Source organism: Brevibacillus fortis, assembly GCF_046196545.1.
In the GTDB taxonomy this organism is placed as follows: Bacteria; Bacillota; Bacilli; order Brevibacillales; family Brevibacillaceae; genus Brevibacillus; species Brevibacillus fortis_A.
Genome location: NZ_CP176370.1, coordinates 3,870,771 through 3,927,274, shown reverse-complemented (window position 1 = coordinate 3,927,274; position 56,504 = coordinate 3,870,771). Strand labels below are relative to the sequence as shown.

55 protein-coding genes and 1 riboswitch (2 of these 56 cut by a window edge) are annotated in these 56,504 nt (G+C 47.9%); of the genes, 35 read left to right on the top strand and 20 right to left on the bottom strand.

Annotation, left to right across the window (positions count from 1 at the left end; translation table 11 throughout):
• Together ACKKE8_RS19500 and ACKKE8_RS19495 are read left to right on the top strand one after the other, a co-directional pair.
• Positions 1-1,415 carry the 3' portion of an ABC transporter ATP-binding protein gene (locus ACKKE8_RS19500; RefSeq protein ID WP_409179163.1) on the top strand. Its footprint begins 424 nt before the window's first position, so the window shows 1,415 of its 1,839 coding nt (coding positions 425-1,839); its start codon lies beyond the left edge, outside the window; its stop codon occupies positions 1,413-1,415.
• The gene (locus ACKKE8_RS19495; RefSeq protein ID WP_409174507.1) at positions 1,384-3,120 is read left to right on the top strand and encodes an ABC transporter ATP-binding protein; all 1,737 of its coding nucleotides are present in this window, start codon (positions 1,384-1,386) and stop codon (positions 3,118-3,120) included. Before ACKKE8_RS19500 ends, ACKKE8_RS19495 begins: the two co-directional genes overlap by 32 nt.
• 65 nt (positions 3,121-3,185) lie before the next feature.
• On the opposite strand, the gene ACKKE8_RS19490 is transcribed toward ACKKE8_RS19495, so the two are convergent.
• Positions 3,186-4,496: an MFS transporter gene (locus ACKKE8_RS19490; protein WP_409174506.1), complete on the bottom strand. Its 1,311-nt coding sequence runs from the start codon at positions 4,494-4,496 to the stop codon at positions 3,186-3,188.
• Positions 4,497-4,717: 221 nt separating this feature from the next.
• Between ACKKE8_RS19490 and ACKKE8_RS19485 the strand changes: the two genes are divergently transcribed.
• Positions 4,718-6,316: an amidohydrolase gene (locus tag ACKKE8_RS19485; protein ID WP_409174505.1), complete on the top strand. Its 1,599-nt coding sequence runs from the start codon at positions 4,718-4,720 to the stop codon at positions 6,314-6,316.
• A 124-nt stretch (positions 6,317-6,440) separates the two neighbouring features.
• On the opposite strand, the gene ACKKE8_RS19480 is transcribed toward ACKKE8_RS19485, so the two are convergent.
• Positions 6,441-7,337 carry a DMT family transporter gene (locus tag ACKKE8_RS19480; protein WP_409174504.1) on the bottom strand — a complete coding sequence of 299 codons (897 nt, stop codon included), beginning with the start codon at positions 7,335-7,337 and terminating at the stop codon, positions 6,441-6,443.
• Positions 7,338-7,481: 144 nt separating this feature from the next.
• Between ACKKE8_RS19480 and ACKKE8_RS19475 the strand changes: the two genes are divergently transcribed.
• Entirely contained in the window at positions 7,482-8,360 is an 879-nt protein-coding gene (locus ACKKE8_RS19475) for a LysR family transcriptional regulator (RefSeq protein WP_409174503.1), read from the top strand.
• Between the two features lies 1 nt (position 8,361).
• On the opposite strand, the gene ACKKE8_RS19470 is transcribed toward ACKKE8_RS19475, so the two are convergent.
• Both ACKKE8_RS19470 and ACKKE8_RS19465 read right to left on the bottom strand, forming a co-directional pair.
• Positions 8,362-9,108 carry a TIGR02206 family membrane protein gene (locus tag ACKKE8_RS19470; protein ID WP_409174502.1) on the bottom strand — a complete coding sequence of 249 codons (747 nt, stop codon included), beginning with the start codon at positions 9,106-9,108 and terminating at the stop codon, positions 8,362-8,364.
• Positions 9,109-9,465: 357 nt separating this feature from the next.
• Positions 9,466-9,975 (bottom strand): Gmad2 immunoglobulin-like domain-containing protein, encoded by a 510-nt coding sequence (locus ACKKE8_RS19465; RefSeq protein ID WP_409174501.1) that lies wholly within the window; start codon positions 9,973-9,975, stop codon positions 9,466-9,468.
• A 159-nt stretch (positions 9,976-10,134) separates the two neighbouring features.
• Between ACKKE8_RS19465 and aspA the strand changes: the two genes are divergently transcribed.
• Complete coding sequence (gene aspA, locus ACKKE8_RS19460) at positions 10,135-11,559, top strand: aspartate ammonia-lyase (RefSeq protein ID WP_017249427.1); 1,425 nt, start codon at positions 10,135-10,137, stop codon at positions 11,557-11,559.
• 70 nt (positions 11,560-11,629) lie between these two features.
• Here the strand turns inward: aspA and pdaA are convergent, their stop codons facing one another.
• Positions 11,630-12,415 carry a delta-lactam-biosynthetic de-N-acetylase gene (gene pdaA / locus ACKKE8_RS19455; RefSeq protein ID WP_409174500.1) on the bottom strand — a complete coding sequence of 262 codons (786 nt, stop codon included), beginning with the start codon at positions 12,413-12,415 and terminating at the stop codon, positions 11,630-11,632.
• Between the two features lie 279 nt (positions 12,416-12,694).
• Between pdaA and ACKKE8_RS19450 the strand changes: the two genes are divergently transcribed.
• The 4 genes from ACKKE8_RS19450 to ACKKE8_RS19435 all read left to right on the top strand — a co-directional run bounded on the left by ACKKE8_RS19450 (position 12,695) and on the right by ACKKE8_RS19435 (position 19,499).
• Complete coding sequence (locus tag ACKKE8_RS19450) at positions 12,695-12,949, top strand: DNA primase (protein WP_409174499.1); 255 nt, start codon at positions 12,695-12,697, stop codon at positions 12,947-12,949.
• 100 nt (positions 12,950-13,049) lie between these two features.
• Positions 13,050-16,322, top strand: coding sequence for an SNF2 helicase associated domain-containing protein (locus ACKKE8_RS19445; protein ID WP_409174498.1), 3,273 nt, complete (start codon positions 13,050-13,052; stop codon positions 16,320-16,322).
• Between the two features lie 183 nt (positions 16,323-16,505).
• On the top strand, positions 16,506-18,317 hold the full coding sequence (locus ACKKE8_RS19440; RefSeq protein WP_409174497.1) for a CotS family spore coat protein: 1,812 nt from the start codon (positions 16,506-16,508) through the stop codon (positions 18,315-18,317).
• A 33-nt stretch (positions 18,318-18,350) separates the two neighbouring features.
• Positions 18,351-19,499: a glycosyltransferase family 4 protein gene (locus ACKKE8_RS19435; RefSeq protein WP_409174496.1), complete on the top strand. Its 1,149-nt coding sequence runs from the start codon at positions 18,351-18,353 to the stop codon at positions 19,497-19,499.
• A gap of 240 nt (positions 19,500-19,739) precedes the next feature.
• Here ACKKE8_RS19435 and ACKKE8_RS19430 read toward each other — a convergent pair whose 3' ends face one another.
• Positions 19,740-20,318 carry a hypothetical protein gene (locus ACKKE8_RS19430; RefSeq protein ID WP_409174495.1) on the bottom strand — a complete coding sequence of 193 codons (579 nt, stop codon included), beginning with the start codon at positions 20,316-20,318 and terminating at the stop codon, positions 19,740-19,742.
• Between the two features lie 176 nt (positions 20,319-20,494).
• Here ACKKE8_RS19430 and ACKKE8_RS19425 point away from each other — a divergent pair, with 176 nt between their 5' ends.
• Genes ACKKE8_RS19425 through ACKKE8_RS19405 form a run of 5 tightly spaced genes read left to right on the top strand, consistent with a single transcriptional unit; the run spans position 20,495 to position 25,518 of the window.
• Complete coding sequence (locus ACKKE8_RS19425) at positions 20,495-21,532, top strand: ABC transporter ATP-binding protein (RefSeq protein WP_409174494.1); 1,038 nt, start codon at positions 20,495-20,497, stop codon at positions 21,530-21,532.
• Positions 21,525-22,151, top strand: a complete 627-nt coding sequence (locus tag ACKKE8_RS19420) for a DUF4129 domain-containing protein (protein WP_409174493.1) — start codon at positions 21,525-21,527, stop codon at positions 22,149-22,151. The genes ACKKE8_RS19425 and ACKKE8_RS19420 overlap by 8 nt, the downstream gene beginning before the upstream one ends.
• Positions 22,144-23,268 (top strand): DUF4350 domain-containing protein, encoded by a 1,125-nt coding sequence (locus tag ACKKE8_RS19415; RefSeq protein WP_409174492.1) that lies wholly within the window; start codon positions 22,144-22,146, stop codon positions 23,266-23,268. Before ACKKE8_RS19420 ends, ACKKE8_RS19415 begins: the two co-directional genes overlap by 8 nt.
• A gap of 8 nt (positions 23,269-23,276) precedes the next feature.
• The gene (locus ACKKE8_RS19410) at positions 23,277-24,197 is read left to right on the top strand and encodes an AAA family ATPase (protein ID WP_409174491.1); all 921 of its coding nucleotides are present in this window, start codon (positions 23,277-23,279) and stop codon (positions 24,195-24,197) included.
• Positions 24,148-25,518 carry a DUF58 domain-containing protein gene (locus tag ACKKE8_RS19405; protein WP_409174490.1) on the top strand — a complete coding sequence of 457 codons (1,371 nt, stop codon included), beginning with the start codon at positions 24,148-24,150 and terminating at the stop codon, positions 25,516-25,518. The genes ACKKE8_RS19410 and ACKKE8_RS19405 overlap by 50 nt, the downstream gene beginning before the upstream one ends.
• On the opposite strand, the gene ACKKE8_RS19400 is transcribed toward ACKKE8_RS19405, so the two are convergent.
• Positions 25,485-26,465: a stage II sporulation protein M gene (locus tag ACKKE8_RS19400; protein WP_409174489.1), complete on the bottom strand. Its 981-nt coding sequence runs from the start codon at positions 26,463-26,465 to the stop codon at positions 25,485-25,487. The two genes, ACKKE8_RS19405 and ACKKE8_RS19400, sit on opposite strands and share 34 nt — an antisense overlap.
• Positions 26,466-26,542: 77 nt before the next feature.
• Between ACKKE8_RS19400 and ACKKE8_RS19395 the strand changes: the two genes are divergently transcribed.
• The 6 genes from ACKKE8_RS19395 (at position 26,543) to ACKKE8_RS19370 (ending at position 33,095) form a co-directional block, all read left to right on the top strand.
• Positions 26,543-27,367, top strand: a complete 825-nt coding sequence (locus tag ACKKE8_RS19395) for an RDD family protein (RefSeq protein ID WP_409174488.1) — start codon at positions 26,543-26,545, stop codon at positions 27,365-27,367.
• Between the two features lie 137 nt (positions 27,368-27,504).
• Positions 27,505-28,011 (top strand): hypothetical protein, encoded by a 507-nt coding sequence (locus ACKKE8_RS19390; protein ID WP_409174487.1) that lies wholly within the window; start codon positions 27,505-27,507, stop codon positions 28,009-28,011.
• Positions 27,992-29,071, top strand: coding sequence for a phosphodiester glycosidase family protein (locus ACKKE8_RS19385; protein WP_409174486.1), 1,080 nt, complete (start codon positions 27,992-27,994; stop codon positions 29,069-29,071). The genes ACKKE8_RS19390 and ACKKE8_RS19385 overlap by 20 nt, the downstream gene beginning before the upstream one ends.
• A gap of 167 nt (positions 29,072-29,238) precedes the next feature.
• Positions 29,239-31,272: a gamma-glutamyltransferase gene (ggt, locus tag ACKKE8_RS19380; RefSeq protein WP_409174485.1), complete on the top strand. Its 2,034-nt coding sequence runs from the start codon at positions 29,239-29,241 to the stop codon at positions 31,270-31,272.
• A 28-nt stretch (positions 31,273-31,300) separates the two neighbouring features.
• Positions 31,301-32,191: an NAD-dependent epimerase/dehydratase family protein gene (locus ACKKE8_RS19375; protein ID WP_409174484.1), complete on the top strand. Its 891-nt coding sequence runs from the start codon at positions 31,301-31,303 to the stop codon at positions 32,189-32,191.
• A gap of 82 nt (positions 32,192-32,273) precedes the next feature.
• Complete coding sequence (locus tag ACKKE8_RS19370; protein WP_409174483.1) at positions 32,274-33,095, top strand: D-alanyl-D-alanine carboxypeptidase family protein; 822 nt, start codon at positions 32,274-32,276, stop codon at positions 33,093-33,095.
• 62 nt (positions 33,096-33,157) lie between these two features.
• Here ACKKE8_RS19370 and lepB read toward each other — a convergent pair whose 3' ends face one another.
• A complete protein-coding gene (lepB, locus tag ACKKE8_RS19365) occupies positions 33,158-33,718 on the bottom strand; it encodes a signal peptidase I (RefSeq protein WP_409174482.1) in 561 nt (186 codons plus the stop codon).
• A gap of 387 nt (positions 33,719-34,105) precedes the next feature.
• Between lepB and ACKKE8_RS19360 the strand changes: the two genes are divergently transcribed.
• The 4 genes from ACKKE8_RS19360 to ACKKE8_RS19345 all read left to right on the top strand — a co-directional run bounded on the left by ACKKE8_RS19360 (position 34,106) and on the right by ACKKE8_RS19345 (position 36,668).
• Complete coding sequence (locus tag ACKKE8_RS19360) at positions 34,106-34,531, top strand: MarR family winged helix-turn-helix transcriptional regulator (protein ID WP_015891940.1); 426 nt, start codon at positions 34,106-34,108, stop codon at positions 34,529-34,531.
• Positions 34,532-34,606: 75 nt separating this feature from the next.
• Positions 34,607-35,104, top strand: coding sequence for a hypothetical protein (locus ACKKE8_RS19355; RefSeq protein ID WP_409174481.1), 498 nt, complete (start codon positions 34,607-34,609; stop codon positions 35,102-35,104).
• A 120-nt stretch (positions 35,105-35,224) separates the two neighbouring features.
• Complete coding sequence (locus tag ACKKE8_RS19350; RefSeq protein WP_409174480.1) at positions 35,225-35,407, top strand: DUF4025 domain-containing protein; 183 nt, start codon at positions 35,225-35,227, stop codon at positions 35,405-35,407.
• A gap of 145 nt (positions 35,408-35,552) precedes the next feature.
• Positions 35,553-36,668: an aminopeptidase gene (locus ACKKE8_RS19345; RefSeq protein WP_409174479.1), complete on the top strand. Its 1,116-nt coding sequence runs from the start codon at positions 35,553-35,555 to the stop codon at positions 36,666-36,668.
• A gap of 17 nt (positions 36,669-36,685) precedes the next feature.
• On the opposite strand, the gene ACKKE8_RS19340 is transcribed toward ACKKE8_RS19345, so the two are convergent.
• The 3 genes from ACKKE8_RS19340 to ACKKE8_RS19330 all read right to left on the bottom strand — a co-directional run bounded on the left by ACKKE8_RS19340 (position 36,686) and on the right by ACKKE8_RS19330 (position 38,721).
• Positions 36,686-37,006: a hypothetical protein gene (locus tag ACKKE8_RS19340; protein ID WP_409174478.1), complete on the bottom strand. Its 321-nt coding sequence runs from the start codon at positions 37,004-37,006 to the stop codon at positions 36,686-36,688.
• Positions 37,007-37,126: 120 nt separating this feature from the next.
• Complete coding sequence (locus ACKKE8_RS19335; RefSeq protein ID WP_409174477.1) at positions 37,127-37,654, bottom strand: isoprenylcysteine carboxyl methyltransferase family protein; 528 nt, start codon at positions 37,652-37,654, stop codon at positions 37,127-37,129.
• 2 nt (positions 37,655-37,656) lie between these two features.
• Positions 37,657-38,721: a type III polyketide synthase gene (locus ACKKE8_RS19330; protein ID WP_409174476.1), complete on the bottom strand. Its 1,065-nt coding sequence runs from the start codon at positions 38,719-38,721 to the stop codon at positions 37,657-37,659.
• 286 nt (positions 38,722-39,007) lie between these two features.
• On the opposite strand from ACKKE8_RS19330, the gene ACKKE8_RS19325 reads away from it, so the two are divergent.
• From ACKKE8_RS19325 to ACKKE8_RS19315, 3 genes are all read left to right on the top strand, one after another.
• Positions 39,008-39,694 carry a GGDEF domain-containing protein gene (locus ACKKE8_RS19325; protein ID WP_409174475.1) on the top strand — a complete coding sequence of 229 codons (687 nt, stop codon included), beginning with the start codon at positions 39,008-39,010 and terminating at the stop codon, positions 39,692-39,694.
• Positions 39,695-39,853: 159 nt separating this feature from the next.
• Positions 39,854-40,471 (top strand): DUF47 domain-containing protein, encoded by a 618-nt coding sequence (locus tag ACKKE8_RS19320; RefSeq protein WP_409174474.1) that lies wholly within the window; start codon positions 39,854-39,856, stop codon positions 40,469-40,471.
• On the top strand, positions 40,464-41,483 hold the full coding sequence (locus ACKKE8_RS19315) for an anion permease (protein WP_409174473.1): 1,020 nt from the start codon (positions 40,464-40,466) through the stop codon (positions 41,481-41,483). The genes ACKKE8_RS19320 and ACKKE8_RS19315 overlap by 8 nt, the downstream gene beginning before the upstream one ends.
• A gap of 69 nt (positions 41,484-41,552) precedes the next feature.
• Here the strand turns inward: ACKKE8_RS19315 and ACKKE8_RS19310 are convergent, their stop codons facing one another.
• The 3 genes from ACKKE8_RS19310 to ligD form a co-directional block, all read right to left on the bottom strand.
• Positions 41,553-41,792 carry a hypothetical protein gene (locus tag ACKKE8_RS19310; RefSeq protein ID WP_409174472.1) on the bottom strand — a complete coding sequence of 80 codons (240 nt, stop codon included), beginning with the start codon at positions 41,790-41,792 and terminating at the stop codon, positions 41,553-41,555.
• Between the two features lie 125 nt (positions 41,793-41,917).
• Positions 41,918-42,715: a prolipoprotein diacylglyceryl transferase gene (lgt, locus tag ACKKE8_RS19305; RefSeq protein ID WP_409174471.1), complete on the bottom strand. Its 798-nt coding sequence runs from the start codon at positions 42,713-42,715 to the stop codon at positions 41,918-41,920.
• A 73-nt stretch (positions 42,716-42,788) separates the two neighbouring features.
• Complete coding sequence (gene ligD, locus ACKKE8_RS19300; RefSeq protein ID WP_409174470.1) at positions 42,789-43,691, bottom strand: non-homologous end-joining DNA ligase; 903 nt, start codon at positions 43,689-43,691, stop codon at positions 42,789-42,791.
• Between the two features lie 168 nt (positions 43,692-43,859).
• Here ligD and ACKKE8_RS19295 point away from each other — a divergent pair, with 168 nt between their 5' ends.
• From ACKKE8_RS19295 to ACKKE8_RS19280, 4 genes are read left to right on the top strand one after another with little or no spacing between them, the layout of a single operon-like run.
• Positions 43,860-45,440, top strand: a complete 1,581-nt coding sequence (locus tag ACKKE8_RS19295) for a spore germination protein (RefSeq protein WP_409174469.1) — start codon at positions 43,860-43,862, stop codon at positions 45,438-45,440.
• Positions 45,437-46,603 (top strand): Ger(x)C family spore germination protein, encoded by a 1,167-nt coding sequence (locus ACKKE8_RS19290; protein ID WP_409174468.1) that lies wholly within the window; start codon positions 45,437-45,439, stop codon positions 46,601-46,603. The genes ACKKE8_RS19295 and ACKKE8_RS19290 overlap by 4 nt, the downstream gene beginning before the upstream one ends.
• Entirely contained in the window at positions 46,596-46,832 is a 237-nt protein-coding gene (locus ACKKE8_RS19285; RefSeq protein WP_409174467.1) for a hypothetical protein, read from the top strand. Before ACKKE8_RS19290 ends, ACKKE8_RS19285 begins: the two co-directional genes overlap by 8 nt.
• Positions 46,833-46,844: 12 nt before the next feature.
• Positions 46,845-48,203 carry an endospore germination permease gene (locus tag ACKKE8_RS19280; protein ID WP_409174466.1) on the top strand — a complete coding sequence of 453 codons (1,359 nt, stop codon included), beginning with the start codon at positions 46,845-46,847 and terminating at the stop codon, positions 48,201-48,203.
• A gap of 21 nt (positions 48,204-48,224) precedes the next feature.
• Here the strand turns inward: ACKKE8_RS19280 and ACKKE8_RS19275 are convergent, their stop codons facing one another.
• The gene (locus ACKKE8_RS19275) at positions 48,225-49,166 is read right to left on the bottom strand and encodes a DNA ligase (RefSeq protein ID WP_409174465.1); all 942 of its coding nucleotides are present in this window, start codon (positions 49,164-49,166) and stop codon (positions 48,225-48,227) included.
• 397 nt (positions 49,167-49,563) lie between these two features.
• On the opposite strand from ACKKE8_RS19275, the gene ACKKE8_RS19270 reads away from it, so the two are divergent.
• On the top strand, positions 49,564-49,893 hold the full coding sequence (locus tag ACKKE8_RS19270; protein WP_142062073.1) for a DUF1904 family protein: 330 nt from the start codon (positions 49,564-49,566) through the stop codon (positions 49,891-49,893).
• Between the two features lie 48 nt (positions 49,894-49,941).
• Here the strand turns inward: ACKKE8_RS19270 and ACKKE8_RS19265 are convergent, their stop codons facing one another.
• Complete coding sequence (locus tag ACKKE8_RS19265) at positions 49,942-50,112, bottom strand: hypothetical protein (RefSeq protein ID WP_409174464.1); 171 nt, start codon at positions 50,110-50,112, stop codon at positions 49,942-49,944.
• Positions 50,113-50,124: 12 nt separating this feature from the next.
• A complete protein-coding gene (gene thiC / locus ACKKE8_RS19260) occupies positions 50,125-51,882 on the bottom strand; it encodes a phosphomethylpyrimidine synthase ThiC (protein ID WP_409174463.1) in 1,758 nt (585 codons plus the stop codon).
• Positions 51,883-52,032: 150 nt separating this feature from the next.
• Positions 52,033-52,145, bottom strand: a riboswitch (TPP riboswitch).
• Between the two features lie 248 nt (positions 52,146-52,393).
• Here thiC and ACKKE8_RS19255 point away from each other — a divergent pair.
• Positions 52,394-53,275, top strand: coding sequence for a cation diffusion facilitator family transporter (locus tag ACKKE8_RS19255; protein ID WP_409174462.1), 882 nt, complete (start codon positions 52,394-52,396; stop codon positions 53,273-53,275).
• 60 nt (positions 53,276-53,335) lie between these two features.
• Here ACKKE8_RS19255 and ACKKE8_RS19250 read toward each other — a convergent pair whose 3' ends face one another.
• Together ACKKE8_RS19250 and ACKKE8_RS19245 are read right to left on the bottom strand one after the other, a co-directional pair.
• Complete coding sequence (locus tag ACKKE8_RS19250; RefSeq protein WP_409174461.1) at positions 53,336-54,295, bottom strand: Ku protein; 960 nt, start codon at positions 54,293-54,295, stop codon at positions 53,336-53,338.
• A gap of 123 nt (positions 54,296-54,418) precedes the next feature.
• A complete protein-coding gene (locus ACKKE8_RS19245) occupies positions 54,419-54,562 on the bottom strand; it encodes a hypothetical protein (RefSeq protein ID WP_016743266.1) in 144 nt (47 codons plus the stop codon).
• A gap of 480 nt (positions 54,563-55,042) precedes the next feature.
• On the opposite strand from ACKKE8_RS19245, the gene rsmD reads away from it, so the two are divergent.
• Together rsmD and coaD are read left to right on the top strand one after the other, a co-directional pair.
• Positions 55,043-55,609, top strand: a complete 567-nt coding sequence (gene rsmD, locus ACKKE8_RS19240) for a 16S rRNA (guanine(966)-N(2))-methyltransferase RsmD (RefSeq protein WP_409174460.1) — start codon at positions 55,043-55,045, stop codon at positions 55,607-55,609.
• Positions 55,610-55,655: 46 nt separating this feature from the next.
• Positions 55,656-56,135 carry a pantetheine-phosphate adenylyltransferase gene (coaD, locus tag ACKKE8_RS19235; protein WP_007728199.1) on the top strand — a complete coding sequence of 160 codons (480 nt, stop codon included), beginning with the start codon at positions 55,656-55,658 and terminating at the stop codon, positions 56,133-56,135.
• Between the two features lies 1 nt (position 56,136).
• On the opposite strand, the gene ylbJ is transcribed toward coaD, so the two are convergent.
• Positions 56,137-56,504 carry the 3' end of a sporulation integral membrane protein YlbJ gene (ylbJ, locus tag ACKKE8_RS19230; RefSeq protein ID WP_409174459.1) on the bottom strand. 871 nt of this gene lie beyond the right edge of the window, so only the last 368 of its 1,239 coding nucleotides appear in the window; its start codon lies beyond the right edge, outside the window — the gene reads right to left on this strand; it ends in the stop codon at positions 56,137-56,139.

Below are 56,504 nucleotides of genomic sequence, written 5' to 3'. Positions count from 1 at the left end.
AGCTTCCGGATTTGGTGCATGTAGTCGTGACGACGGTGCTCATGATCGGCGTGATGTTTTACTTGAACGTCTGGCTGGCGCTGGCCTGCGTCGTGCCGATCATACTGGGACTGATTGTGCAGATCATTACCTTTTCCGGGACGAAAACAAAAGAAAATATCAAAAGGTACTATGATTCGCTTGAACGGATGAATGGATCTGCCGTCCAGTATGTACGCGGAATGCCGGCGATCAAGGTATTCGGGCAGACCGTTCATTCCTTCCGGCGCTTTTATGCGGATATGATCACCTATCGGGACTATTGCGTCAAGCATACGGATGATTTTCAAAACGGATTTTTGGTGTTCAAGGTGATCCTGAGTTCATTTGCGGTCTTTATTCTCCCGGTAGGGGTGTTCATGCTAAGTCAAGACCCGCAAAATGTTGCGTTTGCGTCTGTTCTGCTCTTTTTCCTCGTAATGGCGCCAGGTGTATCTGCACCGATGTTTAAGCTCTTGTTTTTGACCTCAACCCTGCGTGACATTGGCGAGGGGGTGGAGCGCATGGATCGGATTTTGGCTGAGCAGCCCGTTGCCGAACCGCTTAGCTCCCAGCGTCCGCAGAGCTTTGATGTCGCATTTGAAAACGTCTCTTTTTCTTATGCAACAGAGGGGAAAACAGGAGGAGAGGCACTTTCTCGCGTCTCTTTTTTGGCGAAGCACGGGCAGGTGACAGCTCTGGTCGGACCGTCTGGTGCAGGGAAATCTACGGTAGCGAATCTCATTCCGAGATTTTGGGATGTTTCGGAGGGATCGATTCGCATTGGCCAGGTAGATGTTCGGGAGCTGTCGAGCACGGATTTGATGAACACCGTAGCATTCGTCTTTCAGGATACGTTTTTGTTTTACGACACGGTTTACAACAACATTGCCATTGGATTGCCAGACGCAACGCCAGAGGCGGTCTATGCAGCAGCGAAGGCAGCTCAATGCCATGATTTTATTCAAAAGCTCCCGCAAGGCTACGACACCCTGATTGGGGAAGGGGGAGTCTACTTGTCCGGGGGAGAAGAGCAGCGTGTGGCGGTCGCACGGGCGATCCTGAAAAACGCACCGATTCTTGTCCTCGACGAGGCGACTGCTTTTGCTGATCCTGAAAATGAGTATGAGATGCAACTGGCTCTGGCAGAGCTGATGAAGGGCAAAACCGTCATTGTCATCGCGCATCGCCTGTCAACGATTCGGGATGCCGATCAAATTTTGGTGCTGGAAAAAGGGAAGCTGATCGAACAAGGCAGGCATCAAGCATTGGTAGAGGCGAATGGGCTCTATGCCCGGATGTGGAAGGCTTACACCGATGCGCAGGACTGGCAAATGGGCGAAGGAAAGGGGAGTGTGGACGCAGATGAGTATGCTGAACAATATCACAGCAGGTAAACCGCGGGCGCTGATCAAACCCGTTATTTACACGACACTTGCCAACCTTGCGCAAATAGTGCCGTTTGCCTTGCTTGTGGAGGCTGCCCGGTTGATTTTTGAGCCGTTTGCCCAGCCGGGTGCCCCATTGAACATCGAGCGACTCTGGTGGGTATGCGGATGGATGGTAGTCTCGTTGCTGCTTTTGTTTCTATGCGAAATTCCAGCGTATCGCTCACAGTTTCGCGGCGCCTACAGCACGGCGGCAGAGGGGCGAACCAAGCTCGCGGAGCACCTTCGCAAGCTGTCACTCGGTTACTTGAACAAAAGAGACCCAGGGGATTTGGCCAATATGATGATGGGAGATTTTACGATGGTGGAGCACGGGATTTCCCATCTCGTACCGCAAATGTTGGGGGCGATCATCATGCCTGTCATGGCGATCGTAGGTCTTTCTTTCATAGATTGGCGCATGGCACTGGCCTTGTTTGCTGCGTTTCCTATAGCGATTCTCTTGGTGCTGATGACATCCGGACTTCAACGCAGGCTCGGAGCGACGCATATGCGTGCCAAAATTAACGCCGCCAATCGTTTGCAGGAATATTTGAACGGCATTCGCGTCATCAAAGCGTACAATTTGACCGGCGAACGCTTTGTACGGCTGGAGCAATCCTTTCGTGAGTTCATGCGGCAGAGCATACGAATCGAAGGCTTGCTGGGACCGATTGTGCTCGCCGCCATCGCTTTTATCCGGGCTGGCCTCACACTCATGGTCATGGTCGGCGTGTATTTGCTCGTAGCAGGTAGCATAGACCTGATCACGTTTGTCATGTTCCTGCTGGTTGGGACACGTATCTTTGATCCGTTGACAGCTGCACTCGTCAACTATGCAGAATTCCGTTACCACGAACAGGCGGGGGAGCGGATTGTCCAGTTACTGGCGGAGCCGATCATGACAGGTGAGCACCAACCGCCTGCGGAAAACGACGTGAAGCTCGAAGGCGTCTCTTTTGGTTATATCGAAAAGAATGTCCTGAACAACGTGAGCATGCACATGCCAGTCGGTTCATTTACAGCATTGGTCGGGCCGTCTGGCAGTGGAAAAAGCACCGTGATGCGGCTGATTGCCAGATTTTATGACCCGTCACAAGGCACTGTTCAGCTGGGCAATCAACCACTTGTCGACATGGACCCGGAGGCACTCCTCTCCCGGGTGTCGATGGTGTTCCAGGACGTGTATTTGTTCCAGGACACGATTGCAAACAACATTCGCTTCGGAAAAAGGGATGCGACACAAGCTGAGGTCGAGGAGGCGGCCAAACAAGCGTGCTGCCATGATTTCATCATGAAGCTGCCTGATGGCTACGATACGCTCGTAGGGGAAGGGGGAAGCACGCTATCAGGTGGCGAGAAACAGCGCATTTCCATTGCCAGAGCGATCTTGAAAAATGCGCCGATCATTCTCTTGGATGAAGCAACAGCCTCACTAGACCCCGAAAATGAGGCGCAAATTCAGAAAGCGATCGATACGCTTATCGAGGGAAGAACGGTTATCGCCATTGCTCATCGCCTGAAAACCATCCGAAATGCTAACAACATCTACGTGTTGGAAAATGGCACGGTCGTCGAATCGGGACAGCATGATGAGCTTGTGAAAAAGAACGGTTTGTATGCACGGCTGTGGAGGCTGCAGCAAACGACAGGCGGTTGGAGACTGTCTTCCTAAATCAGTGACAAAACCCGCTAGGCAAGTCAGCCGAAGCGGGTTTTGTCATGGGCGCACTCTTACGTTCAGTTGTCTGCTTTTTTAGTCGCAGGGACTTGACGGAATAGCTTGGTCATGCACGCCCATGCGATGAGTGGACCGATTCCGATGCACAGAATCAACCAGTTCAGCGTAAGAGGAGAGACGCTCAAGGAGGTTACCAGCAGAAAGATCAGAATCCCCACCAGCCGACCAACGTCCAGAGCGAACTCTCGGAGCACGACATACTCGACCCGATTGCGTGCGCTCTCTTCGTTAGTGCCAATCAGATCAAAGATCGTGGAGAGCATGGGCACAGAAAACAGCGGATAAGCGATGGACACGGCAATCCCGAAAATAAGCAGTGTCGTAAAGCTCACCTGCCAAAAAAATACGAAGAGAATCCCCCACATGATGACAGAACCAGTGAGCATTCCCCACTTGCGATAGCGCGGAGAGAACCATTTGGCGATCAGGAAGTAGCTCACAAGCCCGACGGCAGATGTAGTCAACCAGTAGTTGCCGAGAGTCATCTCGCTTCTCGTGGAAATGTAGACGAGTAGACCGATCACAAAACCGAATACACCTTCACGCAGTCCTTGACCAGCTAAAGCGCCTGCTGCCCAGCGCCACTCGGGCTCCTCTCGCAAACAACGTAAGGAAAAGCTCCAAGAATACGTCCCTTCCGATTGGCGTTTTTTCAGAAAAAAACTGATGAACACACCGACGACAAATAGTGCAAGAGAGATCCCGAAAATAAGGGAGTAGCCGCTATTACCCGGAAGCCGCGTAATGAGGAAGCCTGATATCCATGGAGCGAGCATGCCGCCAATGGAGGCAAGCAACCCCGCCCAACTGTTGAAAAGGTCGCGGTTATCCGCATTCGTGATTTCGAAGTACACGACATTAAAAGAAAGCCAGAAAAAGCCACTCGCCATGCCTTGGACGAGACCAAGTGGTACGGCATAGGAAACAGCTTTGGTACCCGCCAAAAGAACGAGCAAATAAAAAAGGGCAGAAACCGCCATTCCGGCACGCAGGACATTCATTTTATTCAATTGCTTGACGTACCAGCCAGCAAGCCAGAAGGTAAGAGCACCCGCGAGATGGGCGGAAAAAGTAAACCAAGCGATCGGCGCAAATTGACTTTTTACCTTCCACAAATAGACGTTTACAAACGTGCCAGAAAGGGCGCCAGCGGCAATGAATACAGCGTTGACCAGGAGCAGCAGCTTGGCTTGATTGTCCAGACGACCTGATGGCTTTTGCTGAGAAGGCTCGTGGCGCGACATTTTCAGACCAGTGGACTCCTGAATTTGAAGGAAGGATGGAAGGCGTTTTTTTGTTTTTTGTTGCATATGTTCCCTCCGCGCAAAAATAGGACATGAACATAACGTGCCCTACCGATGCTGCTTTCAACAGGGAAGTGAGTAAACACCATGTTTTCCCAAATGAAAAAGCGAAGATCGCAATTTTTTGAACGTTATTTCATTTCAGGGAGGAAAACGACTAGCAGCAAACAAATTAAGAGAGGAGAGGCATACGAAAATACAGAAGCGAACAGAAAAGAGGTCACGAGATGGCGACAACCATTTTCAGAAATGGACGCATTTACACAGGAGATTCCAAGCATTTGTTCGTACAAGCGCTGGTCGTTCGGGATGGAATTGTCCATGACTTGGGCAGCGATGCGGACATGCTTCTTCAATACGGAGGCAGTGATGCAACGGTCATTGATCTGCAAGGATATACCGCTACCCCGGGATTGATTGACAGCCACCTGCACTTGGGATGGCTCGGTCTCACCTTTTTGCAGCTGGATTTGAGCAAGGCTCGCTCCAAGGACGAGATGCTGTTTCTCTTAAAAGAAAAAGCGCAAGCCACACCTGAAAATGCGTGGATACAAGGCTACGGCTGGGATGAGAATTTGTTCGCAGATGGTGGCGGCATTCCTACCATCGAAGAGCTTGATCAAGTTGCACCACATTGTCCAATTCTTCTGGCACGAATATGTGGACATGCGAATCTGGTCAACAGCAAGGCATTGGAGCTATGCGGCTATCATCGTGACATGGAGGTGCCTGCGGGGGGAGTCATTGTACATGATCCAGTGAGCGGAAAGCCAACGGGTATGCTATTAGAAACTGCCTCCAACCTGATTACGAAGCATATTCCGAGACCTGACTACGATCAGTTGAAGCAAAGCCTGCGCAACTCGATTCGCTATGCAATGGCGCATGGATTGACAGGGGCACATACGGAGGATTTGCGTGAATTGGGCGGACTTGCGCAGACGTATCGGCTCTATGATGAACTCATCAATGGCGAAGAGCTTGCGCTGCGCAGCAACCTGCTTGTCTTCTATCCGCATATGCATGAGCTTCGTGACTTAAACATGACGGCAGGTTATGGCAACGCTCATGTGCAAATTGGTGCGGTGAAAATTTTTGCAGATGGGGCATTAGGACGCAGGACGGCTTATCTGTCAGCTCCGTACGCTGATGATCCGAGTACCAGCGGTTATCCTGTGCATGAGCAAGGCGAGCTGACAGAACTGGTTCGACAAGCACGTGGACTCGGGATGCCCATAGCCGTACACACCATTGGCGACAAAGCACTGGAAATGGTGCTGGACAGCTTGGATCAGTTCCCGGCAGTCGCCTATCGGGACCGCCTCATACACACACAAATCTTGCGGCCGGACCTGCTGGACCGCTTGAAGCATCCTCATCGGATTGCAGATATCCAACCGCGTTTTCTGGCAGGAGACTTCCCGTGGGTGATGGATCGCGTAGGACAGGAGCGGATTCAACACTCGTACATCTGGAAAACGATGATGGACTACGGAATCATTTGCGCTGCTGGCTCGGATACACCAGTAGAACCTATCGATCCTCTGTTGGGGATACACGCAGCGGTCACGCGCAAAGCACCGGGAGAAACACACGATGGATACTTCCCGAAAGAAAAACTGACGATGGAGGAAGCGATTCATCTGTTTACATTGGGCAGTGCACAGGTGACGAACGAAGATCATGTCAAAGGCACGCTGTCTCGTGGAAAATATGCGGATATGACCGTCTATTCCAAGGACCTGTTTACCATCGACCCAGACGAGCTGCTCTCGACAAAGGTCATGATGACCATCATTGGCGGAAAAGTTTGCTATACGTCTTGAAAACATAACTCAAAAATCAGGAGCAGCGGCTGCCTGACAAGAAAGTAAAGTCATGGACTGCTGCTGTCTGTTCAGCACTTAGAACGGCATATGTTTTCACCTTATCGAATACGCAAAACCCGACTCAGGATAAGTGAGTCGGGTTTTTTGTCAGCTGCTTTCCGCGCAGCAAGCTCTTCACATCGATTTCCGCAATCAGCACACTGATCAATACGAGACCTGCGCCTATGTACCCGCGAACAGACAGTGTTTCGCCTGTGACCAAGAAGGCAAACAGGGCAGCGAAGACTGGCTCCAAGGAAAAAATAACACCCGTGTGCGTGGCGGTCGTATATTTTTGGGCCACCGTTTGAACGACAAAGCCAATTGCACTGCACAATACGCTAAGGGCGAGCACCGCGATCCAAGCCTCTGTCGTCTGCGGCAGAGTGGGGGTCTCCAGTGCAAATGAAAAAACAATGCCCAGCAGCGCCGTAAAGCCAAGCTGGTAAATTCCCAACTGGATCGTATCCGATTGATTGGCCCATCGGCCTGTTACGGTAATATGTGTAGCATAAAAGAGGGCACCAGCAATACACAAAAGGTCTCCTTGGCTGATGCGAAATTCAGCGCTTAGCGTGAGCAGGCCGATTCCGATCATGGCCAGCCCAGCGCCGACAAATACTCTTTTTTCGGGACGGTTTCTCAAAAGAATAGATAAGAGCGGAACAAAGATAACGGTCAGGCTAACGAGAAAACCTGCCTGGGAAGCTGTCGTTGATTTCACTCCATTCGTGATGGTGGCAAAAACCCCGAAAAGGAGCGCACCGAGTACGAATGCATGAAGCAATGTTTTTCGATTTGTGTCACGCAAGCGTTTATGGAACAAGGCGGCTGCCAGTAGAAAAGCAATGCCAAAGCGGATGCCGATCAGATTGAAAGTCTCCAAATCCTTCAATCCCATTTGCATAAACACATACGAGGTTCCCCAAAACAGGGTGACCAAAATCATAGCCAAATCGGCTTTTACTTGCGGTTTCATGATGGAATAAGCCTCCTTGCCCGGGAAAAGCGGGTCCTAATCAGTGTTGCGCCATAAACAGTATACGAGTATCGTTTAAATAAGAAAAATGAATGTTTGTGATGATTTTTATGAATCAGATTCATGTAAAGGGGACGAAGAAGGGTGAGTTTGAACAAGTTCGAGGTAGTTATCACGGTTATTGAATCGGGGAGCTTAACCAAAGCTGGAGAAATACTAGGTCTGACACAATCGGCGATCAGCCATGCAATTGCGAGTCTGGAGCGGGAATTTGGGTTTTCGCTTTTGATCAGAAGGCGGTCAGGTATTAGCCTCACGAGCAATGGGGAGCGACTGCTTCTGTACATGCGTGAGACCTTGCGCTGTCATGAGCGGATGAAACAAGAGGTGTTTGCCATCAACGGGTTGGAGGTCGGGACGGTGAGAATTGGAACGTTCACAAGTGTATCCACACAATGGCTTCCCGGAATCCTCAAGCGGTTTCAAGACCAGTATCCGGCGATCGAGATCAAGCTGATGGAAGGGTATTACGATGGAATTGAGAGCTGGATTCAAACCGGAGAGATTGATTTCGGTTTCGTCTCCTTACCGACAACAGAGGATTTGGAATGCATTCCTTTGAAAAAGGATCAGATGTATTTGCTGGTGACAGAGGAACACCCGCTCTACAAAGAGGAGCGGGTGCATGTGAGCCGATTGGCCGAAGAGACATTTATCATGCCGAAGACGGGCTGTGACAATGATATACAGCGCTTGCTGGCCCAGTATCAGATCGAGCCGCGAATCAAATATGAAGTAGGAGATGATCACGCGATTATTGCCATGGTGGAAAATGGACTCGGGATCAGCATTCTTCCGGAAATGATTTTGTTCCGCTTGCCTGCAAATATCCGGATGATCCCGCTTGAAGGGGAGCATTACCGGTCGCTGGGGGTGGCAGCGACCTCTTTTTCCAAGCAGTCACCGGCTGCCAAGCGCTTCTTGCAGTTTGTCACCGATTGGGTAAACGAGCAGCAAGCGTAATTCAGACAGACAAATCGCGCCTGACTTCCCTCGCCAACGGCTGCTTTCGGACAAAGGGCAGATACAACAAGAAAAACAACGCGAGCGCTACTCCTTCCAACGAAACGATGTACCACGGATACGGGCCCAAAAAGTCAATCAGACTGGGATTGTCCGGTTTGCGCGAGACAAATAAGTAATTTCCGCCCGTCCACTGGTTGACGAAAAGTGCGACGAGCAATAGCAGGTTTAAAAAGCCCATCGTTTTCCAAATCGAACGGACAGTCGGACGGTAGCCTTCTACCCACGTCATGTACAGGCAAGCAAGGACGATTCCCGCGTGGGCTACAAAAAAATGCACAAAGCGAAAATGCGGAAATGGATAAAACAACTCGGGGGTAAGCAATGCCTGCATGGCTCCGCCAATCCCGGCAAAAAACGTAATCTCATACAGCCCGTAGCTTCTCGTCATCAGCATCATGGCAGAAAGAAGGAGGGTCACGCTGCACAGCTGCAAGGGCAATGTGTAAGCAGCCGTCCAGCTCTCGGTATAAACATGCCAAAGCTGATAACAAACCTCTGACAAGAGCAAGACACCTGCAAGTACGTAACGTGTGGCGAGTCGATTTGTCGGGGCTTGGAGCTTTTGCCGAAATAAATAGGTGAGCACGACCAGACAGAGCACAAGAATCAAGGTGATAACGTGAGAAGTGGAAAACAGCCGAAACGGCTCCCCTGTCAGAAAAAGTGAAAAATAGGGTGAGGTCATGATGATCTCCTTTTTGTTTATTATTTTTTATATTTGAAAATTCACGAAATTTTAACAGATAGCTATTTTTCTGATATAAATCTTTGGTTATAATATAAATAGACTACGTTACATCATTGAGAGGAGATATAGTCTTGAACTTAGTGCTCACGGAAAAACAATGCAAGTCTTGCCAGGCTCGCTTGACCGAGTATGAAATCGAGAACAATGGTGCGCTCTGCATGGAATGCTTCAAGGAAGAACAAGGCGAGTAAAAGCAAGGCATACGGCAACTGACTGTCTACTGCTATCTAATAATAGACCCTTTCAATCAGGCCCTCTCTTTCTCATAGAGAGGGTCTGATTTTTTTTCAGGCCTTATTCCGGGAGCGGAATGATGAGTTCCATTCTTCGGCTGCCGTCTTTCATGCTTGTTTCAAACAAGATTAGTGTCAGTGTGCTGTTCGGCTCCGCTTTTTTCACTTTCAGTGTATGAGTAAAATCTCCCCAATCAGGAGCAGCGGTCGTAGCCTGCACGAAACCTTGCGTCAGCTCGTTATGTCCATCTTCTACGACATAATTGAGTACTGCTTCGAACACGCGCGCCTGTCCTTTGATTTCAAACGTGTCTTGGGCGGTTTTCTTCACAGTGACATTGCGGAAAATATCATTGGCGTAGACAGTCTCCTGTTGAGCTGGCTGTTCCGTCGGTGGCTTCTCAGGCGTTGTAGGTGGTTGCGTGGTTGCAGGTGGCTCAGAAGCAGGTGTCTCGGGCTCTGCTGCAACGGGTGGCTTCTGTTGTTCTGTTGGAGTGGAAGGGCTATCTGTGCCACTCGTGCATCCTTGCAGCAAGCCGATCGTCAACAGCAGCAAAAGCAGTTTTTTCATGGTATCCCTCGATTCTGTCTGGTATGAAATGGTACCTACAAATAGTAAGACGTAAAAACAAATAATAGTGTTTCAGGTGGATGGGTCTCCCTGCGTCAAACTGTGGTAGAATGGAGAGGAAGTAGCAACCATTATTCCTAGAAGGCTGGTCTGATAAGAATGGAACAACAGACGTTTCGAGTGGAAAAAGACTTTCTTGGCGAGAAGCAAATTCCAGTAGATGCTTATTATGGCGTGCAAACAATGCGAGCAACGGAAAACTTCCCAATCACCGGGTATCGTCTTCATTTCTCCCTCATCAATGCAATGGCAATGGTAAAAAAAGCAGCTGCGATGGCAAATATGGAAGTTTCCAGATTGAATCCCCGGTTAGGAAATGCGATTGTCGCTGCGGCGGAAGAAATCATGCAAGGAAAATGGCATGATCAATTTATCGTCGATCCGATCCAAGGCGGAGCAGGTACTTCGATCAATATGAATGCCAACGAAGTGATCGCGAACCGCGGTCTTGAGATGCTTGGTGAGAAAAAAGGAGATTATTTCCACTTAAGCCCAAATACACATGTCAACATGTCTCAGTCTACCAATGATGCTTTCCCGACAGCGATTCATATTTCAACACTCACCCTGTTGGAAAAGCTGCTCGTGACGATGGATAAGATGCATGATGCATTTGGCCAAAAAGCAAAAGAATTCGATGATGTCATTAAAATGGGCAGAACGCATTTGCAGGATGCGGTACCGATTCGCTTGGGCCAAGAATTCGAAGCATACCGTCGAGTGCTTGAGCGCGACATCAAGCGTATCAAGCAATCTCGTCAGCATTTGTACGAAGTGAATATGGGAGCGACTGCGGTAGGAACGGGTTTGAATGCTGACCCTCGTTACATTACAACAGTAGTCAAGCATCTTGCAGATATCACAGGCTTCCCGCTGACAGGTGCAGAGCATCTCGTGGATGCTACCCAAAATACAGATGCGTACACAGAAGTATCAGCAGCACTGAAAGTTTGCATGATGAATATGTCTAAAATCGCGAATGACTTGCGTTTGATGGCATCAGGACCTCGAGCTGGACTGGGAGAAATCTCCTTGCCAGCACGCCAGCCAGGCTCCTCGATTATGCCAGGAAAAGTCAATCCTGTTATGGCAGAGCTCATCAACCAAGTAGCGTTTCAGGTCATCGGAAATGACCATACGATTTGTTTGGCATCTGAGGCAGGTCAGCTAGAACTGAACGTTATGGAGCCTGTGCTTGTCTTCAACTTGCTGCAATCGATCAGCATTATGGACAATGCATTCGATGTCTTTACACGTCACTGCTTGGAAGGAATCGAAGCAAACCGCGAGCGCATGAAAGAATACGTGGAAAAAAGCGTAGGCGTCATCACTGCGGTGAACCCTCATCTCGGATATGAGACTGCTGCACGCATTGCCCGTGAAGCCATTTTGACTGGAAAGTCTGTACGTGAGCTGTGCTTGCAACACAATGTACTGACAGAAGAAGAACTGGATCTGATTCTCGATCCATTTGAAATGACTCATCCAGGTATTGCTGGAGCATCCTTGTTGGATCGCGACTAGACCAAAAAGCTCCCGCGCTTTGCACATGCGAAGCAGCGGGAGTTTTTGCTTGCAAAAGAAAGGGCTTGCACTACTTTTTCGGAAGCTGATCCAAGCTCTTGAATTCATAGCCTTGCTTGCGTGCTTCATCGATCATCATCCCGAGAGCCTCTGCATTGTCTTTGGAGACAGAATGGAGCAGAATGACAGCGCCGGGATGTAATTGGGCCATCACGCTATCATAGGCATATTTTGCCCCACGCTGGACTTTGGTATCCCAATCCTTATAGGCGACCGACCAAAAGACATTGGTATAGCCCAAATCTTTGGTTACAGCAAGTGTGCGATCGCTGAAAATTCCTCTGGGAGGTCGCAAGTAACGCATGTTAGCTTGTCCGGTCACTTGCTGGACCGCATCGCTCACTTTCGTCAGTTCATCTTTGATTTTTTGATTCGATACGGTTGTCATATCGGGATGGCTCCAGGAATGGTTGCCAATCAGATGTCCCTCTTGTGCCATTCGCTTTAACAACTCGGGCTGTTCCTTCACAAAGTGCCCTGTCACAAAGAAAATGGCAGGGACTTTTTTCGCGACAAGTGTATCTAAAATCTTTGGCGTAAAGCCGTTTTCATAACCGTTATCAAACGTCAAGTAAAGCTCTTTTTTCGTAGTATCCCCTAAAAAAACCGCACCGTGACGATCCACAATGCCTTTAAAGCCTTCCTCATTGATTGAGGGTAATTGACCATTCTTGCTCTTTTTAAATCCAAAATGGTACGGGTGATCTGGTGAAGCCATAATCGAGTCAACTGGCAAGGCACTCGTAAGCAACAAGCTAATCCCGATCAAAAAGCTTTTGATCCATCGTCTTTTCAAAAATGAGCTCTCCCTTCTGTAGCGAAGTCATGATGTATTTAAGGCGATTCCATCAAAAGTTTGTCCAGTCTACTTCCAAATATGTAAACGGACATCTGCAACAGCGGCTAGGTAGAAGGGCAAGTGAAGCGGTATTCCAAGTTGTGTAAAAATCTTCTCTGGGTAAGGAGACAACTGTCCATACAAGAAAAAGGAACTCTTCATATAGTATCAAAGTCGACAGAAAACTGTTGGCAAATGCTACCAGGTAATCATCTATAGCCAGGAGGTGTACTTAACATGGAAGAATGGTTGGAGCAATTACGTGAGGCCATCGGTGAAGGTGCAGAAGAATTGGAAGTAAAAATCGAATACGAAGATGGTACCACGAAAAAATTGTTCTTCGGCAGTGATGAAGAAGATGAAGAAGATGAAGACGAAGAATCCGATGACGAGGAATCGGATGACGAGGAATCCGAATCCGAAGACGAAGACGAAGACGAAGATGAAGACGAAGACGAAGACGAAGACGAAGACGAAGATGACGACGACTAATCGTTTGTATTTGTTGAAAAAAGATACGCGTACATGCGTATCTTTTTTCTATTGCATTCTGTAATATTAAACATATTTCATGATGAGGATGGAACAGAAAATGAGCTTTCAAGTGAGTCATCAAACGATAAAAGAATGGTGCGGTCGCCTTTCCTATGAAAGAGGAAAGACGTTTTACCGTTCTGGGAACGTGCTTGTGGAGCATTTTCAAAAGGAGCCTGCCTGGATCAAAACGACAGTGAACGCAGGCAAAAATAATTATCAGGTCACCATTGAACTGGATGAGTCTGGTATGGCAGCAGTGTGCAGTTGTCCTACTTTAGCGTCGTACGATCACTACTGCCAACATATCGCAGCCTCGCTGTTAACCTTGCGTGATCTGCAAGTAGACGAGCATCCTGGCAGCTATTCCACTTCCTTTACAACGAGACAAGCAGGCATGACAACCCAGCCTGATTCTCAACTAACAGAGGGCCTGTTCGGTTTGTTCGTGGACCGTCCGATTCGGACAAGCCATAATCGCGTGTTGCTGGATCCACGAGCAACGCTTGCCTTGGAAATCATCTGTAAAATCGTACCGTACGGCTTTCGCAAGAGCATGATCGGAATAGAGCTGAAGCTAGGGCCAAAGAGGTTGTACATCGTTAAGGACATTCGCGACTTTTTAGACCGGGTGGATAAGCAGCAAGTGTATCGTTTCTCTAGCCAATTTACCTATGATCCGAATTTGCATCGCTTTTTGCCAGAGCATGAAGCTATCCTCCGTGAGCTCCTGCAAATTTACCGAACGGAAAAAATATATCGAGAGACAGCAAGCTACCCTTATCAGGAACAGAAGCATGTGGGTGGGGAAAGGGTTCTTCTTGTTCCACCATTTACCTGGGAGCGATTATTTGCTTTGCTCCTTACCGCACCGTCTGTTCACATTCAGCATCATGACCAAATGTATCCAACGTTTGCATGTATAGATGAGCCGCCGCCACTCCACTTCGAATTCGACCAGACAAAAGCCGATCAATATCAGCTGGAAGTCCAAGGATTCAAGCAAATCACGGTCTTGGAAGCTTACGGATTATTGCTCGTAGATGGCAAATGGCACAGACTGCCAAAGGAACAATGCCACAGTTTGGCAGAGCTGAAGCACTTGTTAGAATCTCATAGCAGTGAGCGGATTCACATTCCCGCGGAAAAAATAGAGCCATTCATGGTACAGGTTGTCCCGGCCTTGATGAAACTGGGGAACGTGCAAATTGCAAAGGCCGTCTCGGAACGAGTCGTGCAATTCCAGTTAAAAGCCAAGCTGTATTTGGACAGGATCAGAGACCGGCTGCTGGCGGGACTGGAGTTTCAATATGGCGATATCGTCATCAATCCGCTGGAAGGGTATGAAGGAGGAGGGCAACGTGGCAGTGAGCTGATTCTGATGCGTGACGGGGAGAAGGAGCGGCAGATTTTAGAGCTGATGGAGGAAAGTGCCTTTACGCGAACGGAAGGAGGGTATTTTCTAGATGACGAGGAAGCTGAGTACGACTTCCTTTACCACGTCGTCCCTAAGCTGGAAAAACTGTTGAAGGTATATGCGACAACCACCGTAAAAATCAGGATTCAGCCTCTCCACCTACCACCAAAAGTAAAAGTGGATGTCGATGAGCGAACAAATTGGCTGGATTTTCGCTTTGATATGGATGGGATACCCGAGTCTGAAATCCGAAGTGTTATCCAATCGGTAGAAGAAAAGCGCAGATATCATCGGCTGTCGAATGGAGCGCTTCTGCCGCTTGAGACAAAGGAATTTGAGCAAATCAATCGTTTCCTGGACGAGATGGGCATGCAATTTGCTGAGCAAATGGGAAGTGGTTTTCAACTGCCTGCTTTTCGCGGGCTGCGCTTGCTTGATATACCCATGCAGGGACAGTCTGTTCAGCTAGGCAAATCATTGCGCCAGTTTTTGGAGAATATGCGTAACCCTGATAATCTGGACTTTCCGGTACCCGAATCATTGCAGGCGACCCTTCGAGATTATCAGAAGTTTGGCTATCAATGGATGAAAACACTGGCACACTACGGCTTTGGGGGAATTCTCGCAGACGATATGGGCCTGGGGAAGACATTGCAAAGTATAACCTTTCTTCTGTCTGTTCTGCCCGAAATCCGAGAACAAAAGCTCCCGGCGATTATCGTGGCTCCTGCCTCTCTTTTATACAATTGGCACAATGAAATCAAAAAGTTCGCGCCAAATATCCGTAGCGTTATCGTGGATGGAACGAAGGAAGAGCGAAATCAAATCGTAAATGAGCTGTCACAAATCGATGTGCTCATTACTTCGTATCCGCTCTTGCGTCGTGATCATGCCCAGTTCGAGGAGCATTCCTTCCACACCTTGATCTTGGATGAAGCGCAGACCTTTAAAAACTATGTCACTCAGACAGCCCAGACAGTAAAACGAATAAAAGCCAAGCATCGCTTTGCTCTTACAGGAACACCTGTGGAAAACAGGGTAGAGGAGCTGTGGTCCATCTACGATGCTGTTTTCCCAGAGCTTTTTCCTGCACGAAAGGAATTTCTCGACTTGCCGCGAGAAACGATTGCGAAGCGGACGCGTCCATTTTTATTGCGCAGGCTCAAGACTGAGGTACTGAAGGAATTGCCGGCCAAAATTGAAACACTGCAAAGCGCAAGACTGTTGCCAGAACAGAAAAAGCTATATGTCGCCTATTTGGCGCAGCTCCAACAGGAAACAGTGAAGCATCTGTACAATAAAGGCTTTCAAAAAAATCGGATCAAAATTCTCGCTGGTCTGACGAGACTGCGCCAGATATGTTGTCATCCAGCGCTGTTCGTCAAAGAGTATGACGGAGGGTCAGCCAAGCTCGAACAGCTATTCGAGATTATCGGTGAATGCAAAAATGCTGGGAAGCGCGTTTTGCTCTTTTCTCAATTCACGGAGATGCTAGGGATAATCGGACGCGAATTGGGGTATCACGGTGTCCCGTTTTTCTATCTGGATGGACAGACACCAGTAGCAGAGAGACTAGATTTGTGCAACCGATTTAACGAGGGAGAGCGGGATTTGTTTCTCATGTCTTTGAAAGCTGGGGGAACAGGATTGAATGTGACGGGTGCGGACACTGTAATCTTGTATGATCTGTGGTGGAATCCCGCCGTGGAACAACAGGCAGCTGATCGTGCTCATCGTATCGGACAAAAGAACGTCGTTCAAGTGATCAGGCTTGTTGCAGAGGGAACGGTCGAAGAGAAGATGTACGAGCTGCAACAAAAAAAGAAAAACTTGATCGAGGAAATCATTACACCAGGGCAAGAGGCAATCTCATCTTTAACCGAGCAAGAAATACGCGAATTGCTGATGATTTAACACGAACAGCTTGACTATCGCTACCATGCGAGGAGTCAAGCTGTTTTTTTGCGAGACTTTATCCCTGTGCGAATAACGAATTGGCAGACTCCCAATGATATTTGTCCGGTTCGAGATAAGGACATAGCGAATAGCTTATGGAGAAGGACGAAGGCATCACCTCAGGAGTGTGGGGGGAATGGAATGGAACAATATGTGATTAAGCCATGGGATACCCGAGAAGGGAATGTGGAAACGCCAGCTAACTGGGACTTGACAGTGCCACCGGAAGTAGATGCGATCGCAGATCAAGTGATCAAAGATTACGATATGTCGGTGAAGAGTCGTACGCTCATTACTTCCAAGCCAGACAAAGGCGGGGCTATTTGGCGCATTGAGACAGATAAGGGTCCACGCAGTCTAAAGGTACTGCACCGTACGCCTGAACGCAGTCTCTATAGTGTGGCTTTCCAAGAATACGTCGTCAAACAGGGGGCAAGGGTACCAGCACTGATTCCTGCCCGAAATGGCAGTCTCTATGTGGAAAAAGGCGGGAAACTTTGGATAGTTACCGATTGGATTGCCTTGCAACCGGCAACAAAAGTAGATTTGGTAGGCGCGCAAGAGCTTTGCTACGGTCTTGGTGAATTCCATCGTCATTCGAAAGGCTATGTTCCGCCCGCAGGAGCCAAAAACTCTTCCCGTTTATATCGTTGGCCCAATCATTATCAAAAGATTGCCAAAAAAATCGGGTGGATGCGGGAAGTAGCAAAAGCCTACAGTGAAACCCCGGCAAGTAAATCTATTTTGGCCGTCGTCGATCACTATGAACAGCAAGCATGGGCAGCCTTCGAGAAACTAAAAACATCTGCCTATCCGAAAATGATCAAAATGGGAGAGGCGCACTGGGGATTGGTGCACCAAGATTACGGCTGGTCAAATGGTCAAAATGGTCCGGGAGGGCTTTGGGTCATCGACCTGGATGGCGTGTCGTACGATTTGCCATTTCGGGATTTGCGCAAGCTCATCACCAGTACGATGGATGATATGGGTGTATGGGATGTCACCTGGATGCGCGGCATGATCGAAGCCTATCATAAGGCGAATCCACTGGATCGCGAATCGTTTGAAGTGCTCTTAAATGACATGGCGGTGCCAAACGAATTTTATAAGCACCTCAAAGAGATGTTTTATGATCCCGAAATCTTTTTGTCGACGGAAGCAGAAGGCATTCTGCAGCGAGTTTTGACGGGGGATAAAACGAAAGATGCGGCATTGGCAGAGCTCGCGAAAGACATCAGCAAATACGAACCGGGCAACTATGACCAAATAACGGAAGTGGTTGAACCGCAAAGGTTGGCATCAGGAATCAAGGAATTCTTACCTGTTGCGGTGTCCGCACCAGCAACGGAGGCTTTGACCGAGGAACCGAAAGACAAAAAGTCTACTAAGATCAAGGTGTCTAAGGATAAAGAGTCAAAGGTCAAGGGATCCAAAGACAAAGAGTCCAAAGTCAAGGAGCCTGCACGCGATCAGGTAGCCACTTCACTTCCGACTTCCGAGCAAACACCAGTTAAATCGAAAGAAAGCCAGCAAAAAGGGGCAGAGGCAGAACAAAGCAGCACTACCCGCAGAACTCGAATCGCATTTTCGGGAAATGTTCCTTTTACGCCATCAGCGCCATTCGTTACAACAGAACCACGAAAACTCGTTGGTCGAAATAAAAAGCGGGTAATAAGCTCTGCTGTCTCGAAAAGCAACAGCAAAAAGTCAAGTAAGCCTCAAGGCAAAGTAAAAGTCTCTATCAACGTAAAGGCCAAATCACCACAAGCAAAACCCGCAAGTCAAGCAGAGAAAAACAAAAAAGGAACTGTGTGGACATCTAAACAGCAGTCCCGGACCGTCACTTCGAACAAGAGCAAGAAGGTTGCCAAGTCGGCGAAACCAAGCCGTAAATTCATCAACAATCAGTTGAAGAAGCAGCGTCAAAAATCAAAGAAGACGAGAGGCAACTAATGTAAGAAGTCGGAACGGGAAAGGAGAATACGGATGAAAGTTATTATGGTCTGTACAGAAAAATTGCCAGTCCCTCCTATACGAGGGGGAGCGATTCAGACTTATATTGCAGGGATTGCAGATATTCTAGGGAGGCATCATGAGCTGACGATCCTGGGAACGTCGGATCCCACGCTACCGAAGGATGAAATGGTTCGCAATGCGCGTTATGTGCGGGTAGATGGTCAAGGTGTGTTCGAGATCTATGCGCGCGAAGTAGCCGCTTTTCTGAGTGCGAACAACTATGATGTCATCCATGTTTTTAACCGACCACGGATGGTTCCCATCATTCGTGAGGTATGTCCGAACGCACGTATCATTCTAAGTATGCACAATGATATGTTTGATCCGGCAAAAATAGGGCAGGCAGAAGCTGCTAGAGCCGTTGCTGAAACAGAAAGCATCATCACCATCAGTGATTATGTCGGCCGGGTCATTGCCTCGCTGTATCCCGAAGCCGCAAACAAGCTTCGCACGATTTATTCAGGTGTGAACTTGGAAACGTTCGTTCCCGTGGAAGGATCCAAAACGGCGCAAAAGATTCGTCAGGAACTGCGGGCGACGCACAATCTTGGCAACAAACAAGTGATCTTGTTTGTAGGACGATTGACGCCGAAAAAAGGAGCCGACATTCTGGTTCGCGCGATGAATGAACTCCGCTCCTACCATTCCAACATCGCTCTCGTCTTGGTTGGAGGGTCCTGGTACGGAGAAAATAAAATCAGTGACTATGCAGCATATGTACGCTCATTAGCGAATCGTTCGCCTGTTCCGGTTATTACAACGGGATTTGTTCCGGCAGATCAGATTCACCACTGGTTCTGGGCGGGAGACGTTTTTGTCTGTCCTTCGCAATGGGAGGAACCACTGGCACGTGTCCATTATGAAGCGATGGCTGCCGGTCTGCCCTTCGTCACGACGAAGCGGGGTGGAAATGCAGAGGTGATCATCGGAGGCAATGGACTGTTGGTCGAGCAGCCGGAGGACCCTCAAGCGTTTGCTGTACAGCTGAAACAACTATTGTCCAGCCGCGATCTCCAACGTCAAATGGGGAGAAGCGGACGCCAGCTTGCCGAACAAAGATTTACATGGGATCGAGTCGCAAGAGATGTATTAGACGTATGGAACAACAGGGGTAGGTAAAACCAAAAAGTGAATGCTAGCAGCCCACTTCCCTAAGAGAGATCGGAGAAGTGGGCGTTTACTCATTCCTTCGGGACGAAAGAGTCGTGCAATGCCCTGCTAGAATGGACAGGCTTGTCTGAACAAAGGGCTTGTCCCACATGCGTTCGTACAAAATGGGGAGAAGATGTGGGGAATCTACTGCACACAGACTCCCCGCATCTTCAGGTAAAGCTAAAGCTTCGTAGAATATCAGCTTGTTCAAGTGGGTTCTGCATTTGGAATAATCGCAACGATGTGGGTGATAGGAATAAGGATAGAGACTCCGTTTGTACGTGAGGAGGTTAAGGTCTGTAACTCAATGATTCCTTCGTCCACTCTAAGAAGCTTGCCGACTCGATAAGAACGACTCTCAGGTCCCCAATCCTTCGTCAGTAAGACCTCTACAAGTTGATCGTTTCTCATGCATTTGCTGAGTTCTTGACGAAGCCCTTCTATACATGCTTGATCCGCTGATTCTTCCGTTTCGACATCTACCTTCACGACTGGTGCCGGGATGACGATTGGCTTTGGAGCTTCTACTTGTACAACAGGAGCTTCTACTTGTACAACAGGTGCCTCTACTTGTACAACGGGCGCTTCTACTTGTACAACAGGTGCTTCTACTTGTGGAATGGGGGTGGTCACATTCACTTGAGGAGCACGTACGTGGATACGCACAAAACGGCGTAGTTTCCTGAGCAGACTATTGGATTTGCGTTTGGTAGAGCGCTTCTTGCAGCGGCAGCGGGCTTGCTTTGCTTTTAGCTTCTTCTTTCTCAATGCTTTCAAAGGCAACACCCTCCTTACTATGCATGCAATATCATATTCAGCGGGGTGGCGACCGCATTGGACTAACACCTGATTTGACAAAATCAGGCAGGAAAACATTAGCAAAATTAGATGATTTTTTTAAAAAAACAGGAAAATCGTGTATACTTATCAGGTAATCTCAAAAAGAAAGATGGAGGTTTCTCATGAATCGTACGCCGATTGCCCCCATGGGAGTGGGGAAGCTGTTGGACAAGAGCTTTTCTGTGTATCGCCAGCATTTTGGAGCATTCTTTTTGTTGGCTTTAATTTGGTTCGGTCCATTGTTACTCCTGCAGCAACTGCTTTTGGTTGATCTGACCAGAGTGCCTTTGCTCGCACAAGATACAGAAGGTATGGACTTTGCAGAATCGTTAGGCGCAAGATTTGCCGGACAAGAAGAATTTATGACACAAAGCCTTCCGATGCTGCTCATATTCCTATTCCTTGTCGCACCAATCCTTTTGATCATCGCTTATCCGCAAATGATTTCCGGTTCGATTTTACTGACGAAGGCTGCTCTCGAGGGAGAGACCTTGAGCTTAAAAGATGCCTTGAAGGGGGCACTTCGTCGATTTTGGCCGCTTGCGGGCAGTACTTTCCTTTATGGAGTAATCGCGTTTGCAGTGTCGACAGCATTTGTCATCGTATATGGATTGATTTTCGTTATGATCGCCTTCGCCGGTGGAATGACATTAGAAACCATGTTTGATCCGTCAGATGAAGGCAGTATTGTGCTTATGATCGTTTTAGTTTTATTTGGCTATTTATTCTTAATTGCTGGGATGATGCTCGTACCGGGCTTTTTCTTGATTCGTTGGGGTTTTTATATGCCGCTCGTTCTTTTCGAACGCGATGGTGTCGGAATCGGTCATAGCTGGAATTTGACAAAAGGAAACTTTTGGCGTTTATTCGGTCTTTTTGTTGTTCTCAGTGTAATCTACTCAATGTTCTCTAGCGGCATGCAACTAGTACTCACTGGCGTCTTAGGTACATCTATCCTCGCGCAAATTATTCTGGTTGCACTTAGCTGCCTCTTGAGCCCTTGGATGGCCATTGTTTACGCTTTGGCTTACTTTGATCTGCGCGTGAGAAAAGATGGGACAGATTTACAAGAGCTAGTAAGCCGTCAGCTTGCCACATCTGCACCAGTAGAACCAGCAACTCCTACCCCTTCACAAGAGCCGGGAGTTACACATGATTAGCACGAGTCCTTGGGTAGATGACAAGGAGCATTTACAAGAGATTCTAGCCAGAGACGAGTTCCATTTGCCCCAAAGCAGTGGAGAGAACTGGATTCAAAGAGCGATGGAGTTTGTGATCGAGTTGCTCGCCGATCTGTTTCAGTGGACTAATATTCCAACTGGTGCGGCTAATACCGTATCTACACTCGTGCTCATTATGGCAGTACTGGCACTGGTCGGCGTCATTTACTGGTTGTTCCGCAGAATGATTTGGGTGCAGAAGAAGCAGCGACCGCTGTTTATGGACGGTGAAAAAATACGTTCTCATGCAGACTATTTGCGTGATGCGAAAGAAAAGGCAGCGCGAGGAGAATGGCGGGAAGGAGAACGCTCGTTGTTTTTGGCGTTGTTGGTTTATATGCAAATGAAGTCATGGGTTCGTGTGGAGAAATGGAAAACGAATTGGGAATACGCAGAAGAAATTGAGGCAAATCAACCGAGCTTACGCGATGTGTTCGGCAGCTTCGCACGAGAATTCGACGCTGTTTGGTACGGGCAAGCACTTGTTGATGAAGGGTCGTTCTGGCAGCGTGTAAACGAACTGGAAGGCATCTGGCGCGAGGAGGGACAGCATGGATAGTTTGCGCACCTATCGTGTCGGAATAGTTGTGGCTACCTTGTTGCTTGTCATCGTGGGCTGGTTGATCGTAAAACCTACAGCTGAGCCTCTCCCACCGTACTTGGCTTCGTCTGCACAGCCGAGCGGAATCAAGGCTGTGCTTGTACTCCTGGAGGAAAAAGGCAAGCAGGTAAAGGAATGGCGGCAGCCTATGCGTTTTTTACCAACAGCAACTGGGCAGGCCATGCTCGTAGTAGAGCCGGAAAGACTGATGCCAGAGGAACAGATAGACATTCTGGATTGGGTCAGTGAAGGTAATGACCTGATTCTCTTTCAATCGAGACCAGAGTGGGAAGACCTTCCCTTTTATACGGAGTACATCCGGGATAAAGAAAATCAGGAGCGAAACATTCAGGGACCTCTCGTCCAGGGAGGGTTCATGGGCAAAGCAGAGACCTCATTGAGATTTTTAGAAGATGAGGACATGGAGCCACTTCTCTACGACGATCAGGGGATACTCGGGGGAAGAACAGAAGTGGGAGAAGGCAGTGTCACGTTTTTTCTCGTACCGGAATGGCTAACCAATCAAAAAATTGATCGACTGTCCCACTTTGAAGCGATCTGGCCGTATGTACAAGGAGATTGGTCCGTCCTTTGGGTAGACGAATACCATCACGGCTTGCAGGAAAAACCAGGGTTTTTGGCGATCTACCCGGGCTGGCTCATAGCCACCTGCATTCAACTCGGTATCTTGCTTTTGCTGTATGTGTGGTGGAGAGGAAAACGTTTCGGACCGGTCTATACGCTTAGGGAATGGACGGTGCGCCGTGGTGATGAGACGTTGCTCGCCGTGTCTAGCTGGTATGAGCGAAGAGGACTGGCACAGGATGCGTTGCGCCATCGAGAAGCGTACATGCGACAGCTGTTGTACGATCGATGGGGAGTGCACCAACGGGCTGATCGTGTGGAAATCGTACGATATGCCAAAACAAGATGGACAAATCAAGAGGTAGACAAATTCGCTTATCTGCTGGAACGACTGGAACAGGCAAGAAACGAAGGGAGATACTCGCCGAAGAGCTTGCTTGCAGACAGCCTCTTGCTGGATGAGATTACGAAGCGTCTGGAGAAGGAGTGACAACTACCGTGGAGCAATTATTGCAACAAATGGAAAAAGAGCTGGTTGGTCAGCGGCAAAATGTTCGGTTACTGCTAACAGCTTTGGTTGCCGGCGGACACGTTTTGCTGGAAGGTGTACCTGGTATCGGAAAGACGAAAATGGTAAGGACCTTATCGGAATTGATGGGGGGCGTGAGCAAGCGCGTCCAGTTTACGCCTGATATGATGCCATCGGACATTATTGGTCATGTGGTGTTCAATATGCAGCAGAACCAGTTTGAGACAATCAAAGGCCCTGTTTTCGCTAACTTATTGCTGGCGGACGAGATCAACCGAACTCCCCCGAAAACCCAAGCGGCCCTTTTAGAAGCAATGGAGGAAGGGCAAGTGACGATTCATGGTGTCACTTATCCTTTGCCAGATCCGTTTTTCGTCGTCGCTACGCAAAACCCGGTGGAGTACGAGGGAACGTATGTGTTGCCGGAGGCTCAGCTCGATCGCTTTTTGTTCAAGCTAACGATGTCGTATCCTTCCCATGAAAATGAAAAGCAAATCCTCGCCAAACATATTCCCAACAAGCGCAGCCACGAGCGTAATCAAGAGCCGCTCTTTGCATGGGAGGCGATTTTGGAGAAGCGACGCCAATTAGAAGAAGTGGTTGTGGATGATTCGATTTTGGAGTACATAACGACACTGATTCGCAATACACGAGAAACGAAACGATTGCTCTTAGGTGCCAGCTCTCGTGCCGGAATCGCCGTGTTGATGGCGAGCAAAGCCTGGGCACTTTTGGACAATCGCAAGTTTGTGACGCCTGATGACGTGAAGATGGTGGCCCGCCCTGCATTGCGGCACCGACTCATACTGTCACCGCAGGTAGAATTGGAGGGGGGTACCAGTGACCACATCATCGAAGAGACGCTGGCGGCTATTCCAGTTCCTCGCTGATTTTTTGGCAGACCGTTTTGTCTTGCCATCCAAGCGGCTGCTTGTGGCAGTTTTGCTAGGCACACCCATCGCGATTGTCGGATTTGTACTGGAGATTGGCTATTCGACATTCCTTTTGTACAATGGTTTACTCCTGATCGCTAGCATCTTGGATTGGATTACCATCCCCAAACGCCGAGACTTGTCGATCCAGCGAATCTTGCCTGAGCAGACGGACATCGGACAATCGTTTTTGATCGAGCTTGAGCTGGCGAACAGAAGCGGGCAATCCGTTGCGTACTCCATCGTGGATGATCTTCCACTGTCATTTGAAGAAGCAGGACCGGTCACGGGTGTGATGGAGCAACCATTCACCAACATAAGTTATGAAACAAGAGGAAAAGAACGCGGAGAGTACGTGTTCCGCTGGCTTTACATGCGGTGGCATGGCAAGCTCGGCTTGTGGTATCGCCAAAGCCGCTTTGCGTGTGAACAAACAATCAAGGTATACCCCGACCTTTCAGCCGTTCGTGGCTATTTGGCTTCGTTGCAGGAGAGCCTGATCGTCGACGGGAAAAAAATCATGCGCAGGGCGAAAGCGGGTACGGAATTCCATGCGATCCGCGAATATGTGCCTGACGATGATCCTCGGATGATTAACTGGTCTGCTTCAGCGCGCTCCCGACGTCTGATGACGAATCAATATCGACCAGAGCATGGCAAGGTGATTACCATTCTGATCGATTGCGGCAGGTTGATGGGCGTCGAGCTGGATAACCAGACGAGACTGGATCGATCGCTGGAGTCTGCGCTCACATTAGCGGCAGTGGCATTGCGTCAAGGAGATCAGGTAGCGCTACTAGCCTATTCGCATGAGATCAAGACGTACATACCTCCAGGCAGAGGGCTGCGCCACTTGCACACCCTTTTGGAGGCAACCTACAACCTGACGAGTGATTTTGTAGAGGCTGATCCGGCGAAGGCGCTTGAATTTTTGAATCGCCAGCAGAAGAGAAGGAGCTTGGTGGTTCTTTTTTCAGATATGGAAAACTACCTCGTCGAAGATCAGTTGAGCCATTATTTGTGGCGGATGCGCCGTTCGCATTTGCTCTTGCTGCTGTCTTTGGCAGATCCGCTTCTGCATGATTGGAGTCATATAGACACGAGCAACAGCAGCTTGGCGTTTACGAAGGCGGTAGCTCAGCGGTTCCAGCTCGATCGCAGGGCGTTTCAACAAAAAATGATCGGCGCGGGTATCCAGGTACTGGACGTTCCGGCCGATCAATTGACACTGACGGTTATCAATACTTATTTAGATATCAAATCAAGAGAAGCTTTGTGAGAATCGGGTCTGTATCCGAGGAGATACCAGGCGATCAGCAAAAGCAATGTGCCGATAGCTACGATGTACTTGGCTTCGAGTGAGAGACTCGATGGAGTAATATAGCCCTCGATGATTCCCGCGATGAACAAGAGTGGGATGGTAGCCAATAGTAGATGCGCAGATTCTTTTGCTGCCTCCAGAAATTGATATCTTCGTGCGTAGCGGCCGGGCACAAGCAGGCGGTACCCCATGTGAAGACCTGCTCCGCCAGCAATGAAGATGGCGGTGAGCTCGATCACGCCGTGTGGCAAAATGTAGGCCCAAAACGCATAGCTGCTATCTGCTTGATAGTATACCGCTGCCAAAGCTCCAACCAGAAGGCCATTGAATAAGAGAAGGTAGATGGGGACGATTCCGAATGTAATTCCACTGACAAAGGCCAGCATCGCAACTTTGATGTTGTTGGTCATAATCATCGTGGAGATGACCGGATTGTCGAGAGAGTCGTGCCCTTCTCCCAGCCTGGATGGATCGATCTGCTCAGCCATCCCTTGTGGCAATACATAATACAGGTTGAGTGGATCGACCATAACGGCGGCAAAGCCAGAAATACCACCGATGATGAAGAGAAGCGCTGCCACACCAATGAAGCTCATTCGCTTATGTACGAGACCCATCAAGTAGCTGCCAAAGAAATGCTTGAGCTGCTGCCAGCTGCCGATTCGCTGCTTGTAAGCCAAATTATGTGCACGTAAGACGAGTTGATTTAAGTAAAGGGTGATCTCGTCTGCAGGATGGTAGGAGCGTACATAGGCCAAATGAGCAGATGTTTTCTTATATAGTTGTGTCAGGCGATCAATATCGGTAGCACTGATGTGCCGAGGTTGTCGGGTAAAACGCTCCACTAATTGTTCCAGTTCGGCCCAAGAGGCTTTATGCTTGTGCCAAAACGAGGTAATATCCATGTATAATGCCTCCTTCATTAGCGCGTGCTTCAAACTCGAAAAAACCTCAAAGTTTCGAGGGGGGGAAGAAAAATATCATGAATGAACCGACATACGTCAGTGGGTCAAATCGAGAAGCGTCTGTCGTGACACCCGAGCATGTTATGCTGCGATTTCAGACGGCAGGTCTAGGCAGCCGAGCCACTGCGATGCTGATTGATACAGGAATCTTGCTCCTGGTTAATCTTACTGTATTTATTTTGTTTGGTATAGTTTTATTTGGAAAAGAAGAGGATTTTTTCCTGGATGATGACAACTACACGATAGCCATCGTTCTCCTGGTTACCTTCATCGTGAACTTTGGCTACTTTTGGCTACTGGAAGCATTCTGGGGCGGACAAACCGTTGGCAAAAAGCTGGTGGGAATCCGGGTCATCCGTGATAACGGACAGCCTGCGACGTTTGTTTCCTCGACGATCCGGAATCTATTTCGCATCATTGACGCAATGCCAACTGGTTATTTTCTCGGGGCGCTCGTATGCTTTTTCCACCCCCGTGATAAGCGAATTGGCGATATGGTAGCGGGCACGATTGTCGTGGTGGAGTCAGGGCAGCGATCGACTCTTTTTCAGAAAAAGAAAGACAAACAGCCAAACGGCTTTGATTTGAATCATGCGCTACTCGTGCTTGATGAGCGCCAAAAACAGGCGATTACCCGAGAGGACTGGCAGTTGCTTTCCTCCTTCATCAGCAGATCATCCTCTTTATCTCATGCGAAAAAATATGAACTCGGGAATCAAATTGCCAGCATCATGCGCAAAAAATTAGAGCTTGTTGACGAACAGACCACCAAGGAGGACCCGATCCTGTTTTTGCAAAGACTGCACAATCAGCTGCAAAGCGAATTTCGACTCCGAAAATAAAGCGAGGTACCGCCAAATAAATGGCGGTATTTTCTTTTCTCGACGTATTTTTCCATTATTCAGCAAAATGCTGCTTCAAAAACTTTCTATGTTATAATGAAACCTCACTCTAAGTCACAGAAAGGAGGAGGGAGCCGATGGACGACAAATACATGGGAGCGTCATCGACTTCGTCACCCACACTGCCACTCCCGGCAAACGGGAAGCAGAAAGGAAGACGCAGAAGAGGCAGCCTTTTTCAGGCATTGATTCCCTCCCAGACAGAAGGTAAGCGTCCTTTACTACCGATCGTTTTGGCCGTTCTGGTCTGGGTAGGACTAGCCTACGCTGGATATGCCTTTGCTGTTTATACGTTGGACAAGCAGCAGCAATTTGTGAACCAACGAATTGATCAAATTCAAGAAGATAATCAAAAGCAGATGAAGGCATTGGGAGAGCAATTGACTCTGGTGCAAGAAGAAATGCAAAATGTCCAGAAGGGTCTGGGAAATCTGGAAGAAGATCTGGCATTGACGGGTGAAACCATTGGTGGCACTAACAAGACCAAAGAAGCCCTGCAGGATCGGGTTGACCAGCTCAACAAACAGCTGGTTGATTTGAAAGCATCTCTGAAAAAATTGGAGGATGCTGCCCGTGCTTGGTAAGATAAACCGTTTCTTTCTCTTTCTGTTGGCGCCTGCTCTCGGTTTTTTGGTCGCTTTTGCGCTGGACAATCCAGGGGACAAGCTCCAGGCAGAAGGCCTAAAGCTTCCTTCTGCCGTAGCGAAGAGCCAAGCAGATGAGCTGGGGGAACGGCTCAATGACACCAAGGCGCAGCTTCGAAACGTAGAATTCGTCATTGAAGACATCAGGGATCGCTCGAAAAAGGAACAGAAAGAATACGAGCAACAAAACAAGAGCATCAGCAGCGCACTTGAAGCGAGCAAATCCCAGACTCAAAAATCTGCGGATGTATTGGACACGATTTTGTCCAACATGCTTGGCAAGCCGATCGGTCAACACTTCGGGAAAAACTCGACAGTGAAAGTCTATTCCTTGCAAGAAGGCGGATACCGCGGTTATATGGCCAAAGTTCGCCTCAATGATCCGAACGCGTTGAAAATGGTGCTGGCCAACAACTCTGTGAAAAGTAAAGGAGAAACGACAAGTCAAGCTGGTAAGCGTACAGGAGCCATTCTTGCGATCAATGCAGGCGGCTATATGGCGGACAAGCAGGGCAATTTGACTCCGTTAGGCATTACGGTTGTTGATGGCAAGATTCGAACCTTTTCCAATAATGCGAAGCTGAGCTTTGTCGGTTTCAACAACAAAGGTCATCTGGTCGGAACAAGCATCAAGACGCAAGCGCAAATCACGCAACAAGGGATATTGCAGGGAGCGAGCTTTTTGCCGCGTCTCTTGCAGGACGGCAAGCGATTGCCAATTCCTCGTGAATGGGCGAATGCGCGTCAACCACGAACACTGATCGGCCATTTCGACAACGGCGATTTGCTGCTAATTGTCATTGATGGAAGACGAGATGGCTGGAGTAATGGTGTTACGCTGGAGGAAGCGCAAAGAAAGCTGCAAGAGTGGCATGTCGTGGATGCCTATAACCTCGACGGCGGCGGCTCCAGTGCGTTTTATTACAATGGCAAGCGGTTGAACAAGCCTTCTGGCGGCAAAGAACGACGCGTGGTGAGCAATTTGGTCATCATGCCATAAGCAAAAATCGCAACACTCTTCTGTGAAGACGAAAAGTCTTGCTGCAGAAGAGTGTTTTTTTCTGTAGAGAAAAGTTTGCCTAGGCAACTGACAATGTGGGTTGACCTTAAAAAATGCTGAAAATTATAATAATAGGAGAAGTAATGAAATGGAATAGGAGGGATCGCATGAAAAAAGGGATGTTGGTTGCCCTCACGATTGTTTCTGTGCTTTCGTTTCCTCATTTTGCTGTGGGAAAAGTCCCAGGTGTGCCAGCAGGTGTCCAAGGAGCTACAAAAGGAATTGTCGCGGTCTCTCATCCAGCAGCGGCGCAGGTCGGTAGAGATATCTTGGCAAAGGGCGGCAATGCGATTGACGCTGCGGCTGGGATCCAATTTGCTCTGAATGTGGCAGAACCGTATATGTCCGGTATCGGCGGCGGTGGATTCATGATGATTTATGTGAAGGATCAAAACAAAGTGACGGTGATAGATAGTCGGGAAGTGGCGCCTGCCAAGGTGACTCCCACTATGTTTTTGCAGGCAGATGGAACGCCGATCCCATTTGAGGAGAGACATACGAGCGGTCAGGCCGTAGGTGTCCCAGGGACATTGCTGGGTGTAGAGCAGGCGCTGGAATCGTATGGGACATGGGACTTGGGAAAAGTGATAGAACCGTCGATTGAACTGGCGGAAAAAGGAGTTCGCGTCAACTGGGTGTCCGCTCAATTTATTGCCAATTCCATGGAAAAGCTGAAAAAGCACGGGACGGCAGCACAGGTGTTTGCGCCAAACGGCGTTCCGCTCAAAGAAGGCGAGATGCTGGTTCAGCCCCAATTGGCGAAAACGTTGAAGATTATACGAGACAAAGGCTCAGATGCCTTGTATGAAGGGGAAATTGGCAAAGCCCTCGTCGAGGAAGTACAAAGAGCGGGTGGCACCATGACACTCGATGATTTGCAGGCGTATCAAGTAAAAGAGCGTGAACCGGTCCGCGGCATGTATCGCGGATATGAAGTGATTTCGATGGCACCACCCAGCTCTGGCGGCTTGACACTCATTCAGATTTTGAAGCTGATGGAAGGCTACGATAACAAAAAGGACGGAATCGGGTCGGTAGCCTATTTGCATCATCTGATCGAAGCCAACCACCTCGCTTATGCAGATCGGGCGGCGTATATGGCGGACGAGGACTTGTATCCGGTACCGAAAAAGGGGCTGATTGCGGACGAATACATCAAGGAACGGCGTCAGCTCATTCGTGAAGAAACCGCGAATGCCAATATAGTAGCGGGCGACCCTTGGAAGTACGATCCTGGCAAAAAGCCAGAGGTGTCCATGAAACTGAGAGATCAATCTCCGGTCAAGCAGACCACTCACTTCTCTGTGATGGACAAATGGGGGAATATCGTTGCGTATACGACGACCATTGAAGATATTTTTGGCAGCGGTGTGATGGTTCCTGGTTACGGCTTCATGCTCAATAATGAACTTACAGATTTTGACGCGATTCCTGGCGGTGTCAATCAGGTCGAGCCCGGCAAGCGTCCGCGTTCGAGCATGACGCCAACCATGGTGCTAAAAGACGGGAAGCCTTTTTTAGCGATTGGCTCACCTGGTGGCTCCACGATTATCGCCTCCGTATCGCAGACGATTCTCAATGTGATCGATCATGGATTGGAAATTGAGGATGCTATCCGTGCACCACGGATTTTTTCTAGCAGCTATCCGAATGTAACGTGGGAAGCGGGCATTGACCAAGATGTCATCCTGCAATTGATGGCTAAAGGTCACGTCTTTGCTGAGGAACCGACGAACATTGGCAACGTCCAAGCGATTGTGTACGATTTTGAAACGGGAAAAATGTACGGCGGAGCGGATAACACACGCGAGGGCACTGTACTCGGGGTCGATGCCATTGCGTATACGGCTGCTCAGCCAATCCAGTCGCCAAAAGAAAAAGAAGGCCCCTTTGATTTACGAGTAAACGGCAATGTCTACCCATATACAGCAGAGCAAAAAGTGATGATAGATGGAGTAGCGTATGTTCACGCCAACAAGTTGCTGTTAGGGTTGGGACAAAAAGTGACGTCTTTCCAGTCTGATGTGGTCATGGTGAAGGGAATTCCTTACTTGCCTGTCAAAAAAGTTGGCGAGAAGCTGGGTTATTCGGTCATGTGGAAAGAAGGAGAGCGGTCCATCGAATTGAATAGCAAAAAGTAGGCTGATCGAGGAAAGGATGTAGCAAAAAATGAAGAAGGTACTTGTACTCGGAGGAACGCGATTTTTTGGAAAGCGATTGGTCCAGCTTCTCGTTGAAGCTGGGGCAGACGTTACGGTGGCAACGAGGGGGCTTGCTCAAGTAGAGTTGCCTGCCTCTGTCAAAAGAATGACGCTTGATCGCGATGACATCCATTCACTAGCGGTTGCAGGGGAAGAGCAGTGGGACGTGGTTTACGATAACATCTGTTATTCCTCCCTAAATGCAATGGATGCGTGTAAGGTTTTTCGGGGGAAAGTGGGTACGTACGTTTTGACCTCTACCTTGTCCGTCTACGATTATGTAGAGGAACCACTACAAGAAGAAGCATTTGATCCATACACGTATGAAATCGACCGGAAAACGAGAGACGAGACGACCTATCAAGAGGGCAAACGTCAAGCAGAAGCCGTCTTTTTTCAGGAGAAGGCCTTCCCTGTCGTAGCTGTTCGTTTTCCAATTGTACTGGCGGAAGACGATTACACACGCCGGCTATGGTTTCATATTGAGCATGTACAACAGGAGCGGCCGATTGGTATTACGAATCCCGCTGCCCGGATGTGCTTCATACACGCACAGGAAGCAGCTCAATTTTTGGCATGGGTGGCGACAACGTCCAGCACAGGGCCCGTGAATGTGTGCTCGGATGGGACTGTTTCGCTTGCTGAGCTGATGGAGATGATTGCGCAAACAGTCGGAAAGCCTGCCCGAATCGAGCCAACGACAGATCCTTCTGATGCTTCTCCCTTTGGATTTGCAGCATCCTTTTACATGGATAACGGTAAGGCAAAGGCCGCGGGCTTCCCATTTTGGTCGCTGGATGAATGGTTGCCGGTGCTTGTCAAAAACTTAAATGAGGAATATACCTCCGAAAAAGCGTGACCTATCTACCTTTTCTTTCGTAGTACTCCATGGTAAGGTAGAGCAGAACATATGTGTCTGTAAGGAACCAGGAGGATCGATCATGAACAAAAATCGCACCAGCAGCCTTGCGATCGTCGCAGCACTATCAGTAGCACTACTCAGTGGATGTGAACCTCCCTCATTAAGTGGATTGTTATCCAGCGAGTCGAATGGACAGTCCGCGGGTGAGGGAACGCAGTCAACGACAGTTGAACCAACTAACGAGGAGACAGCACGTCCCCAACGGGCATCTCTCGCAGAGACGATAAAAGAAGTGGATGGTGTGCCGACCGTTACGAACGCAACAGATCTCTCGGTTGTCGTAAATAAACAGCGGGCATTACCTGGCGACTATATTCCACCGGATTTGGTAGAGCCGAATGTGCCGTTTCCTTTTGATGAAAAAGTGGAGAAGCGATTGCTGAGAGCAGAAGCCGCGCAAGCATTAGAAGAACTGTTTGCCAAAGCAAAGACAGAAGGTATTGAACTGTATGCCGTTTCTGGCTACCGTTCGTATAAGACCCAAAAATCGCTGTATGAAACATATGTAAGGACACAAGGTGCTGAACATGCCGCTGCCTACAGTGCCGTACCTGGAAAGAGCGAGCATCAGACTGGCTTGGCTATGGATGTGTCCGGATATGATGCAAGTACACGCTTGGAAGAGTCATTTAGTGAGACACCTGAGGGAATATGGCTGGCAGCCAACTGTGCAGACTTTGGGTTCGTCATTCGTTATTTGAAGGGCAAGGAAGATACGACTGGATATGCGTATGAGCCTTGGCATTTGCGTTATGTGGGGAAGGAAATGGCGAAAGAAATTATGGCAGGTGGCCTTACTTTAGAGGAGTATTTTTCTGAAGCGGCAATTGCCCACAAATAACGCCATCGAAAACGAAAAGAGCCGCCCCGATAAGGAGCGGCTTTTTGCTGCCTGGATAAATGTTAACGTGGGAGGCGAATCTGGGACAACGGCCAGTATACGACCTCTGCACGTCCTACTACATGATCCAGTTGAACAGGGCCAATGACGCGGCTGTCCATACTATTGTTGCGATTATCCCCCATGACAAACACACTGCCCTCAGGAATCTTCACAGGATCAAAATCCTCGGTTAACGTCACACCTGCCGAAGAAGTTTTTAGCTTGTTTTCGACCAAATACTCTTCGCTGAGCGGTTGGCCATTGACATACACTTGATCATTTTTGGCTTCAACGGTGTCACCAGCTACTGCGACCACGCGCTTGATCCAGTTGTCGCCAGTTGCATCTGGATGAACGATGACGATATCGCCAGGCTGCGGTTCTTTGAGGTAGTAAATCGCTTTGTTTACGATGACACGCTCGCGGTCATGCAACGTACTTTCCATGGAACGCCCTTGGACGACGTAGGGAGCCATGACAAATACGTAGATAAAGGCAGTCAATCCGCCAATCAAGACAAACGATTTTAACCAATCGAGCAATTCCACTTTCCATTTTGGTGTAGGGTTGGTTTGTTCCATCGAAATTCTCCTATGTATGTGGTTTCTGTGGCAAATATGCCTGAATCAAATGCCTCATGTGTGTAAGGCTGTCTTCCCATTATACATGCTTTACGAATAGATACGAAAGATGATTCAAGGAAATAATTGGATTCGTGGATGAAGCTGAAAAAGTCGTAACATTATTTTGCTAGCTTACCTATTGTCAGTTTTTCCTGTTTGAGTTAAGATGTTCTTGAAATAAGTTTTACAATAAAAATATTAAGTGGTAAACACTTTGTCTGGCTCATACATATCTTTCGTGAAAAGAAATAATTTCGGGAGTCCTCTTGATCTTCCGGTACTAAGGCTATATAGTTTTATAGTAAAAGTACTTATATTATTAATTTTCCGAAAATAGGTGATGTTGTGAGCAATATGTCCCGTGCCAGTAAACTTGAGGAACTGGATCGAGTATTTGTCGAGATTGCTCGTTTCTTCATTAACAATTGGCTAGAGGAAGAGTCAATCAGTCCGAAGCAGTTTATCTTGCTGCGTGTGCTACATCAAAAAGGACGAAGCACAGTTTCTGAGCTGGCGACTATTTTGAAGTTATCCAATAGTGCCACCACAATCGCACTCAATCGGTTGGTCAAGGCCGGTTTTATTGACCGGGTTCGAGATGAACAGGATCGACGTGTCGTGTGGGTCACTTTGTCACAACAAGCCGTTCCGACTCTGGAAGGACTTTTGTGCCACAGGAGAGCACTAGTAGGAAAGCTGCTGGAGAATCTGACTGACGACGAGTTAGAGCAGTTTACGTATTTTCTCAGGAAAATGCAGCAGTGCATATAGCATGCCTTCAAGTTCGGGTTTGGGGACATTCGTGTAAGACAAAAGTGTGTACCGCGGGAATGGGAGTGTACACATATGAAAAAGAAAAGCACACTGATCATGAGTTCTTGTATCTTAGGAGCAGCTCTCTTCACACAAGCTGCATTTGCAGAAGAGGCAGTAAAAGCTACTGAAACGACTACTGCAACAGAAGCAACTGCAACTGAAGAAAAACCAGCAACTACTGAAGAAAAGCCTGCGACTACTGAAGAAAAACCAGCAACTACAGAAGAAAAGCCGGCAACTGAAACCACAACAACTGCACCAACAACTAAACCTGAAGTAAAACCTGCGACTCCAGAAACAGTTACCCCAATTCAAGGTTTGGGTCAACAAGGTGGATGGGTCATTATGCCAGGTAAAGATGAGTATGTATGGGTAAGTGGTCAATATGTTCCAGTAATCTCTAACGTAGCTGGCTGGGCAATGATGCCAGGAGTAGATCAATTTGTTACAACTGGTGGCGTAACTCCTGTGAGTGCTCCAGCAGCTGGTTGGGCAATGATCGCTCCAGAATCCGATAACGAAAAATAAGCATAGCTGATGATAAAGACGCTTTGTCCCTCGATTGGGCAAGGCGTCTTTTTTTGGCTAAATCTGGAGATTCCCGTACAAACTATAGCGGATAGAAACCAAAAGGAAGGAGGAACGAAAATGGCAGGTTATGATAAGGATCAGGCTCGATCTAGGGCGAGAGAGTTGGGCGCAGAGGATGCAAGCGGAGCCGTCTACTATCAAGAGGCAGACGAACATACGGCTGGTCTGGCTACGACGCAGGAGCTGGTCAGTGACATGTACAAGATGGGAACCATTGAGGACAGAGAACAGACAATGTAAAAACACAGAAAAGAGCAAGGCCAGCCTGGATGCAAGGAGGCTGGTCGCTTTTTATTCCATTGATAAAAAATTTTTTATTGACTTAGTAGATTGTATCGGTAAAAATACAAGAGGAATCAGAAAATTTAAAAAGGGTGTGCCACGAATGAGAGACTCACGATTAGATCAATTAGCGTACAATCTGGTTAACTATTCTGTACGAGTACAGCCAGGGGAAAACATTTTGATCAACGCGAAAGGGGACACACCGGATTTGGTGAAAGCCCTCGTGCGTGAGATTTACAAAGCAGGCGGCAGTCCTTATGTTCAATTGATTGATCCCGCCGTAAGCCGAGAAATTGCAATGAATTGCAATGAAGAGCAGTTGAAGACCTTGGCTCAACATGAAGTTGAACTCATGGAGAAAATGCAAGGTTACATCGGGATTCGTGCAGCGAACAACATCAATGAGATGGCTGATGTTCCAAGTGACAAGCTCGGCATCTATTCTCGCCTGTATGAGCTGCCAGTGATGAATGTGCGCGTGCCTAAAACGAAGTGGGTTGTTCTTCGTTATCCGAATCCTTCCATGGCACAGCTTGCGAACATGTCTACAGCAGCTTTTGAAGATTTTTATTTCCAAGTATGTAATCTGGATTACGCGAAAATGGACAAAGCAATGGACAGTCTGGTTGACTTGATGAATCGTACAGACAAGGTACGTTTGGTAGGACCTGAAACGGATCTCACCTTCTCAATCAAGGGCATTCCTGCTGTGAAATGTGCTGGCCTTCGCAATATTCCAGATGGTGAAGTGTATACAGCACCTGTGAAGGATTCCGTAAATGGCGTTATCACTCATAATGCGCCAACACCATACCACGGCTTCACTTTCGAAAATGTTCGTCTGACCTTCAAGGACGGTAAAATTGTGGAAGCGACAGCGAACGATACCGAACGTTTGAATCAAATTTTGGATACGGACGAGGGAGCGCGCTTCGTTGGGGAATTCGCTATCGGTGTGAATCCTTACATTCGCAACCCGATGAAAGATATCTTGTTTGACGAAAAAATAGACGGAAGCTTCCACTTCACGCCTGGTCAATGCTATGACGAAGCATACAATGGCAACAAATCGTCTGTGCACTGGGACATGGTTTCCATCCAGCGTCCGGATTGGGGCGGAGGGGAAATCTGGTTTGATGACGTCCTGATTCGCAAAGATGGTCGTTTCGTCATTGCAGAGCTTGAATGTCTGAATCCAGAAAACTTGAAAGGGTAAGGCAAAGCCTACCCAAATCATTTGTCGTACTGACGGAGCCTTTCGTGGGCAAGCATAATATCCATTTCTAGCTGAAATAGCATGTGCAGATTGCTTGAAGGAAGAGTAACTCTGCGTGCCGCGTGGTAGAGAAGTGGCTTGCTTTGTTTGATGACCGTCATGATTTCCACAACCGGAGGAACGACTTGCTTGATTCTAAGCAGGCTTTGCAAATAGCGAAGAAAGGCTTGAATACTAGCCTGGTCATCCTTGTTCGGTACCGTTTCAATCAAAGCGAAGAAGTCTCGGACGATGATACGCTTCGTCTCCTGAGGCTCCACTATGGTTGTACGATTCACTTGATCCACCTCACGGGAAAGAGTAACAGCTTCTTTTCTTTACCCGCGAAATGACAGGTGATAAACCTTTTGCTCGATAAAAAGTCTTTGGCATGCGAGTGTGCCAAAGACTTTTCTTTTTTATGACTCACGATGACCATCGTAAACGCTTGCTTCTTCCAGGGGAATCCGTATGCGTAGGAGCAGCCAGGCATTCAAGAGAGAGAAGGTCAGGGCAGTTGCCACAGCGGAAAATGTCAGGGGGAGTAGGAGCAGCTCAAGCGATACGACCAAGTAGTTGGGGTGACGAATGAACCGATAAGGACCTCGCTTGATCAAAGCCTCGCCCGGGAGTATGAAGATGCGGGTATTCCACCGTTTGCCTAAGCTGCGAATACACCAGTAGCGAAGCCCTTGCGCGATCAAAAACAGGCTGAAGGGAACCGCCCACCAAGAGGGCAGAACCATGGTGCTGCCTTTTCCCACCACTTCGAAAATAAGCGAGAGAAAAAAGAGAAGATGAAGAAGGATGATGTATTTGTAATGACTCGCCCCAACCTCGTAGCCCCCTTTTGAGCGGATATAGCGGGCATTCCTCACGGCAACGAGAAGCTCGACTAGCCGCTGTAACACGACTGCACACATAACGAATCCAAAGAAGAGCACCATGACTATCTCGCCTCCAGAAGTAAGAGCTCGGAGCTAAATCCAGGTCCAAGCGCAGCGACCAAACCGCGGTCTCCTGGCTCCCACGCCCTCTCCATGCTTTTTTCCAAGACGAACAGAACCGTAGGGGAAGACATGTTTCCAAAATTGGCTAAGACATCTTCAGAAAAGCGAGTGGCTTCTGTGCCAATGCCCAGAGACCGCTGGTAAGCCGTTAATACCTTGGCTCCACCTGGATGGAAAATGAAATGACGCAGACGATCAATAGACATACCATGCGGTGACAAAAAGCTCTCGACGTTTTCTCGCATCGAAGAACGAATAAGAGTAGGGATGTCACGGGAGAAAACGACTTTTAACCCCGGATCGGTCAACTCCCATCCCATGACATTTACGGTGTCCGGCCATGTTGTCGTTCGCGCATCACAAAATTGGACCTTGGGTGCGTCAGAAGAGGACAAGACTTGGTCTCCTTCTATTAATACAGCGGCAGCTCCGTCTCCAAATAGGCACGTTGCGACCAAATTGCTTTTGGACAAATCTTGTCGGATGAAGGTCAAGCCGCACAGTTCTACGCTCACAAGCAATACTCGCCGCGAGGGATAAGCCTGGGTGTATTCACATGCACGCGACAATCCCATCGCTCCACCGGCACAGCCCAGGCCCCACAACGGGACACGGGTTGCTTGCGGACGGAGTCCTAAACGGTGGAGCAAGCGAGAATCAAGGCTTGGGGTCGCAATGCCAGTGCTTGATACAAACATCAGACAATCGATGGATGACGGATCGACACCAGCTTTTGTCAAACACTTTCGGGCTGCTTCCTCGGCCAAGGCTTCCGCATGCTCGATATACAATTGATTTTTCTCTGCAAACGGCCGGTCCTCCAAAAACCAATCCATTGGCATACTAAAATGTCGCTTCTGAATGTGACTGTGTGCAAATACGTGTAACAGACGGTCTATGTCGGGAAAAGCATCTTGAAAAAATAGGCGTGCCAGCTTCATGGAATCCTCTTGGGTAATCTCGTGGGAAGGTACTGCTGTAGCCACTGCTTCAATACGGGGCATACATTCATTCACTCCCGTCTGTCTTTATTAGCCATTAGCTTTTCCCTTCCAATTGGTTCCAATTCATGTTGCACCATGTGCGTAGACCAGAGGCTGGTTGTTAGCATTTTTCCAAGATGCGCTTGAATGAATAAGTGACAGTTTCGTGGTTTTACTTGAACTTACAAAAAAAGATAGGTAAAATATTCCTTATTATATGAAAAAAGACCTACTATAATTTCCGTTAGATAGGTCTATTGTCCGAATTGAAAGAGGGTTACATCGGATAGATCGGGGGTAGTGTACTTTGGGCTCACGCTGGATTAGCTTGGGTGTGTCCTGTGTGATCATCTCGGTTTGGCTGATCGGATATGGATTGCCGACGGATGAGAGTATGATTGTCTTTCTTTTACTGGTTGCTGTCATTCAGTCGCTTGCTGCCTATCAAATAGGGAAGTATGTAGATCAGTTGCGGCAGATGGCTTATCACGATTCACTTACAGGCGTTCTCGTCAATCGCAGATTTCTGGACAAGCTGGTCGAAGAAGTGGAGTTGGCAAAAAGCAATCATCAATCTGTTACTTTATTGTTTATTGATTTGGATAACTTCAAAATATTCAATGATTCATATGGTCATTTGGAAGGCGACCGACTCCTTTGCCAATTTGCAAGGCTTTTGCAAGCAAGTGTACGAAAACAAGATGCGGTTGGAAGATGGGGTGGGGAAGAATTCGTTGTTTTGTTAACACATACAGATACAATAAGAGGGTTGGCAATCGGAGAACGAATTCAAAATCAAGTGCGACAGGCTCTTTCAGGTGTCACGGTGAGTATCGGGGTAGCCTCGTATCCACACCATGCTTCAACAGCGGAAGAGCTAGCGAAAAAAGCAGATATGCTGATGTATGAAGCGAAAAAAAGGAAAGATTGCATGATGGTCGCTTCGATTGAAAAGATAAATATTGGCAAGACTAACACCCGTCATCTCTCTTGACACGGGTATTTTTTTTGATTGTAAAGAGCATTTACAAAAACTTAATAATTCCTTAAAGAAAAATATACACATTTGACCTTGATTTTAAATTTACGGAAACAATAACTTTCGATATAATCTGTTAGGTGTGATTTATTCAAAGGAGTGAAGAAGTCCCATATGTTGAAATCAAACAAGTATATCTTCTTTGATCTGTTCGAGCAGCAGATTGCCACTGTGCACAAAGGAACTCATCTTTTCTATGAAATGATAGGAAACTATCAAGATCTAGAAACAAAGGTTAAGGCAATCAAGGCTGTCGAGAAAGAAGGAGACGAAATCGTTCGTCGCATCATGAACGAGTTGAACTCTACTTTTATCACTCCGCTTGAGCGTGAAGACATTCACCAACTCGCTCATACGATGGACTCGATGATCGACTACATTGACGGTGTCGCTGATCGTATGTATCTCTACCAAGTGACTCAACCAGATCCACGTGTATTGGCACAAGCCAATATTTTGGTGAAATGCTCGTCTAAGCTGATCGAGCTGATTCGCACACTGCGCAAGCTGGATCATAAAGTCGTTACACAAATCGCTGGCGAAATCAAGGATTTGGAGCATGAATCTGACTCCAACTACCGCAAAATGGTATCTGATTTGTTGAATTCTCCTGATACCAACCCAATGGAAGCGATCAAACTCAAAGAGATTTACGATAAGCTCGAAGACTGTGCTGACTTCGCTGAGGACGTCTCCAACCTGGTAGAAGGGATCGTGTTAAAGAATGCCTGATCTTTCGCCAGAGGTGATTATTCTCGTACTCGTCGTCATCATGGCGCTAGCTTTTGACTTCATCAATGGTTTTCACGATACGGCGAACGCGATTGCCACTTCTGTTTCAACGCGAGCATTAAGTCCGAAAACCGCGATTATTATTGCATCCTTGTGTAACCTGATTGGTGCACTCTCGTATACGGGGGTAGCGAAGACAATCGGGGGAGGCATCACCGATCCATTCAAATTGGAAAATGGATTGATTGTCGTTTTGGCTGCGTTGACATCTGCGATTTTGTGGAACCTAATCACCTGGTGGTTCGGAATTCCCAGCTCGTCCTCGCACGCGATTATCGGCGGCGTTGCAGGTGCTGCTTTTGGTGCCGCAGGAAGTGGTGCCATTAACTGGTCGGGCTTCATTAGCATTATCCAAGCGTTGATCGTATCCCCGCTTGTTGCGTTTGCTGTTGGTTTTGTCGTGATCAAGCTTGTGTCTTGGTTTGTTCGTAACTCAGCGTACCACAAAACCAATCGAAATTTCCGTTCGATGCAAGTCGTGTCAGCAGCTTGGCAGGCTTTCAGCCATGGAGCCAACGATGCGCAAAAAACAATGGGCGTAATCACCCTTGCTCTGATTTCTGGCGGATTCTTGATTCAAGAACCGGGCGAATTCGTCATTCCGCTGTGGGTAAAACTATCAGCTGCTCTTGCAATGGCTTTAGGTACAGCCTTTGGTGGATGGCGTATCATCAAGACCTTGGGTGGTAAGATTATGAAAATCAAGCCAATTTCCGGTTTCTCAGCAGACCTGTCTTCTGCCTTGATTATCACAATCTTCACAGCTTTGAAACTGCCGGTGAGCACAACGCATGTGATCACATCCGCCATCTTGGGGGTTGGGGCATCGCAAAAGCTGAACGCAGTAAAATGGGGCTTGGCTGGCCGAATTTTGGTCACTTGGGTCATTACCCTTCCGATTACCGGACTTTTGGCTGCAGCATGCTACGTCGTGTATGACGTATTCCTGTAGAGCTACATCTTTATACAACAGACAACAGACACCTTTCCGTGTAGAGTACGCGGGAAGGTGTCTTTTTCATTAACTTGATCCAGTTAAACGCTCCCATAAACCGGGCTTGGGTTTAATTTGCACGAGGCGTACGGCAGAGAATGGGATATAGTCCAGCGAGCCATCCCGTTCTTCAATTAAAATCCCATTTGGGCTGTAATCGTACAATTTGCCTTCTGCATATGCAGCTAATCCTTGACCGATCATATCAGGAGCAAAATGAATACGTACATAGCGATCGAGATACTCTTCCAATATTCCATCATCCATCTTTTTCCCCTCCTTTTTTCATTCTTTCTCCTAGTTATTGCCTGCATTGCGACAATTCAGACAAGGTAAAGAAAAAACCACCCAGGCGGACTGACCTGAGTGGTAATGGATAGAGCATGTTGACGCTATTCGATCGAGTTTTGGGAATGTCCTGTCTTCTTGCTTTTGCGGGCAAATACGAGCAACAAGATGACACCGGCAGCAATTAAGCACAGACTGACTAATTGAGCGACACGCAGGGTATCCGCTATTAACAAACTGTCTGTACGCATGCCCTCAATGAAGAAGCGTCCAATCGAATACAGGATCATGTAGCTGAACAAGACCTGTCCATCGAATTTTTTGAAACGGTACAGCATGAGCATGAGAATGGCGAAAACGATAAGGTTCCATATCGATTCATACAAGAATGTAGGATGGTAATATTGTCCGCCGATAAACATTTGCTCGCGGATGAATGCGGGGAACTTTTCCATGAATTCGGCCGAAACAACATCACCATGTGCTTCCTGGTTGATAAAGTTACCCCAACGTCCAATGGCTTGACCCAAAATAACACTTGGCATAAAAATGTCAGCCAAACGAAGGAACGGCAGATTATGTTTTCGAATATACCAGCTTCCTGCCAGAACACCACCGATTAATCCACCGTGAATAGCCAAGCCGCCTTGCCAAACTGCGAAAATGTCCAGTGGATTGTCTTTGTACTGCTCCCATTCAAACGTAACATAATACAATCTTGCACAAACGATGGCTGCTGGAATGATCAGAACCACCATGTTCAAGACGTGATCAGGATCAATGCCAGAACGTTTGGAATTGTAGCGAGCGAGATAAGTACCCAAGAAAAACGCCAGCCCCATAATAATGCCATACCAGTGAATCTTTAAAGGGCCGATTGCAATTGCGATCGGATCAATCATGAATGTGCCTCCTTGCCTCAAAACATCTGTGCCAAGTATAGCACAAATAGGCTGATGGATTCCAACTAATGGCTTACTGGGACTGCAAAAAGCCGAGGATGGCATCAAGGGAGGCTCGTTTCGTCGGAGCAGATACGGATGAGAATAAATCGCCGAACGCTTCCAGCCTTTTGGGCACGGTATAAACGGTGAAGTCTGTAGGATGACACTGGGGAACTTCCTCCCACAAGAGTGGCGTTGATACGGTTGCCTGTTCTTTTGCGCGGGTTGAATAAGGGGCTGGCAATGTTTTCCCCCGCCAGTGTTGCAAATAGTCAATGTACAGCTTATCTCCCCGATTTTTCACCAAGCGCTCGATGGTTAAAAGTGAGGGATGCTTGCTGACTAAATAGGATGCAATGAAATGTCCGACCTGGCGTGTCTGTTCAAACGTATAGCGGAGTTCAATCGGAACGTATACTTGCAAGCCACTGGAACCAGATGTTTTGACCCATGAAGGCAGCTGTAATTCATCGAGCTGCTGTTTCAATAAGAGGGCAGACTCTATCACAACAGCAAAATCATCTGTGGAAGGGTCGAGGTCAAATACGAGCTCTGTCGGAATCTCATCCTTGGCGAGGTGAAAGGAGACGTGCCACTCTAATGCTGCTTGATTCGCCATCCACACGAGTGTCGCCCGGTCATTGCAAAGTACGTAACGAACATTTTCCCACGTATGCGTTTGTATCCAGTCAGGCGCATAGTCAGGGGCGTTTTTTTGATAGAAGTGCTTGTCGCCAATTCCGTGAGGGTAGCGAATGACGGTTAAGAGCCGATCCTTGCTATACCGGAGGAGAGGGGCTGCGACAATCAGTAAATAGCGCAAGTAATCTAGCTTGGTTACCTTGGCCTGTGGCCATAGAGGTTTGTCCGGATTGGTAATGGACAATGTGTGATTATCGATCTTCAGCTCGTACTCTTTTGTTGCAGGACGCAATGACGTTTTCACCTTCTTTTGAAACGGTATAGGTGTTCCTACTATCTCCCATCCGCGATTCTCTATGTAATGGGAATACTTCTTTGCATATATTTCCTGCCAATCAACCATAATACGGGTAGCTTTCCAGTGGTTGGTGATGATATGAAATTCAAGAAGAAAGATAAAATGAAAGAACTGATTGAGACAATGAATGCCTGCAGCTTGATTGAGCTGGAGGGTATACCGATTTCGCCTCAATTGGGAGAGAACATTGATTTGTTGAAAAAAATGTTCTCTGATTGCTCCGATTTTGTCATACGAGAATTCCGTCTAAAAAACAGTGTCCATGCCATTGCTGTCTTCGTAGATGGGCTAATTGATACCAAAGAGGTCAATTCTGCACTGAAATCGTTAATGGTGCTGGAAGACGGCGATGAAGATATAAAAGTGATAGAAGAGGCACTTTTGCCCGTTTCCCAGATGGGAAGAGTAGACGATTATAAAAAGCTGCTACAGGCTGTGCTTTCCGGTGATACGGGCATTCTCGTAGAGGGAAATACAGAAGCGCTGACACTCGGCATTCGTGGAGCAGAAAAACGCTCCGTCAACGAACCAGAAGGAGAGGCGGTCGTACGGGGGCCACGTGAGGGCTTTATCGAAAATATTCGCACGAACACGTCGATGCTGCGGCGCAAATTGCGAACACCTCGATTGAAAATGAAGTCCTTGGTAGTTGGACGTGAGACGAACACCAATCTGGTGGTTGCCTTTCTTGATGGGATTGCTGATCCAGAGATCGTACAGGAGGTCACTGGTCGAATCAGCAAGATCAATATGGATGCTGTGCTGGAAAGTGGATATATCGAAGAGATGATTCAGGATAACACACACTCGCCTTTCCCTCAGCTCATGTATTCCGAGCGTCCAGACACGGTTGCAGCTGCATTACTTGAGGGGCGTGTCGCGATATTTGTGGACGGGACACCGATGGTTTTGATAGCACCTGTTACGTTTTGGATGATGATGCAGGCCAGCGAGGATTATTATGAGCGATTTCAAATGGCTACCTTTGTCCGACTGCTGCGTTATGTGTTCCTCATCGTTTCGCTCATTACCCCTGCCTTGTATGTGGCTATTACGACTTATCACCAACAGATGCTGCCAACCACGCTCCTTTTAAGTATTGCGGCTGCTCGTGAGTCCATTCCTTTTCCTGCTATTGTGGAGGCTTTAATCATGGAAATTTCCTTTGAAGCCTTGCGGGAAGCGGGGATTCGTCTCCCGAAAACCGTTGGACAAGCCGTCAGTATTTTAGGCGCGCTGGTCGTCGGTCAGGCAGCCGTACAAGCAGGGATTGTCTCTGCACCCATGGTTATAGTCGTATCGCTTACTGGGATTGCCTCGTTTACCATCCCGCATTTTAATGCATCGATTTCACTGCGAATGCTGCGTTTTCCAATCATGATTGCGGCTTCGATCCTCGGCATTTATGGGGTGCTGGTATCGTTATTGCTAATCCTCGGTCATATGGCCAACTTGCGCTCATTCGGTGTCCCTTATTTATCACCACTAGCACCGATGTCGATCGGCGATCTCAAAGACGTACTGATTAGAGCTCCATGGTCGATGATGGAAAAACGCCCCAGCTTTTTGGGAGTTCAAAACGCAAGGCGTATGAACGATGGTTATGCAAATTCTATCCAGCAAAGAGGAGGGCAATCAGGGGTGACAGGCAACAGTGATCCGAATGAGGTGGGGAAATCGTGAATGCTGTGACCCGCATGTTGGTAGTGTCGCTCTGTATGTTCCTAGTATCGGGATGTTGGGATCGCCGTGAAGTAAACGATATGGCCATCGTCATTGCGATGGCGATGGATAAGGAACCAGACGGCAGGTATCGGTTATCCATCCAGGTTCCACTGGTCAGCAGCCTTGGTGCACAGTCTGGAGGTGGTGGTGGGACGAGTGGTGACAAGAGTTATTACGTTGATTCCGCAGTCGGTAGGACAATTCGGGAAGCGAATGGATTGATCCAAGCAAGAATGTCTCGAGAAATTTACTACTCCCATCACCGGATGATCGTCATAGGCGAGGAACTGGCGAAGGAAGGAATGTCAGATGTGCTGGATATCGTGGCGCGCTTTCCGGAAAACAGACTGACAGCTTACATTGTCATGACAAGAGGCAAAGGAATTGAATTATTAACCGCACAGCCGCAATTTGAACGTTTTTCAGGAGAAGCGATGCGTGAGTTGGTCAAGATGGGGGGCATTACGGTAACGTTGAAGGATGTGGCCCAGATGCTCAGTACTCCAGGGGTTGATGCCATCTTACCTGTTTTGGCAGCAGTGGATTCCCATCCGAAAGGGAAGTCAAAAGAAATAGAGGCGACGGGGGTAGGCTTATTTCGAAACGACAAACTCGTAACCATCGTGAAGCCCAAAGAACTGCTCGGCTTGCGATTGTTCCAACGCGATTTTACACCGTTTTCTGCTGTGTTGTCCCTTAACAAGCACGAACGGCTTACGATAACTCTTTCGAAAGGAAGGGCGAATATCAAGCCCGTGATCAGGAAAGGACACATCCATTTCAAAATTGACCTCTACGCTTCTGCCGTTGTGGTGGAGAATCTGTCAAACCTCGATCTCGAGAAAGAGAAAAATATTAGAATGCTTCAAGCAAAGCTCGTCGAGCAAATCAATAGCGGTGTGAACCATATGTTGCAAACGATCCAACAAAAACAATCAGACTTCATTGGGTTAGGAATTGCATTGTCAAGGAATCATCCGCGAGAGTGGCAAGCCCGATATCGGAACAGGTGGAATGAGGAACTTCCGAAAATCACATATGAAATCCGAACCAAAGTGAACATGGCCAATTTCGGGCAGACAACGAAAAATATAACCCAAGGTGAAGATGATCATGAATAGAATATTTTTGGTCTTTTTTGTCTTCATGCTGGTACTTTCCTTTGGAGAATTCATCCTGAAGCGAAAAGGCATGGATGGAAGACAGCAGCGAGTCATTGTTATTTTCTACACCCTAACCATTGTTTTTCTGATTGCTTTGCAATTCCAGTATTATCAAGTCCTGCCCACGAGTAACATCATGAACATCTTTTCTCCCCATGTGAAGCGGTGGGTGGATCAGTCCGTATAAGGAGGCCCAAGTATGATTCACAAGCAAGTTGTCAATCACCGACAAATTGCCTGGCTGGTCGGCAGTGTCTTGATGACAGGAATGATGATCAGTTTCTTGCGGTCTGTCGTTCAGGTAGCAAGGATGGATGCTTGGTTCTCTCAAATTTTCCCCATCTTTTATGCGCTTTTTATCGCCTACGTTTTGAGTGGGCTGGTTGAAGCATACCCTGGAAAAAATATCTTTGAAATCTTGTTTATCATTGGCGGGAAGTGGATTGGTGGGGCTATCAATCTACTCATTTTGTTTTACATTTGGATCATCCTGGCGATCGATATTAAAGGAGCAGCTGATTTTTTACATATCTCGTTATTACCAACCACACCATTAGAGGTCATCTTACTCGTCTTCGTCCTGCTAATGATGTACTATGGCAAAACGAGTCTTGAGGTGGCAGCACGGGTAAATGAGTTTTATTTTCCCCTTTATTTCATCATGTGCATTTCGCTCTATTTCCTGCTGATTAATGAATACAACGTAGAGCGATTGGAACCAATTTTGACCAGTAGCCTGGATCGGATCGTGGTCAGCAACTTTTTACCAGTGGGTGTATATGGTGATATATTTCTCATTGGGGCATTCTTACATGCCATTGTAGAGCCGCGACTATTTTATGCTGCGATGAAACATGGGGTCATCATTGTTGGTTTTGGGACGACGATTATGTTGCTTGTCTTGCTTGGGGTGATGGGCTTCATTATCGCCGGTCGACTGAATTTCCCCATCTATATTCTCGTCCAGCAAATCCACGTGACAGATTTTCTGGACAGGGTCGAAATGATCCTCTTTAGCGTGTGGTTCCCCGCTTTCACAATCAAGGTCATTGTCGCTTACTTGGCATTTTTAGTGGGGGTGGGATCATTTGGAGGGCAGCGGCATTACAATACATTCAATGCTCCGTGTGGATGGTTTATCGTTGTATCATCCATATTTGCGTTTCCAAATGTAGCGCATATCGATCAATTTATTAGTTATAGCTTGCCGTTGATCGTGCTCGTTTTTCAATTGCCGTTGGCGATCTTTTTGCTCATTCACGTAAGGCGAAAGAATAAAGGAAGAGAGCAAAGCCTCATTCCCGAAGGAACGAAGCTTTATCGATTTTACCGGTCGATGGTGTGGATCACGACACTCTGTTTGAGTGGATGTGTACTAGTGATTTTGATTGGGGACTTTTTTAAGGATAAATCAGCGGTAGGAGGAGTTACGACAGCTGTTGTGTACATTGCCCTCTTACTGATAGCACTGTTGACGAGCTACGGGGAAATGCAAGCTCTTAATCATGGCAAGCAAAAGCTGGGGAGGACAAAACAGGCTGGATCGTTTCGACAATGAGGTCGAAAGCCAAGTGGTTCCTTACTCTAAAACACACTGGTGGGAAGGGACATCCACAAAGCCTTGTATGCTTGGCTGTCGCAAGGAATGCCCTTCCTTCCACTCTGCAAATTTGATTTTGACGGTAATCTCAGGCTGTATCCATAAGGTATTGGCTGCCCGTGGTGGCTTGTTTACAAAAGCCATCTTCTGTTGGACGAGAGGCTGTATTCGCTCCGTTAAAGCGCGCCAGTCCGTTTGCGTCAATTTTCCAGTACCTGCATGGCCGATGTACCAAAAAGAGCCTTGTTGATCGAAGAGGCCCAGAAGCAACGAATTGACAATATGATCCCGAAGCGTAACGCCGCCTACGACAGCGATGAGATCCCGATAATACTTTTTCTTTCTCCAGCGTTGATCTTTCCCGTTGATCAAGTAGCTGCTTGACGCATCCTTCATAATAATTCCTTCCATACCTTGAGCTTCAATGACACGGTAAAGAGCGTCTCCATCAGCAAAATTTTCAACTAGCTGCACATGAGGAGTAGGCGTGATGATTTTGCCCAGTATTTGTTGTCGCTCTGATAGTGGGTAGGAAGTTACCCATTCATGATTCCAGTACAGGACATCGAAGACCATGTATGTGACAGGGACAAGCTTTTGTATCTGGGAAACTTTTTCTAAACGGCGCAGCCCGTCTCTTCTCATGACCTCGTAAAAGGAAGGCTTTCCGTCCGGGCCAAGAGCGATTATTTCGCCATCCAAAATCACAGAATCGGCACGGCAATACGAGCGAAGATCGGTCACTTCTGGATAATGGAAAGTCCGTTCATTTAATTTTCGGTTGAACAGTTTGACTTCGTGTCCATCGTAGTAGGTAAGAATGCGAACGCCATCCCATTTCACTTGGCCTATCCATTGTGGTCCTACAGGTATAGATTCCGTGCTGGTAGGCTCAAAAGGAAAAAGCGGAGTTAGTTCCATAGCTGCCACCTTTATGTTTAGTTGGGATTTGCCCAGTTTTCTAATACAGTTTCACGGATGGGCGTGATCTATACGAGTGGTACTGGTGGATGAATTCCTGTGAGAATTTTAAGAAACTTTTTTATTGATTAAGTATTGAATTCGAGCTATACTACTTGTATAAAGTAACTGATGGGTTACCGGATTGGGCTGTATCTGGTTGAACTGCTTCCTCCTTCCGTGGTACGTCCACCACACCTCATGGGAAGGAAGCTGTTCTCTGATATGGCCCTCTTTGTGTCTCGATCCGGTTGGGAATGTTTGTTGTTCACTTTCTTTAATCCTTTTTTCATTGATATACAATTAGAGACTTGTTTATAATGGCTGTGCGAACTTATTTACGAAAGAAGGAATTGACTTGCCGTTTCTTCGGTTTAAAGGCTTTGCGAAGCAAGACATAGAGCCCATTTCTCAGATTCTTATAGAAGAGTTTTCCAAAATTGCTGAGGTAGCTCAGGAAAAGGTGAAATTGGAGCTGCTTCAGGTGGAGCAATTGACGAACAGTCCTTTGTCTGTAGAGATCATGATGTTTCCCCGTGAACAAAAGCAACATGACGCGATTGCTAGTGCCATACACGGTATTTTGAAGAAGCAAGGCTTTCTGCATGTGCATATATTCTTCGTTCTGCTATCGCCCACTCTCTATTATAAAGAAGGACTTCCGTTGCAAGTCGGAATGACGAAATAAGCAAGAAAAAAGGTCGAGATCCTCCAAAGGGATTTCGACCTTTTTCTATTAATAATAGAGGCTTTCGGTTTGCAGGCATTTGGAGCATGTTCGCGTAAGTGGAGTCTCGATATAGAAGTGGCTGCAGTCCTGTTGAATCATCCGCAATTGCTGCTTAGATTGCTCTAGCTCCGCTTCTAATCGACTGATCTCTTCGCGTAAACGACTGGCTTCCTCCATATGCATCCCCCTTCATTCGGACTGGTACAATCGGCTTCCCTGTTCGCGGAACTCACGCGATTTTTCCTGCATCCCTGCAAGGATGGCGGGATCTTGGGCAGACCCTTGTTCATTAGCGATGTGACGGATGTCGTGCGATATTTTCATGCTGCAAAATTTTGGCCCGCACATGGAACAAAAATGGGCGGATTTGGCGGCTTCTGCTGGCAACGTTTCGTCGTGATATTCGCGGGCGCGCTCTGGGTCCAGAGACAAATTGAATTGATCGTTCCAACGAAAATCAAAACGAGCTTTGGATAAGGCGTCGTCTCGCTGTTTTGCCCGCGGATGTCCTTTTGCGAGATCAGCGGCATGCGCTGCGATTTTGTATGCGATTAAACCGTTGCGGACATCCTCTTTATTGGGTAGGCCGAGGTGCTCCTTAGGCGTTACGTAGCAGAGCATCGCTGTTCCGAACCATCCAATCATGGCGGCTCCAATCGCTGAAGTAATGTGATCATAGCCGGGAGCGATGTCTGTCGTGAGTGGCCCAAGTGTGTAAAAAGGAGCCTCATGGCAAATGGATAACTGTTTATCCATATTTTCGCGAATGAGATGCATCGGGACGTGACCAGGGCCTTCAATCATGACTTGTACGTCGTGTTCCCACGCAATTTTTGTGAGTTCTCCCAATGTTTCAAGCTCCGCGAACTGCGCTTCGTCATTCGCATCCGCGATGGAGCCAGGACGTAGTCCATCTCCGAGGGATACACAAATGTCATAGGCCTTCAGAATTTCGCAAATTTCAGCGAAATGCGTATACAAAAAGTTTTCCTCATGATGGGCCAGGCACCATGCGGCCAAAATCGATCCGCCGCGAGAGACGATACCAGTAACACGGTTAGCTGTCATAGGAATGTAGCGCAATAGAACGCCAGCATGAATCGTGAAGTAATCGACGCCTTGTTCTGCTTGCTCAATCAAGGTGTCTCGGTAAACCTCCCATGTCAAATCCTCGGCTTTCCCATTTACTTTTTCAAGTGCTTGATAAATCGGGACAGTACCGACTGGAACAGGGCTGTTGCGGATAATCCACTCCCTCGTGGTGTGTATGTGTTTTCCCGTCGAGAGGTCCATAATGGTGTCGGCACCCCAACGGACCGACCAAATCATTTTTTCGACTTCTTCCTCCATCGAAGAGCTGACAGCTGACGTTCCGATGTTGGCATTGATTTTGACATGAAAGTTGCGGCCGATGATCATCGGCTCGCTTTCAGGATGATTGATGTTAGAAGGGAGGATCGCACGTCCTGCGGCGATTTCTGCCCGTACAAATTCAGGGGAGACACCCTCGCGAATGGCAACGTATTCCATTTCCGGTGTGATGATATTTTTTCGGGCATAATGAAGCTGGGTAACATTTTTCCCTGGCTTTGCCCGTTTTGGTTTGTAGCCCTCGCGAGGGAAAGTGGGGAGGGTGGCAGCCTTTTCTTTGTTTCGGAAGCCGTCGTCAACTAGTTGTGGTTCGCGACCGACATACATTTCCGCATCATTTCGCTCATCGATCCACTTGTGGCGGATGGAGGGCAGTCCTGCTTGAATGTCAGGAACGTAACCCGTTGCGGTATACTCGCCACTCGTATCGTACACGCGAAGAGGAGGGTTGGGTGTGGAGCCAGACAATCCTTCGGTAGGGTGAAGGGAAATTTCGCGCATCGGGACACGTATGTCCGCACGACTACCTGTTTCGTATACTTTGCGACTGCCTGGAAAAGATGACACCAATGACATAAGAAAAACCTCCTTGTTTTGGTTGCACGAAAGCGAGAACCGTCTAGGGAGGCGAAAGAAACATCCCGCGAAAAAGCGCCGCATAAACAACATGCGACGCCAACGCGAGAGTAGAGAAGAAACGGGTATCCTAAAGATACACCGCATCTTTTCGTGTCGTATATGACATTCCTCCGCTGGCATTACCCAGTTCAGGTTCAACGGTCGATGGCACAGTACCATCCTCTCAGCCTGGTGATTTCCAAGCTCCCGTGCTTTTTTTATTTTGGATTGCAAGAATAGGATAACGGGAAGTCCATTTAATTTCAAGGGAAATTTTCCAGTGAAAAAATTGCGGGTGTGCAACACATTTTCCTCCCCCCTATTCTCGTGAATCGGACTAAAACTGTTTCTGTAGACCCACATGAATCCTATCTGTTACGATGAAGGTCGAAAAAAAGCAACTGCTTCCAGCGCTTTGATTTTCCTCGTTGTCGAAGCAGGATGGAGAAGTATTTTGAGGTGATGAGGTATGGATGTTTATTCGAATCTAAAACAAGGAGAACGTGGAGCGTGGGTGAGTATTTTCGCCTACATATTCTGCTCTGTATTAAAAATAGGAGTTGCGTATGTCACTGCGTCGGAAGCTTTAATGGCCGACGGTCTTAACAACTCAACGGATGTTGTCGCATCGATTGCTGTTTTAATCGGGCTGCGTATTGCGAGGAAACCACCTGATAAAGATCACCCGTATGGTCATTTTCGGGCGGAGACGATTTCAGCACTTGTCGCATCATTTATTATGCTATTTGTCGGAGTTCAAGTCGTTACGAATGCCGTACCATCCTTATTGGACCCACATCATGCGGCTCCTGACCTGTTGGCAGGGTGGACAGCACTTGCGACTGCAGTCATTATGCTTTTCGTCTATCGCTACAATAAAAAGCTCGCCATCAAAACAAACAGCCAAGCACTAGAAGCAGCGGCCGCTGACAACCGTTCAGACGCATTCGTCAGTATCGGGACGTTTATCGGGGTAGCTGGCGCACAATTTCAATTGCACTGGCTTGATCCTTTAGCTGCTTTTGTTGTTGGTCTGATTATCTTGAAGACGGCTTGGGACATTTTCAGGGAAGCAACCCACCGTTTGACAGATGGCTTTGACGAGAGCGAGCTTGCGGACCTGCGGGCTACCATTTCCTCGATTTCGGGAGTGAAGGATATCAGTGACATCAAAGCCCGTTACCATGGCAGCAGCGTGCTTGTTGATGTTGTGATCCATGTCGATCCCGGTCTGAATGTAGTGGAGAGCCACACCATCACCGAGAAAATTGAAGAACAGATGCGCAAGATTCATCGCATTAACGCCGTTCATATCCATATTGAACCATGCAGGAAGATGGCGCCAAACTAGATGTCTAGATGTGAATACGAAAAAACCTGTCCAAAGTGGGCAGGTTTTTTTAGGTGCAAATTAAACAGGAGTTGCCTTCTTTTTTCGCAGTGTTTTGGTTGTAGAAGTAGTCCTAGTCTTTTTTGGACTGGCTGCGGTTTCCTTTTTCGATGCTTGCTCTTTTTCAGACGAGGAGGCAGCAGTGGTACGTTTTCGCGCAGGTTTTGACGGAGTCGGATCGGGCTCGATTTTGATGGGCACTGCGGCTTGACCAGCTGTCGACTCCAAGCTTTCTTTTAGGGCCTGCATGAGATCAATGACATTGGTTCTTGCGACGGTAGGTGCAGTAGCGATCTCCTGACCCTCCAGTTTTTTCTCAATCAGTTTTTGCAGGTCAGATCGATATTCATCCGTATATTTTGCCGGATCAAAAGGGAGCGTCATATTGCTAATGAGCTCAGTTGCCATCTTCAGTTCGTTTTCGGCCAACGGTACAGCGGCTTCTGGCAAAGCAGGCACTTGACTGACGGGACGTACCTCATCTGGATAGAAGATCGTCTCCAACATGATGCAATGCTCATACAGTCGGATAACGGCCAGGCTTTGCCGATTGCGCATCGTCACTTGTGCAACGCCGATCTTTCCTGTCTGTTCCATGGCGGAGCGCAGCAGGGCGTATGCTTTTTCACCAGTGTCCTGTGGGGATAGGAAATAGCTTTTATAAAAATAAACGGGATCGATCTCCGACAAGTCTACGAAGTCGATAATTTCAATGGCTCTCCGTGTTTCTGGAGTAATGGCCTCCAGATCATCATCGTCAATCATGACAAAATGTCCTTTTTCGTATTCGAAGCCACGGACGATTTCGCTCGTATCGACCTCGCGCTGGCAGTGCGGGCACATTTTCGTGTACTTGATCGGGGTATTGCACTCTTTATGCAGTTGGCGAAAGCGAATATCGCGCTCTTCTGTTGCAGTAAACATGCGAACAGGTATATTGACGAGGCCGAAGCTGATCGAGCCCTTCCACACCGTATGCATGCGGATCCCTCCTTCACAGCTATTTTCGTATAGTATTTGTATCTGCATAGAAGAAGTGCCGAGGGAATTGAAGGTGGAAAAGTAAAAAGCCAGCCGATTTGTTGTGGCTGACTTCTTGTATAGCTACTGCCCGTGTTTGACGATGTCCGATTGATCTGCACGCGATTGCATGTCTCGCGCCAGCTCGACATCCTTGCCAGTACGGTCCGCAATGGACTGGGCTTTGGACGCCTTCAGCTTTTGTGCAGACGGTCGTTTTTCTGCCATGAACGACTCACTCCTTTCAGGCAAACTACATGTAGGGGTGTTGCGGGTACAGGTAGTATGCGCTGCACACAAAAAAATACCCCATCGCCAAATGACGAGGGGCAGCCGTTCAACTCCTCCCGATGAAGGGAGCGATGGCACGAAATGCTCCTATCAGACACGTCGTGCGCCAAAGTGAACAGCCTTTCAATTATGGGAGAGGAGAAACCGGAGGAAGAGCTTATGGGGAAACGTAAGTCTTCTCCGCGGTTGTCAGCGACACCGTTGCGTCGCTATTCATCATCTTTTCCAATCGAAATGGGTTGTATACCTTACTTGCACATAAATTTTTCCAGTTGCTAATTTTACGGGTGTATGCAGTTGTGATAGTATGATATCATTCTCAGTCTTGAAAATCGTGTCTAACGATACGCGTTCAAAAGACGACTTTTTGAACAACCTCTTACAACATACATAGGAAAGCAGACAGGTGAAATGAGTATGCGAGTCATCGCTGGAGAGCACAGAGGAAGACGGTTGACAGCAGTTCCGGGGAAAGGAACCAGACCGACAACCGATAAAGTCAAAGAATCGATTTTTAATATGATTGGTCCGTATTTCGATGGCGGGTGGGCATTGGACCTATACGCAGGAACAGGTGGTCTCGGGATAGAGGCATTGAGTAGGGGAGCAGATCGAGCTGTTTTCGTGGAGCGAGATCACAAAGCATTTGCCGTGGTAAAACAAAACGTCAGCACTTGCAGGCTGGACGATTATGCAGAACTATATCGGATGGATGCGGACCGCGCCATTCGCACACTGAGTACGCGCAATCAAAAATTTGATCTCGTCTTCTTGGACCCGCCATACGCCCAGCAAAAAATTGTCGAAGAAATTGAGATGTTGCAGGAGCTGGGAATGTTGGCGGACGGAGCGTGGATCGTGGCTGAGCATGATATCACAGACTCCTTTCCGGATGCGATTGGTCATTGTGTGAAGGACCGAGCGGCTAAGTATGGGGATACGGCCGTTACCGTGTATTATTACAATTTGGAGCCACAAACCTAACTTTTAAATGAAGGTGCAAAAGAGCACTAAGGGAGGATAACCCGCTATGGCAATCGCCGTATGTTCAGGAAGCTTCGACCCTGTTACTTATGGGCATCTCGACATTATTGCGCGGGGTGCCAACGTTTTTGATAAGGTCATTGTTGCCGTCTTAATCAATTCAAAGAAAAACTCATTGTTCAGCGTAGAAGAGCGCGTCGATTTGCTTCGTCAGGCAACGGCTGACATGAAAAATGTAGAAGTGGACTCTTTTGACGGCTTGTTGATTGACTATATGAACAAAAAGGGTGCACAGGTGATCATTCGAGGCCTTCGTGCTGTTTCTGATTTTGAATATGAGATGCAAGTCGCCTCGATTAATAAAAAGCTCGACGAAAATATCGAAACATTTTTCATGATGACGAACAATCAATATTCGTACTTGAGCTCAAGTATTGTGAAGGAAGTTGCGAAATACAAGGCGAGTGTTGCTGATTTGGTGCCGCCGGTCGTAGAAGAGGCACTGAAGCGAAAAATGGCAGAGTAGATTATCGCGTCTTGGTCTTGCTGCGGTTCATGCGCGAAAGAGTCAGGCTGGTACACAATAGAATCGCACCGACGCCGATGGCGAGTCCCCCTGATAAAACCAGGGTCTCCCACCAACTCGTCGCCGGGATCTCTGCTTTCGCTTGCACAAATACAGGGACGGCTTTCTCCACGAACCAGGAGCTGACTGTGGCAAGAGGACCCCAAAAGACAAAGGTCAAAATCGCAGCTAGCAAAGCGTGCAGGGCTCTGGCAATCAAGTAGGGAGCGACACGAATATCTGTTTCACTCAAGATACTCGCGACCTGTGCGTGAACACTCAAACCGCCCCAGGACAATACAGCGCTGGCAATGGCCGCTTTCCAGACCA

Excerpts from the sequence above, each read along its gene's own strand:
- lepB (WP_409174482.1), bottom strand. The coding sequence starts at position 33,718 with ATGGAACAAACCAACCCTACACCAAAATGGAAAGTGGAATTGCTCGAT.
- ACKKE8_RS19320 (WP_409174474.1), top strand. The coding sequence starts at position 39,854 with ATGTTGAAATCAAACAAGTATATCTTCTTTGATCTGTTCGAGCAGCAG.
- ACKKE8_RS19495 (WP_409174507.1), top strand. The coding sequence starts at position 1,384 with ATGAGTATGCTGAACAATATCACAGCAGGTAAACCGCGGGCGCTGATC.
- ACKKE8_RS19415 (WP_409174492.1), top strand. The coding sequence starts at position 22,144 with ATGGATAGTTTGCGCACCTATCGTGTCGGAATAGTTGTGGCTACCTTG.
- ggt (WP_409174485.1), top strand. The coding sequence starts at position 29,239 with ATGAAAAAAGGGATGTTGGTTGCCCTCACGATTGTTTCTGTGCTTTCG.
- ACKKE8_RS19385 (WP_409174486.1), top strand. The coding sequence starts at position 27,992 with ATGCTGCCCGTGCTTGGTAAGATAAACCGTTTCTTTCTCTTTCTGTTG.
- ACKKE8_RS19445 (WP_409174498.1), top strand. The coding sequence starts at position 13,050 with ATGAGCTTTCAAGTGAGTCATCAAACGATAAAAGAATGGTGCGGTCGC.
- ACKKE8_RS19470 (WP_409174502.1), bottom strand. The coding sequence starts at position 9,108 with ATGACCTCACCCTATTTTTCACTTTTTCTGACAGGGGAGCCGTTTCGG.
- ACKKE8_RS19395 (WP_409174488.1), top strand. The coding sequence starts at position 26,543 with ATGAATGAACCGACATACGTCAGTGGGTCAAATCGAGAAGCGTCTGTC.
- ACKKE8_RS19250 (WP_409174461.1), bottom strand. The coding sequence starts at position 54,295 with ATGCATACGGTGTGGAAGGGCTCGATCAGCTTCGGCCTCGTCAATATA.
- lgt (WP_409174471.1), bottom strand. The coding sequence starts at position 42,715 with ATGATTGATCCGATCGCAATTGCAATCGGCCCTTTAAAGATTCACTGG.
- aspA (WP_017249427.1), top strand. The coding sequence starts at position 10,135 with ATGGAACAACAGACGTTTCGAGTGGAAAAAGACTTTCTTGGCGAGAAG.
- ACKKE8_RS19275 (WP_409174465.1), bottom strand. The coding sequence starts at position 49,166 with ATGGAACTAACTCCGCTTTTTCCTTTTGAGCCTACCAGCACGGAATCT.
- coaD (WP_007728199.1), top strand. The coding sequence starts at position 55,656 with ATGGCAATCGCCGTATGTTCAGGAAGCTTCGACCCTGTTACTTATGGG.
- ACKKE8_RS19480 (WP_409174504.1), bottom strand. The coding sequence starts at position 7,337 with ATGAAACCGCAAGTAAAAGCCGATTTGGCTATGATTTTGGTCACCCTG.
- ACKKE8_RS19315 (WP_409174473.1), top strand. The coding sequence starts at position 40,464 with ATGCCTGATCTTTCGCCAGAGGTGATTATTCTCGTACTCGTCGTCATC.
- ACKKE8_RS19255 (WP_409174462.1), top strand. The coding sequence starts at position 52,394 with ATGGATGTTTATTCGAATCTAAAACAAGGAGAACGTGGAGCGTGGGTG.
- ACKKE8_RS19345 (WP_409174479.1), top strand. The coding sequence starts at position 35,553 with ATGAGAGACTCACGATTAGATCAATTAGCGTACAATCTGGTTAACTAT.
- ACKKE8_RS19285 (WP_409174467.1), top strand. The coding sequence starts at position 46,596 with ATGAATAGAATATTTTTGGTCTTTTTTGTCTTCATGCTGGTACTTTCC.
- ACKKE8_RS19425 (WP_409174494.1), top strand. The coding sequence starts at position 20,495 with ATGAATCGTACGCCGATTGCCCCCATGGGAGTGGGGAAGCTGTTGGAC.
- ACKKE8_RS19350 (WP_409174480.1), top strand. The coding sequence starts at position 35,225 with ATGGCAGGTTATGATAAGGATCAGGCTCGATCTAGGGCGAGAGAGTTG.
- ACKKE8_RS19485 (WP_409174505.1), top strand. The coding sequence starts at position 4,718 with ATGGCGACAACCATTTTCAGAAATGGACGCATTTACACAGGAGATTCC.
- ACKKE8_RS19245 (WP_016743266.1), bottom strand. The coding sequence starts at position 54,562 with ATGGCAGAAAAACGACCGTCTGCACAAAAGCTGAAGGCGTCCAAAGCC.
- ACKKE8_RS19465 (WP_409174501.1), bottom strand. The coding sequence starts at position 9,975 with ATGAAAAAACTGCTTTTGCTGCTGTTGACGATCGGCTTGCTGCAAGGA.
- ACKKE8_RS19440 (WP_409174497.1), top strand. The coding sequence starts at position 16,506 with ATGGAACAATATGTGATTAAGCCATGGGATACCCGAGAAGGGAATGTG.
- ACKKE8_RS19330 (WP_409174476.1), bottom strand. The coding sequence starts at position 38,721 with ATGCCCCGTATTGAAGCAGTGGCTACAGCAGTACCTTCCCACGAGATT.
- ACKKE8_RS19400 (WP_409174489.1), bottom strand. The coding sequence starts at position 26,465 with ATGGATATTACCTCGTTTTGGCACAAGCATAAAGCCTCTTGGGCCGAA.
- ACKKE8_RS19355 (WP_409174481.1), top strand. The coding sequence starts at position 34,607 with ATGAAAAAGAAAAGCACACTGATCATGAGTTCTTGTATCTTAGGAGCA.
- ACKKE8_RS19450 (WP_409174499.1), top strand. The coding sequence starts at position 12,695 with ATGGAAGAATGGTTGGAGCAATTACGTGAGGCCATCGGTGAAGGTGCA.
- ACKKE8_RS19310 (WP_409174472.1), bottom strand. The coding sequence starts at position 41,792 with ATGGATGATGGAATATTGGAAGAGTATCTCGATCGCTATGTACGTATT.
- ACKKE8_RS19490 (WP_409174506.1), bottom strand. The coding sequence starts at position 4,496 with ATGCAACAAAAAACAAAAAAACGCCTTCCATCCTTCCTTCAAATTCAG.
- ACKKE8_RS19335 (WP_409174477.1), bottom strand. The coding sequence starts at position 37,654 with ATGGTGCTCTTCTTTGGATTCGTTATGTGTGCAGTCGTGTTACAGCGG.
- ACKKE8_RS19375 (WP_409174484.1), top strand. The coding sequence starts at position 31,301 with ATGAAGAAGGTACTTGTACTCGGAGGAACGCGATTTTTTGGAAAGCGA.
- ACKKE8_RS19390 (WP_409174487.1), top strand. The coding sequence starts at position 27,505 with ATGGACGACAAATACATGGGAGCGTCATCGACTTCGTCACCCACACTG.
- ACKKE8_RS19295 (WP_409174469.1), top strand. The coding sequence starts at position 43,860 with ATGAAAGAACTGATTGAGACAATGAATGCCTGCAGCTTGATTGAGCTG.
- ACKKE8_RS19420 (WP_409174493.1), top strand. The coding sequence starts at position 21,525 with ATGATTAGCACGAGTCCTTGGGTAGATGACAAGGAGCATTTACAAGAG.
- ACKKE8_RS19370 (WP_409174483.1), top strand. The coding sequence starts at position 32,274 with ATGAACAAAAATCGCACCAGCAGCCTTGCGATCGTCGCAGCACTATCA.
- ACKKE8_RS19265 (WP_409174464.1), bottom strand. The coding sequence starts at position 50,112 with ATGGAGGAAGCCAGTCGTTTACGCGAAGAGATCAGTCGATTAGAAGCG.
- thiC (WP_409174463.1), bottom strand. The coding sequence starts at position 51,882 with ATGTCATTGGTGTCATCTTTTCCAGGCAGTCGCAAAGTATACGAAACA.
- ACKKE8_RS19280 (WP_409174466.1), top strand. The coding sequence starts at position 46,845 with ATGATTCACAAGCAAGTTGTCAATCACCGACAAATTGCCTGGCTGGTC.
- rsmD (WP_409174460.1), top strand. The coding sequence starts at position 55,043 with ATGCGAGTCATCGCTGGAGAGCACAGAGGAAGACGGTTGACAGCAGTT.
- ACKKE8_RS19435 (WP_409174496.1), top strand. The coding sequence starts at position 18,351 with ATGAAAGTTATTATGGTCTGTACAGAAAAATTGCCAGTCCCTCCTATA.